The sequence below is a fragment of the Fusibacter sp. 3D3 genome (assembly GCF_001748365.1).
In the GTDB taxonomy this organism is placed as follows: Bacteria; Bacillota; Clostridia; order Peptostreptococcales; family Acidaminobacteraceae; genus Fusibacter_A.
This window is the reverse complement of record NZ_BDHH01000003.1, coordinates 57,672-115,342: the sequence shown is the minus strand read 5'-3', so window position 1 is coordinate 115,342 and position 57,671 is coordinate 57,672. Positions and strand designations below refer to the sequence as shown.

The window sequence follows — 57,671 nt, the reverse complement described above, 5'->3', positions numbered from 1 at the left end:
CAACATAAAACCTCGTGCTGTGTTGCCATCCGTATACGTGGTGGTAGTTTATTGAAACAAATAGCCTTAGCGTTGTCACAACGCGGTGCAAATCGGCATCCCACAGGTGTATTGACAAGGTTTGGCACCATGCCTTCAATGGAGTAAAGAGCTTCCACATCTTCGTTAATTTTAGGCAATGACTTCAAAAGGCCTATCGTGTAGGGATGAAGCGGTGCTTCGAAGAGATTACGTGCATCACATTTTTCCACAATTTCACCTGCATACATCACGCAGACATCATCACACAACTCTGCCACAACCCCAAGGTCATGTGTTATAAATAAAATAGCGGTGTTAAGCCTTACTTGTATATCTTTTAAGAGCTTTAAAATTTGTGCTTGTATGGTCACATCCAGTGCAGTCGTCGGTTCATCTGCAATAATGAGCTTGGGCTCACAAGTCAGTGCCATAGCGATCATAACGCGTTGTCTAAGGCCGCCTGAAAGCTGATGCGGATACGAAGCAAATCGCTTTTCAACATCTGGAATACGCACTTGCTCTAAATACTTAAGCGCTAAAACCTTAGCCTCACGCTTGGATAAATTTTTATGCAGCCTAAGAGGTTCCATCAGTTGCTTGCCCACTGTGTAAACAGGGTTTAAAGAGGTCATAGGCTCTTGAAAAATCATTGCTATTTTATTGCCCCTTATTTTAGAGAGCTCTTTCTCACTTAACTTAGTCAAATCTTCACCTTCAAATAAAATTTTACTCTCTGGCAATATTTGACCAAAAGGTTTTGGAATCAGCCCCAGTATAGACATTGCAGTCATGCTTTTCCCAGAACCGGATTCCCCCACAAGCCCCATGATTCTACCGGACTCAAGCGTCATAGAAACGCCATCCACAGCGGGATTAAAGCCCTTATCCGTTTCAAAATAGGTTTTGAGGTTTTGAATCTCTACCACAGTCTCATTCATGCTTCCACCTCGCTTTCTTAATGTTTGGTATAAGGATCTAGGGCGTCTCTTAGGCCATCGCCAATAAAGTTAAAGGCAATCACAACCAAAAAGATAGCGATACCTGGTGTTATAGCCACCCATGGCGATGAAAAAAGAAATTCTTTTCCTCTGGAAATCATCAAGCCCCAGCTTGGCGTTGGAGGTTGAGCCCCTACACCTAAAAAGGATAAACTCGCTTCAGACATAATGGCTTCTGGCACACTCAAAGTGAACAAAACAATCAAGGAAGGGATACAGTTGGGCAATATATGACGCCAAAGTATTTTAAATCGCCCTACACCGATAGAGCGGGCTGCTTCAACAAATTCTTTTTCTTTTATCGAAAGGGTTTGAGCTCTAACAATTCTCGAAGTACTCCCCCAATTCACAATGCTCAGCGCTATGAATATATTAAAGAGTGATGCACCCAGTGTATACATGACAACCATGGCAAGCAATAATGAAGGAAATGCCATACACACATCTGCAAGCCGCATAATCACATAGTCCACTTTGCCACCAAAGTAGCCAGATACCATCCCTAAAAACGTCCCAATTGCAAGAGAGATCAATGTGGGCACAAGACCGATCATAAGCGAAATTCTTGCACCATATATGATGCGACTCAAAATGTCTCTACCGAGAAAATCCGTGCCGATGACATAAGCCTTATTGGGAGCGGTCAACACTTTTTCCATATCCACAGCATAGGGATCATGCGGCACAATCCATGGGGCAAACAAGGCAATTAAAATAAATAGCGATACCATGATTAAGCCGACTAATGCCTTTTTGTCACGATAGATGCTCTTAAAAAGCGCTTGCCAAAAGCCTTCATCAGTCACCAAATCCTCTGCATCGCGTGGGGGTTGCTCACTACTTGGCATTTTAGAAGATTTAGAAGTTTTAGAAGATTTAGAAGATTTAGAATCCTTTGAAGCATCCAAATCACTATTTTTACCTGCCTCTGTGGCCTCAACGGACATCATGTATTTTAAGCGCTTGCGACCAAATCCAAAGGGCGTAAGTCTTCCTAATTTGCTCTCTAGTGCAATTTCTTTAAAAAACTGTGTTTTCTGTATCATGAATCCCCCTAATTGTATTTAATTCTAGGATCTAAAAAGCCATACAAAATATCTGCCACCAAATTTCCTAAAATAATTAAAATGGTCGTGAACATAACACTCCCTTGTAACAGAGGCATATCGCGTGTTTGAATCGCACTAACAGCTATTCGACCAATTCCTGGAATCCCAAAAATAGTCTCTGTGATCACTGCCCCCGATAAAAGTGAAGCGATCTGAATGGTCATTACGGTGAGCACAGGTAAAAATGCATTTTTAAGCGCATGTCTCATAACCACTTGATATCTCAACAGACCTTTCTCTCTTGCAGTTCTGATATAATCCGCACTCATGACTTCAAGAAGACTCGAACGCGTTAATCTGGCAATCGTCGCCGCAGAACTCCAGCCGAGGACAATGGCAGGCATGATGATATACTTGATGTTTAGTCCATCAAAACCCGAAATCGGCAACCATTTCAATTTGAGCCCAAAAAAATATTGGAATAAAAGACCTGACCAGAATACAGGCATGGATACACCAATCAGTGCAAAGGTCATAACACCATAATCCACTGCTGAATTTTTACGAACTGCTGAGATGACACCTGCTGGAATGCCAATTATCCAAGAAACCATGGCGCCAGCGACAGCAAGGATCGCTGTGTTCGGAAAAGCTTGCCAAATCAATGTTGAAACTTCACGCTTCAATTTATACGAATACCCTAAGTCACCTTTAAGCGCATCTAAAACATATTTAGAGAACCGCACCAAAAGCGGGTCATCCAAGTGCATGCGTGCCCTTACTCTCTCGATGGTATCTGCATTGACATGCTCTCCCATCATCAATGCCACTGGATCACCAGGTACAATATTGAGCATGATGTAAAGCAATAGACTTACGCCTAGAACGATCGGAATCGTCCCCAATAACCGTTTAACAATATACTTCATCTATCCCGCTCCCCCATATTAAAATTAAAGGACGACATCAGTAAACCTCTCCACTGCGTCATCCTCTATGTTCTGGTATTCACTTGTAAAAGTGCGACTTAACGCCACTTGAGTGACGTCGTTGCCACTTAATTAATCCTAATTTAACTGTCAATTGGCTAAATGCCTTTTGTATTTATTACTATATTGTACTTATCTTTTAATTCTGTCAATAACATTATTCGCTTTTCTCAATTTTTTTTAGAGGTATCAAAAAGCCTCTAAACTCATATTATTTGAGCTATTATCTGTCATATCAATGCATTTATAAAATTCAAAGTCTTTTTCTATAAAGAATTTCTCATAAAACACTGTCCTTAATACACGAACTATGAAACGATATTGCCATCCTCTATATCTGCACTCACAAGTGTCAAGAAATCGGCATCATCTGTAGCTGCTAAAATCATACCTTGAGAAAGCTCTCCCCTTAATTTTACAGGCTTGAGATTTGCCACAATGATCACTTTTTTACCCACGATATCTTTAGGTTTATAGTGTTTAGCGATCCCCGAAACCACTTGCCTTTTATCATTGCCTACTTTTAAAGAAAGTATTAAAAGTTTATCTGCATTGGGATGTGGCTTTGCATCAAGAATTGTCGCCACTCTCAAATCAATCTTTGAAAAATCATCAATTGTAATTTCTGGTTTGATGGGTGGAAACTCTTTTATATTTTTGGCTGCCGCCATCTCTTCAAGTACTTCAAGTTCTGCCTTAATATCAATTCTCGGGAAGAGAGATTCTCCCTTTTCAATCTTTGTCCCAACAGGGTACAAGTTCGCTTCTTTAACGGCTTCCCACTGTGTTGCTTCACCTTCAACAAGACCAATTTGAGTCCAAATACCTCTTGAAGTATGGATCATAAAAGGTTGAATTAAGATTGAAATCAGCCTGATGTTATCCATGAGATTGTAAAGCACCGAATCCAATTGTGATGCATTTGCTTCATCCTTTGCAAGTGCCCAAGGCATTGTCTCATCGATGTATTTATTCGTCCTTCTGATGACTTTCCAGATTTCTTCAAGAGCACCTGAGAAGTCTAAATTATCCATTTTTTTATCCAGTGCAAGATAAGCTTTGGTAGCGACTTGCTTCAAATCTGCATCAAATTCTGTGGCAGTGCCGATTGCAGGCACAACGCCATCACGGTATTTTTCAACCATTGAAATACTTCTAGACACGAGGTTACCAAGATCATTGGCAAGGTCAGAATTGATTCTACCAAGCAACACTTCATTGGTGAAAATACCGTCTTGTCCAAAGGTATACTCACGAAGCAAAAAGTATTTAAGCGCATCCACACCATAGCGCTCAATTAAAACCACTGGATCGACAATGTTGCCTTTGGATTTTGACATTTTGCCACCTTCAAGCAGTATCCAGCCATGTCCAAATACTTTTTTAGGCACAGGGATCTCAAGTGCCATCAAGATTGCAAACCAAATGATAGTATGGAATCTGACAATTTCCTTGCCCACAAGGTGGACATCTGCTGGCCAGTATTTTGCAAAGTCACCATCCTTAACTTCTGGATAACCCAGTGCTGTGATGTAATTACTCAACGCATCAAGCCAAACATAGATCACATGCTTTTCATCGATTGGTACCGGAACGCCCCAATCAAACGTCGATCTTGAAACACACAAATCCTCAAGGCCTGGCTTGATGAAATTGTTCACCATTTCATTGATTCTCGACTTTGGCTCTAAAATATCTGGATTGTTTTCGAAAAGTGCCAATAATTGATCTTGGTATTTGGAAAGTTTAAAGAAGTAGGCTTCTTCTTTTGTCACTTGTACATCTCTGCCACAGTCAGGACATTTGCCCTCTTTAAGTTGTGATTCTGTCCAGAACGACTCACATGGTGTACAATAAAGGCCTTCATACTCCCCTTTGTAGATATCGCCTTTGTTATAAAGCGTCATGAATAACGCTTGAACACGTCTTTCATGATAATCATCTGTGGTTCTGATGAAGTGATCGTATGAAATCTCCATGGTTTGCCAAAGCGATTTAATTTCGTCCACAACCACATCTAAAAATTCTTTTGGCGTCTTGCCAAGTTCATTAGCGACATTTTGAATCTTTTGGCCATGCTCATCTGTTCCCGTTAAGAACATGACATCATAACCTGTCACTCTCTTATATCGAGCAATTGCATCTGCTGCCACAGTGGTGTACGTATGCCCGATATGAAGTTTAGAACTCGGATAATAAATTGGTGTTGTTACATAATAAGTGCCTTTTGACATCATAATACCTCCCGTATATTTTATGGATACCTCATTATTGGTTAGAGTGTCAACCAAAATTTCGTAAACAAAAACAAAAAAACCTCGCTCCCCCAAAGGGACGAAGTCAATGTCGTGTTACCACCCTACTTTGATATCACATCACTGTGATATCCTCGTGCTGATCTAATCTATCAGCTGTACCTTAACGTGTACAAATCCGTAACACACTACTGCATTTTCATGTGTTCTGTTCAAGGGCCATGTTCATCTGCTTCAAAACACTGATTTTCACCAACCATCAGCTCTCTACGCGTTCTCTACAAATTACTCTTCCTATCCATACATTTAGCATTCAATTAACGAAATTGTACCATATTCAGATGGGTGAATCAAGAGGCAAATTCATAGATCGCTCGCGAGTTTGCTGTTATTCCTATATCTATAAACTCCCGAGTTTTGCAGCAAAATAATACATAGGTATCCCTAGACTAAAGTTGTTTTAACTGGTCTAGGGATTTTTTATTTTATTTTTCTTTCATTTTATTATGGATTAAAGTGATTTATTATGGTATAATTGTAATATCTTTGTTTAGGAGTAATAATATGTTTCTACGTAAAATTAATCAAAAACACACAGGACGTGTCTATCTTTCTATTGTTGAAAGCTATCGAGATAAAACAACTAAAAAAACTAAATCAAGAACCATTGAAAGTCTAGGCTATTTAGATGAACTAGAAAAAAAGTTTAAAGATCCCATTGCTTATTACGAAAAAATCATCTGCGAAATGAATCAAAAAAAAGCTTTTGAAAATTCAGATATTCTTGTTAAGTACAAATCTAATGACAAATTAGAAGTCGGCACCAACAACCGTAAAAACTTTGGCTATGCCGCTTTCAGCGCCATCTACCACACACTTGAAATTGACAAGTTTCTCATCAATCGCCAACGTTCAACGAAGATTGAGGCGAGCACCAATAACATCATGAAGCTCCTTGTTTTTTCAAGACTCCTTAACCCAGGCTCTAAAAAGAAAGCCTATGATCAGCGAAATGATTTTTTTGAAAACGCTCATTACTCTCTTGATGACGTCTACCGCGCACTGAGTTTTTTCAATGAAAAAGGCAATGAGTTGCAGCTATGGATGAATGAAAAAGTCAAAGAAAACTACGGACGAGATACCAGCCTTGTTTACTACGATGTCACCAATTATTATTTTGAATCGGATTGTGAAGATGCTTTTAGGTGCAAAGGCGTCAGCAAAGAGCATCGTCCAAACCCCATTGTTCAAATGGGCCTTTTCATGGACACCAACGGCATCCCCATTACCTACGATCTTTATTCAGGCAATACCAATGACTGTCTCACCTACAGACCCACTTTTTCTAGAATGAAAAAAGAGTTTGATTTAGGAAAAGTCATCGTGGTTGCTGACAAAGGGATGTCCACAGGTGACAACATTCAGTACACACTTTCAGCAAACGATGGCTTTGTTTTTAGTTACTCCGCTAGAGGCGCCAACAAAGCTTTAAAAGACTATATTTTAGATGAAGAGGGCTATGTTTTTAAAGGGGATGACTATAAGTGGAAGGAACGCATTTACCCGACTGAAATTTGGGTTACCATGACTTCTGGAAAAAAGCAAAAGAAAACCATCGATGCCAAGCAAGTGGTTTTCTATAGCGAAAAATATGCGAAGAAAGCTAGGATGGAACGCGCTAAAGCCATTGAAAAAGCTAAGAAGCTTATAAAAACACCTTCAAACTATAATCGCTCTACATCCTATGGGGCTGCTGGATATGTGAAGAACCTTAGTTTTGTAAAAGATACTGGCGAAATTGCTGATATAACTGCTTTAAGCCTTGATGAGGAGAAAATAAAAGCGCAAGAGGCTCTTGATGGCTACTACGTGCTCATCACAAGCGAATACAAGAAGAGTGCCAGTGAAGTGATTGAAATCTACAGAGGCCTTTGGAAGATAGAAGAATCCTTTAAGGTTACCAAAAGTGATCTTGAAACGAGACCTGTATATGTTTCAACACAAGACCACATCAAAGCACATTTCTTAACATGCTTCATAGCTTTGGTGCTTGCTAGGATTTTAGAGTTTAAAATGGATGGCAAACACACCATCACACGCATCATCGACAGTTTAAGCAAATGTACATGTACAAATGTAGATCAAAACTATTACTTGTTTGATTATTACGATGAAGTTTTAAAGGATATCGGAGACGTGACAAATGTTGATTTTTCAACGAAGATAAGAACACTTCAACAGATTAAAAAAAATATTTCAGAAACCAAAACGAGATAGATTTACGCTACAAAAAAACGCAAAAAAAGAAACCCTTGAATCCCACTGTTTGCAATGGGATCAAGGGTGTTTTTTTGTTGTTTTGCTGCAAAAGTCAAGTTATAACATACCCTACCGTTTTTTATTATGATGATCGCAATCGAAATTTTTTTCAACGTTATCTTCATTAAGGAAGTATTGGGGTAAAATAGAAACTCTCCATAGAAAAATCTAATTCTAAATGTTTTTTTTAAATGAGTTTACTTTCTATCTTTTTTATAGTTATTACTATCAAATTGATCAATTTAATAAAATTATAAAAGGAGATATACAAATGGCATTTACAGATTCAAACCTTTTAACATGGGCTGATGTAGAAAGCTCTTCAGCAACTTATGCAAACTTACGAAAATTGGAAGATTATTTTAGATCGGAAGCTTCAGGAGGAGCCGCATACACTGGAATTGCAGTATCTGCATTAACTGCTGCTTCAGGTATTTGGGGGTTAATTATACCTTCAATATTTTCTTTAATATTCAAAAATGATGGAACTGCTGAAGCAGCAGAAAGGATTTGTGATATGATCCACAATACCGGTCAAAATGCAAACAACCTTAAACTTCAGCTGGATATCACTTTCGATATCCATATGGTAATCAAAAAAGTCGAAATTGTAGGTATTGATCATCCCGTTTTACATTAACAAAAGAGCTGTTGCAAATTGAACTGCTCCTTCTCAAGTAGACAATTAATTGATTAAAGTTTATGCAGCTTTAAGTGCTTGGTTTCGATATACCATCAGAGCTAAGCACTTAAGTTTTTTTTGAAACCTGTTTTAGTTATAGAAGATGAGTATACTTTAATCTATGCCATCAGATTATCCATAGATTGAAATCTTTTGCCATAAAACATTTCCGTCTTTCGAAGTCCATAGAAACTCTTCATTGGCCCATTACTGATGCACTTACCAACTCGCGACATGCTCGACTCATGCCAGCATCGTCAAGCTTACTTTTGAAAGTATTGTTTGTGTCTTCAACTGAGAAAAAAGGGAATACCCCCTTCTTATATTGTCAAGCCTGAAATTATTGATTTTTAAGGCTTTTGTTTAAATAGTTACCTCGATAACCAGAGCTAAAAGTGCAGAACAGTCATGATATCTTGTATTGAATAGCTAAAAATGGGGACAGCTTAATTATTGTGAGGCGATTTTTCAACATCTTGTTTTTTATTGATGCAACTCTTTGGTTATTGCTTCAATATAATCAATGTCATCAAGTGTTACGATATTTTGATTCAAAATCATATTAATTCGATATGTATATTCTTCAAAATAATTTAATGAATCAAACTTTTTCAAGTAATATTTATCTGAAATATCATAATTAGAACCATCTCGAGAATATTTGTATATAAGTTCTGAAAGTTTAGCAATTTTTTCTTTTTCATCTGAATCAGTTATCCATTTTTTTTCTAAAATCGATTCATTTATATTCAAAGCTAAATCTTTACTATAACCCAAAACAATATTACAAGTTTTATCTACAATTTCATTTTTAACAGTATAAGCATTAAAATTTAAAAACACGGACCCCAAAATTAATATTCCTATAAAAAAACTTTGCTTCTTCATATTCCACCTCTCTTTTTTTAATTTAATTGATGTCAATTAAAATACTATCATAATTTTTTTCTATTGTAAACTTACGCATTCCGATGGATCACTATACAAGGAAATTCAAGTTCTTCAGAGATTGAGCAATGGTTAAAATTATATTTATTTACTCGTAGCTATGTTTCTTTTGGATCAGTTTTTTCAGGAGTTAGTGAAGCTGCAGCAATGATCAATAATAATATTAGAGATGCTGTTAGGACACTTTTAAACAAAAATGGCAAAGGTTATGTGAGAATTTACACAGAATTCGAATATAATGGTTCTATCAATCACTTTTTATCTGAAATACCCTGATAATAATGAAGCATCAATTCCAAGAAAATCATCTAATTTATAATCTTCAATGTTTCCATCTGTTACATATACATATAAAGCGTTTACACTCTCAGCCCCTTCTTTCCAATCAAGTAAATAAATAAATATCTTTTGAGTTTTATTGAATAAAAGCATATGATTTTCTTTGCTAATTACTACTGTTGGCACGCCTATACTCGTAGCTAAAAACATTTCATCATAATTTAAAAAATCATTGGTTGACGTATCATTATACTTAGGAATATAATTTTCCCAATTACTATCCATAGAGTTTTGTTTCGGACAATTAGATATGTATTGGTAAGTCGTTTGAAAAGAAAAAAATTTAATAGCGACTAATAAAATAATTAAATATAACCACAAGTTTTTATATTTTTTTAAAAAAGCATAAAAGTTCATAATAAGGCTCCTTCCTTCTTACTTCTATATCCACCTATTTAAGGGGTTTTTCTCAAAGATTTCCATAAAACTCTTTCGTTGTGCAAACAATCAAAATATGGGGTTAGAGTATTCAAAACATTCCTTAAGACAAATTAATACCAAAGTTATGAGCTCTATTGGAATGAATATTTTGTCTTTTAATGATATATTTACTTTAAAATCCCTTTAAAAATTCAAGTGTGAGTTTGGAATTAAGTGTCCAAACTTCTGAAACAGACCAGCGTATCCTAGTGAACCAAAATTGTAATTAAGTAACAGCAGTATAGGGTCTTATAAAATCAATCAAAGCGTATACTCAGTCCGCTTCGCTACCTTCGTAATCCTTGCGCAATCCCACTGGATTAGGAATATGCCCCCCCGCTTTAAGACGTGGGGGACATCGCCTCAAGTGTTATATTGAGGAACATACATGATTGGTTGTACAAAACCGAAACTAAATACAAAACCTTCTATTGGCTTTAATCCAACAGCTAATGTTGTAAAAATGCACAATTTGAAAAAAACACATATTTGATTTGCACAAATCATATGAACATGAATAGATTACCATTAATCAACTTAATAGTAAATAATCTTTATGAATTCTAATTAAATTCTAATTTGTTATACACATTAAATACATATATTTCCTCATTTTCTGTATCAGATTTTGGTTTATAGAATTACCTTCCTATATTGTCAAGCCTAAAATCATTGATTTTTAAGGCTTTGGTTTAAATAGTTACCTCGCTAACCAGAGCTAAAAGTGTAGAACAGTCATGATATCATGTACTGAATAGCTAAAATGGGTACAGCTTAATAAGCATCCGCTTGTAATACTCTATAAAGGCCGTGATTCCTCTGTTTAGCTATGATGGTGAACCTTCCGTGTCTAATGGGATCATGTCCCAACTTCCTTCGTCCCACCTGTTCATACACTGAGTGCCGGCTAAGCTTTCTAACAGGGTCTTGCCCTAAGGAAATAACTACTGCCAGCTACAGCTCTTGTTTTTTAGATTTTGATTTTACTGACCAATTTGATCTTCAAGGATCTGATATTCARTGGACGCTATACCTTGATTCTCTCAGTTAGTCATATTGCTGATAAAGCACTTATAGCGACTTCATCTCAATCGGGTTGCTTTCCAGAACCCTGCTCGAATCCAGATTTTCTGAATCCCAGCAAGGGTCTGGATTGACAATACTATTTTCTTGTTTCTGTTATGCAGCAACTGCTTTCAGTTTAGTCGGTCTCTTTATATCCGCTTTCAACTTCTTAGGGTCATACACCGTGCCGTTTGTAAGCATTGTGTATATCACACGAAGTACCTTGCAAGCAATGGCTATCAGCGACTGCATCTTTTTAAGTGGATTCTCAAGCCTCGTCGTATAGTACGCATGAAGTTCTTTGAACTCATCCGAATGGACCACTACACACTTAGCAGCCTGGAATAACCAATATCTCAGCCGTTTGCGTCCTCTATGACTAATCTTGGTTCTCCCTTTGTGCTTACCTGAGCTACACGCCACAAGTCCTAAGCCACTCAGCTTTTGTATTTCCTTTACATCATCAAACCGCGATATATCGCCCATCTCTGCCAATATTCCAGAAAGTGTATTACTTCCTATCCCTGATATTTCAAGGATGTTCTCAGCGTGTGGAATTTCCATGCATTTTTGATTCAGTTGTTCCTCTACCTCTGAAAGTTGTTCGTCTAGTTCTATAATTCTTTCGACAAACCACTTTACAGCCATTCTACTGGCATCAGTGCCATCCTTCATGCCAACACTTTTGAGGGCATATTTCATAATCTCCTCAGCTCTGCTATAGCCGCGTCCTCTAAGCTTAGCATCATGCCAAATCTGTCTTATGCCATCAGTGCCAAGTGAAACAAGGTCCTCTGGAAATGGTGCTGTTTTTAGAAGTTCTAGGCTGAATGTGCCGTCAAACTTTCCCAGTGCGTCCTTATACTCTGGAAAATATATCTTCATTTCGCGATGAAGCCTATTGAGAAATCGGATTCTATCCTCGTTCAACTGTTCCCTGAACATTGACAGACGACGAAGGTCCGCATACAGTTTTTCTGGAAGATATGGCATTCCAAAGTTGCCATCCTTTACAAGATTTGCAATAAGTTTCGGATCCTTTATGTCATCCTTAAGCTGGCTATTATCCTCTAGTTCTTTTGTTTGCTTCACCGCATATGGATTAACCTGAACAACGCTGATTCCATTGGATATCATCCATGTCGCTAGGCAGAACCAATAGTGTCCTGTTGGCTCCAGACCTAATACAATCTGTTTTTTGTCATTCGCCGCAGCTATCTCAACTGCCCAGTCTTTAGCACTTTCAAAACCCTCTTGTGTGTTGCTAAATGGAAATGCGGATTTACTGAGTTCTCTGCCTCGGGTATCAATCGCTCTTATATAGTGTGTTTCGCTGCCGATATCGCATCCTAAAACAAGCATATCATCACTGATAAAAGTCAATTTTTCGTTTTTATCAAACTTGCCTTTTGTTTCCAATTCATGCCATGTGGATGCTTTAAGATTATTTTTTATGGCCTCCATTTTTTTTAAAATTTCTTGTTGTTCAAAAATATTTGCTGCTATAACTTGATTTTTTTTCTTTTTGCCTTTAAAATTCATCTTAGATACCTCTCGTATTTTTTTGATTTTTTACTAACGGTCTGGTCAGTAATAATCTTAATTTACTTGAGGTATTTTTCTTTGTCAATCGCTTGACCTATTTAAATTATACAGGAAGCTTTCTCATAAGATATCCAGTTTAAAGTGAGATGTTTATTTTCAAATATGAAACTTTAGACATCAAGCCCTCAGTTCCTTGTCAGATTGTTTTGCCAGACATGTCCTCGTCTAACCGATTTTCGCTGACACCTTTCAGCGGTTAAACATTCCGCTTCAAGTCTTTCGGCTCAAATCTTATGATCTGCTTAATCATATTTGAGCCATCTTCGTTGTCTCAAACCGATTTTCGCTGACACCTTTCAGCGGTTAAACATTCCGCTTCAAGTCTTTCGGCTCAAATCTTATGATCTACAATAAAAAAAACTCCGCCTCTTATATTTCTATAAGAGACGAAGTTTATACTCCGCGGTTCCACTCTAATTGGCTAATAGCCCACTTTCAAGCACTTGATGCCCTATCTCTATAACGGGAGATCCCGATGTAGCCTACTGTTAGTTCGGTACATTGCTCCGAAGGGCACTTCAATCAAATTTCCCTGAAAATCTTCCACCAATGATTTTCTCTCTGTGAGTTTCCTTTGACTTACTTTCCTTCTTCAACACATTTAAACTGAATCTTCAATTCCAACTGATTTAGTCGGTTATTATTTATTGTTCTTAGTTTACAGCTATAATAATCATCTGTCAACCCTCTTTTTATGAAATTTATAGACTGTGTATGAACATTTTGTGAACTCTGATGTCCACACGCTATCTTTACAACCACCTCTTTTCTTTTCGAATCACCCTAAAAGGAATTCGATCGTCTTGTTTAAAACCCGCGTTTCTATGGGTTTTTCAAGGAGTTTAAGATTGGGATGCCCTTGTTCAAGTGCATAATCTTCTTCTGTAAAGTAACCACTTATGCCGACCATTTTTATATTGGGGTATCGCTTAAATGTCTTTTCCAAAAATGCATGAAAATCCGAATGTACATTTCGATCTGTAACCAACAGTATGATTTGGTTTAAATTAAGCGTTTGCGTATCGTTGACAACTTTAACATTGCTATAGCCGTTTTCTAACAGCACCGCTTCAATGATTTCACATACAATTTCATCATCATCTAAAATCATAATCGCGTATTTTTTATTGACTTGATTCTTTTTTATGATTGGAAGCGCCACTGAGACTTTGGTGCCAATGTGAGGATGACTTTCGACTTTAATACCGCCACTATGCTTTGTGATCGTCCCATATACAGCTGAAAGACCCATCCCGTGACCTTCACCGAAGGGTTTAGTCGTATAAAAAGGTTCAAACCACTTGGTGATTTCACTCGCCATCACACCTTGACCCGAATCTTCTATTTCAACAATGCAATACGTCCCCGCTTCTAATTCCTGATAGTAAGCTGCAAGATCATCATCACTCAATAATTGCTCATAGACAGCTATGCGGATATGGCCTTCTAGTTCAATGGCTTCATAGGCATTTTTAATAATATTTAGAAATGCACTTTCAATGAAGGCTTCATCTCCCAAGACATAGCAATTAGAAGCTTTCATTGACTTTTGAATCTGAATGAGCTTATGCTCTGAGTCGTGAAAAGAAGCAAGTGCATGCTCTACAACCTTTTGTACGTTGACAAATTTTTCAAAGTGAATATTCTGATTCGAAAAAGTTAAAAGTTTATGGACCAATTCTGATGCAATGCCTGTTTGATGCAGTATTTTTTCCACGTGGATCCTAGAACTGCCTTCAGAATTTGCCAGCATAAGACTTGCATGTCCAGCGATGCCCATGAGTTGATTGTTAAAATCATGGGCTATGCCACCTGCCAATTGACCAATCGCATTCATTTTATCAGATTGCAATACTTTCTTTTCAAGATGCCTGTACTCAGTCACATCATTGACCACAATGATCCTTATATTTAAATCGCTGAAGTCTTCTATCTCGATCTTAGATATTTGATAGATGCGTTCTGCATCTGTAGCATCTTTATAAAGGCCTTCATATAAAGGAAATTTTTCATTCGCCTTCAATGTCTTTAAAATTTCAAAGTTCTCAAATTTAAAAATATGTTCTGAACGCTTACCAAATGCCTCTTCTTTGGAAACTTTGGTGTTGTCTGAGAGCCATTGATTCCAATAAGTAATCACACCTGTATCAATTTCCTCAGTCAATAGGCCAAATGGCAATTCATCAAATACCATTAAGAGCTGAGTGTTTTGTGATTTTAAATATTGCATTATTTTTTCGCGTTTTGAAATTTCATATTTGACCATAAAAATCAGTCCGCCAACAACAGCCAGACTCAAAAAATGAAATAGATCTCTGACGGGTCTATAACCTGAAATAATCATCAAAATATTGTAAGATACCGCTGTTATTAAAATGAGCACCAACAACCCCATAATAATTTTTTTTTCCTTTTTCTGCACCTTCACCGAATCACCCCTTTACTCAAGTATACGCGCTAACCTTTTAACTCAAAAGGTCTTTTTAACGCCCTTAAACGACAACTATCTAAATCATAATATGTATGGTAAAATACTCTAAAGAGGTGATTTTCAATGGATTTTAGGCAGTTAGAAGCTTTTGTAAATGTTGCTAAATACAAGAATTTTTCAAAAGCTGCCAAAGCACTTTATCTATCCCAACCCACTATAAGTTTGCATATTTCCAATCTTGAAAAAGAATTGAATTTGTCCCTTTTTGACAGAACATCAAAAGAAGTCAATTTGACGCCGAGGGGGACGGAATTTTTAAACTATGCCCTTGATATGATTAATATGAAAAATAAAGCTTTGCATCAGCTCACCGCTTCGGATATTAAAATAACAGGATCGCTACATATCTCCACTAGCTCAACACCCAATATTATTTTGTTGCCAAGAGCTATAAGTGATTTTCAAGCCATACATCCCGAAGTCCGTTTTGTCGTAGAAGAAAAAAGCTCAACGGTCATCATTGAAGATGTTTGTTCCTTGGCTGCTGATTTGGGCATTGTCGGCATGAAAGTCGAAAGCGATCGCTTTATCTGTCTACCGCTCTTTCAAGATGATTTGATTTTCATATGTCCGATGGATTCCGATATCAAAGAGGTTATATCCTACACTGAACTATTACAGTATAACCTTATTTCTAGATCAGAACAATCGGGTTCCCGTATAGATTTTCAAAGACATTTGGTCGAGCAAGGACATGATGTTTCGCTTTTAGAAACCGTTGTGGTCACAGACGATCTAGGCCTAATGCTCTCTTTAGTTTCACGAGGTGTTGGATTCGCTTATGTATCTCAAACTGTTTTTGAGGTTTTTAGTAAACAACTCCCCCTTAGAGCCTTTAAAATTAAGGGCATTCATATTGAACGCAGTATGCATCTTTTGATCAACAAGAGGCGCACACTCTCCCATGCAGCTGAAGATTTTAAACAACTGCTCCTCTCCTATTACAAGAAAGGCGACAATCATCCCTAAAACGTGACTGTCGCTCTCGTTTATTTTTGATCATGCCTTTATGGTTTTAGTATCCTAAGTCAGTTTCGCACGAACCCTCTAACTTTTTAAAGCACTTGACAACATGCCCCGAAATAGAAGGACAAGTATTAAAGGCAGCAACGCCACAAATCCATAAGTGCCGTATAAGAAGGGATACCCCAATTGATCTGCTAAGAAGCCTCCAAGAAGCGTGAAGGTAAACGTGGCAATACCACTGGAAACTGCGGAATAAATAGAAATTGCCGATGTAGAAAGTGCTTTGGGTGTCATACTTGAAATCACCTCGATAAACAGTGGAATAAAGATGCCCACAATAACGCCCCTTAAAATACTGGAGATTATAAAGATACCCCAATGGTTTCCAAAACTCAAAATACCCATTCTGAGTATAGAAACACAGTTCATCAATAACATCAACGGTACAATTCCAAAAGACCTGATTAGGCGTTTTGAATAAAAAATAAAAGGCACTTCCACACATACTGCAATAAAAGTCAAAAATCCGATCTTGGAAACAGGGATACCATGCCATCTGAAATAGAGCCCCAAATACTGCTCTCCACCAAAAAATGAACCCGAAAAGAGAAAACTGTATACTAAAATAAAAACGTATTCTTTGCGCTTAAGCAGATTCCCTAAATCTTTAAGGTAGTGCGTTCTACTCACTTTAATTTTGTGTTCTTTTATGCGACTTAGCAAGAAAAGACTCACTATAAATCCCAGCGCAGCTATATAGAATATAGACTTTAGACCCATATAAAAAACAATTTGCGCCACCATCATAGATCCGATTGCATAGCCCGCCGATCCCCATGCTCTGATACTCCCGTAAGACCCTTGCTTTGTTCTATTCACATATGCGATTGCCATGGCATCTGTCATTGGACTTTGAGCGCATAAAAAAACAGTATACAGGCAATACACCAGTATAATGGCAAGTTTGCTGGTGAAAAAAGTCATCATAAGTGCCAATATCAAATTGACACCCATGATTCCTGAAAGAAGTCTCTTTTTATGATCTGTGCGATCACTTAACGCGCCCCAGATGGGTTGAAATACCAAAGTGATTATTGGCAGAAAGGACATCAACGTGCCGATCTCCGCCAATTTAAACCCCGCTTCTTCACTGAGATAAATCGCGACCAGTGTATATACAGAAGACCATGCAAAAAAGAGAATAAAATAAAATACATAATATTGTTTATTTTCGTTCACCAAGTTGCTCCTCAAATCGTCGTATTTTCGACATCAGTATAACATACCCCCATGGTGAATACCATCATTAGATGCTTTAATGTGTAAAGGTTGCTTTTAAATAGGATTCCACTTCTTCAGAAGTGCCAAGACTCAATACATGCGCTAAGACTTCATTTAAATAGTCTAACGTATAAAGGCTCGCTATTTTTCTGGATTTAAGAATTTGTCCAGGACTCATACTGAATTCATGTAAGCCCATTGCTATGAGAATCGGAAAAATAAGTGGATTTCCAGCTACAGATCCGCACATACCTACCCATATGCCGCCTTCATTACCATTCTTAATCGTGGTGTGAACGAGACGAAGTACCGCTGGATGGTAAGGCGTGTAGAGTGCTTTTATATTTTCATTCATACGGTCCACAGCTGTGGTGTACTGAATTAAATCATTGGTCCCAATACTAAAGAAATCAACTTCCTTCGCAAGGATATCAGAAATAACTGCCGCCGCTGGAATTTCGATCATAATGCCCACTTCAACATTGGGATCATATGCAATGCGCTCAGCATCAAGTTCGGCTTTTACTTCATCCAAAAGTTTTTTAGAAGCTCTGATTTCTTCAGCAGAAGAAATCATTGGAAACATTATTTTTAGATTACCAAATACACTTGCGCGCATAAGAGCTCTCAATTGGACCTTAAACAGATCTGTCTCTACAAGGCAGTAACGAATTGCTCTGTAGCCTAGGAAGGGATTCATTTCTTCTGGGATGTTGAGATATGGGATATGCTTATCACCGCCCGCATCCAAGGTTCTAATGACCACAGGTCTTGAGCCCATCCCCTCTAAAACTGCTTTATAGGCAATAAATTGTTCCGCTTCATTAGGTGCTTCTGTTCGATTCATAAAAATAAATTCACTTCTGAATAAGCCCACACCTTCTGCGCCATTTTCTAGAGCAGGTTCCACATCGTCAGGCGATGCAATGTTGGCACCGATTTCTATGTGATGACCATCTTTAGTAACAGATGGCTCGTCTTTATAAATCAGAAGTTCTTTCTTTTTCGCTTCATACTCTACTTTTTTGAGTTCATACTCGTGTAAAGTCTCTTTATTCGGATTGATAAACACTTCTCCAGTGAAGCCATCTACGATAATAATATCGCCATCTTTTACAGCAGCTTCAATTCCATTAACGCCCATAATTGCTGGAATACCCAGTGTTCTTGCTATAATCGCGCTGTGAGATGTGCTGCCGCCGATTGCCGTTATAAACCCTTCGACTTGTTTCTTATCGATCTTAGCGGTATCAGAAGGCGTTAAATCTTTTGCAACGATCACAAGACCCGTACCTTCAAATCCAGAATCCGAAATATTTAAAAGTTTTTTAAGAATGCGCACACCAATGTCTTTGATATCCAGTGCACGTTCTCTGAAATATTCATTGTCCATGCTTTGGAATATAGCCACAAATTGGTCAATTGCAACTTGCGTTGAATATGTCGATGTTACTTTTTCCTTTTCTATAAGGTCGCAAATGGTTTTTTTAAGTTCTGGATCTTGAAGCATTGCAATATGAGCTTTAAAAATTTCCCCATGCTCTTTCCCAAGCGCTTCAACCTTTTGTTCATACTCGTTTTCGAGGTCTTTTTCTGCCGCTGCAAATGCATTTTCCAGTTTAAGAATTTCTGCATTCACATCTTCAATATACGCTTTTTTAGGCGTACTCAATTCTTTTTTGATCACAACCTTACCAATCCCATACCCATCTGACGCGCCGATTCCTCTCATAATAAACACCTATCCTTCTATTATTTTTGATAATAACTTTTCAAATTCAAATTGATTTTTCATGGGTTTAAGGTATTCGAGACTGACAATATCGCCCTTTCTCGTCTCCAATTGCATCAACCCAATAATACTACTCCCCGACGCCCTTTTGCCATTCACAACAAGGATTAACGCCCCTGAATAAAGATCCACAAGATTGACAATTTGTGTTGCAACTCTGGCGTGAATACCATAGGCATCATTAATTGTAAACTTCATCATTTACTCTTTTCTATAATAGACTTGCCGCCGCCTCATCACAAATGACCGTCACATTTGGATGGAGTTGTAAAACAGATGCCGGCAATTCTGGGATTATTTTGCCATAAATCATTTTATACACCGATTCTGCTTTTTCAGCTCCAGAGGCGAGTAAAACGATCTTCTTTGCATGCATAATGGTTTTGACACCCATGCTGATGGCCTTTTTAGGCACTTCTTCAATGGCATCGAAAAATCTAGAATTGTCTTCGATGGTCTGCTCATCTAAAAAAACCACATGCGTTCTTGCTTCAAACTTCAAATCAGGCTCATTAAATCCAATATGTCCATTACGGCCAATGCCCAAAATTTGAAGATCAAGGCCACCCGATTTTGCAATGCGTGTCTCATATTCCAAGCACTCTTTGTCAATATCCTCGGCAAGACCATTGGGCATGTTGATATTACTCGGTGCAATATTCACGTGATTAAAGAGATGGTGTTGCATGTAATAGATATAACTTTGATCACTTTCACCTCCTAATCCAATATATTCATCCAAATTAAAACTGGTCACTTTTTCAAAATCAACAATGCCATTGTGATACATTTTAACAATTTCTGAATACATACCCTCTGGTGTTGATCCCGTCGCCAGTCCCAAAATACTCTCTGGCTTTAAAATCACTTGACTTGCCACGAATTGAGCTGCCTTAAAACTCAACTCTCTGTAACTCTTTACTTTTATAATCTCCATATATGCCTCCTATAGACCTTGATTTCAAATGCCATCCGCAAAGGTTTGAATTACATTGAACTGCTCGTCTAAAATATTGATGTCAGCTACTTTACCAATGTTTAAACTGCCATACTGCCCATCCACGCCAATCACTTTTGCGGGATTTAAAGAAGCTAAATTAAAAATTTCATATAACGGCAAATCTGTATTTTTAGCGAAGTTTTGAACGGCCTTGTTCATGGTGAGCACACTGCCCGCCAAAGTGCCGTCTTTAAGGCGACAAGAACCGTCTTTGACGATGACATCTTGCCCGCCAAGATCGTAGTGCCCATCTGCAAGACCACCTGCTCTCATACTATCTGTAATCAAAACAAGTTTATCCCGATCCACACATCGACTCAACCCTTTAAACAAACCCTTGTGGACATGAATTTCATCTGCAATAAGCTCTGCTGTAAAAGGTTCGCTTAACAGGGCACCAATGACGCCTGGTTCTCTGTGATGAAGCGGTGGCATGGCATTAAAACAATGTGTTATATGGGTGACACCATTTTCAAATGCAGACATCGCCGTTTCAAAATCACTGTTTGTATGTCCAATACTCAATTTAACATTTGGATAGGCCTTCATTTTCTCAATAAAATCAAAGTTTGCATCGTTTTCGGGTGCAATCGTGATGATTTTGATAATATCCAAATAGGGTTTAATGAGTTCAAAATTGGGCGGCACGACGTAGTTTCCATTTTGTGCCCCTTTTTTCGCCACATTGATAAACGGACCTTCAAGGTGAACCCCTAAAAGCCTAGCGGTCTTTTGAGTCGAAGGATTCTCCATGCGCGCTTTAACAATAGCCAGTGCTCTTTTTATAGAATCACTTGGCATGGTCATGGTGGTGGCTAAAAAGCGCGTTACACCACTTTGAAAAATGGTACTTGAGAGTGTTTCAATCGCTTCTTGAGTCCCATCCATTGTATCACTGCCACCCGCACCGTGCACATGGATGTCCACAAATCCTGGCCCCACAAGGCGGCCTCTGGCTTCTATGACCTCGACATCCCGCTCAGTCAAACCCAGTTTATCCATTTCAACTTCATAATTTGTCATGGGTCCAAATGCCACGATCTTATCTGTAAACATAAGATAACCGTCTTCAATCCATTGATCCTCTAAAAGAATTTTGCCATTAATAATGGCTCTCATAACATTCACCTCTCTTATATAGATTCATAAGTCGATTTTAGATTTTTAAAATAATATTCTACTCATTTAATAGTAACTCTTTCAGAAACGAAAATAAACCTTTTTGAAGGGTATTCATCAAATAATTGACTCTACCCTTAAAAAGGTTGGCTTCTTGCTCTAAAGCCCTAAGATTTAAATTTTGGGATCAAAGCAAAAAGATATTCTGGTTTGAGAAATTGAAGTAGCATCAATTCTTCGCTTTCAATTCTGCCCACATAATTTCGCTCACCAGTGTTGGGCATACACGTTCTAACGATTTGTAATTCTCCTCTGTAATGTTTCAAATTATCGTTGACGACGAGTACATCCCCCTTTTGAAATTCTTTTTGATCACAGGGTCTACAGGGAATTGAAACTTGTTTGTAAGTTTCTCTTGTGATACTGCTTCGAATCATATATTCTGAGGTATCCACTCGATCAAAATGGACAAAATGATTTATGATCTTGTTTTCAATTTCTGTGAGCTCTGCGATCGGTTCCATTTTTATCGTGATTTTGGACAGGTCTACGGCCGACATTGCCTTAAGCTCTTGAGGTGTTGCATATGCATTTCCGATAAGGATATCATCAATACCACCTGTTGCCAGTAAAAATCTCGTCTGAAAATCTATGGGAAGGCCTCTCAAAAGTTCACAAGTTGGCAAGCCCTCATAGACTTCCCATGGGCCAAAAGTCTTTTCATTATTGCTGGAAACAAATGCTGAAACAGAAAGTCCCATCGCTTTGTACTTATTCGTAAAAGTCATAAACCGCTCATAACTTAGCCCCGTGTACTTTTGAGGATAAAAATTATGACATACCACCATATTGTGCGAATCAGCGCCTCTCTCCATCATTAAATCAAGTGCCGCATTTGAACTCCCGTTAAATTCAATGAGAATCCCGTAGGCATTATGCGTTATGGCGATGTCTTCACGGTCGCTAAAATGACCATCAAGCCTTACGATATCCACACCCATATCCGAAAATGGCTTTAAATCAAGTGGCGTTGCCCCAAGATGTGTAAAGACTTCTGGATTTGTATCCACGCCCACTATATAGCCTAGTTCGTGGGCATATCTTACAAATTCTCCGAATTCACTTATAATCTCCTCTTTGGGCTTTTGCACTGACAATAAACACGTGAAAATTCTTGAAAAACCAAAACTTGCTGCTAACCGCATATATTCATAGTCTTTTTCTTTTGTTGAGTGCTCTGGATATATTGAAATTCCAAATCTATGCATTTCTAAACTCCTTTTGGGCTCTAAAAACAATACGTCTTGATTTCATCTGGGTTCACTTCTTTTCTAGCCATTTGCCCTGCCACAGTACACAAATTTTCAAGTGCCTTATTGAGCTCTGCTTCACCCTTCCTCGGACATTTCACAATGTGTATTTCAGCCTTATGAGCCCTGATTATGGCTTCATTTTCTTTTGCCATAGAAGCGATTGCAGGTACACTGGTGGTTTGATTGATGGCCACTGCAAGTTCCGCACACATCATCGCGTAATCGGAATAATCAAATGCAGGCCCACAGATCACGATGTCCGGCTTTAATTGCTCCAATTTCTCGCAGATTTTTTGGCTGACCTTTGTTTTGTTTTCAAGATAGGTGCCAGTTCCACAATATAGGCAAGCTACAACTTTTAAATCATTCGCTTTTAAAAATTTTTCCATCATAACACTGGGACCAATTGAAGTATTTTTACCCCCTAAAGGCAGCATTTTATCATCTTTTGTGCCCATGCCAGATTGAATCTGATCGTAAATCGCAATTACTTTAAGCATCTTTTCCTCTCAGTCTTTACAATTATGCTCGTGTTTCGTTTTTAGTCTTCAAAAGATAAATCATCAAGTGAAATTTCATCTTCGCCTGCAAGTTCAAATTTTTCTTCTTCTAAGATATAACTTTTATCCATTGTTTTAATGAAAGGTAAATAGATAAATATCCCCAAAGTGATTAATACGATTTGCAGCACAGACCCTTGCCATCCCGATGATAAGAATCCCGAAATAATAGGCGGTGTCGTCCATGGCATTACAACGCCATTACAAATTGGAACCAACCCCACTTTCATGGTCATATAGCTAATCACAATATTGATTAAAGGCACCCCGATAAATGGGATGGCTATAATTGGATTCAGCACTACTGGGAGTCCAAATATAACCGGTTCATTAATGCCAAATATACTCGGAATGATGGCAAGCTTTCCTAATTCTTTTATACGCTTAGACTTACAGAAGAAAAACATTGCGATCAATAAAGACAATGTAGAGCCTCCACCACCATATGTGGCAAATAAGTCTTGGAATTGAACGTTGATAATATGTGGTAATGGTGACCCCGCCGATAGAGCTGCTAAATTTTCAGCTGAAAGCGTGTACAAAATAGGTCTAAAAACAGAATCTGTAATATTGGTCCCATGAATCCCGAACATCCACAAAATATGTGCAAACAGGTAAACGCCTAACATGGTGCCTAAAGAGTCTCCAATGTTTTGAAGCGGCATTTGGAGGACCGTAAAAATGAAATTGAATGCATTTCCAAATGAGGTGAATGAAAACCCAATTTGAATGAAGAAAAATACAACGGCTACAACGCCCACAGGTACTAATGATGAAAACGCTTGTGCTACTGTGGGTGGCACACCGTGTGGCATCTTGATAACCCAGCCTTTTGCCTCAATTTTCTTGTAGATATTAACGGCTACAAAAGAACTGATAATGCCTAGAAATATGCCTTTTGAGCCGACCCAATCTAGCGGTACACTTGCAACGCTGAGAATTTCACCCGTGCTCTCTACCGTTACCGTCGTTGTAAACGGCATGAGCATAAACCAGCTCATAAGCGCTACCGCTGCACCAAATATAGGATTTGTTTTTTCGCGTTTTGCGAAATTAAAACCAATACCCATGACAATGAATATCGCCATTATAGAATAAGTTGCATTTGTAACAACTGAAAAATACGATGCGATCGTCACCCCATTCACCGATGTATTTCTCAATAAACTCATCCATGCTGGAATTGGGAAATTGGAGATTAACATAAAAAACGATCCTATGATCAGTAAAGGCATGCCGATCAAGAAGCCATCACGGATGGACATTAAATATTTATTCTCACTGATCATTCTAGCAATTGGAATTAGCTTTGACTCAAATTTGTTCATAAATTTAGATTCTTTCATTTTAACTTTCCCCCCTTTTATCTGTTATGCTCTGATTTTACTCGACACCCTGTTTAATCAGTTGTACCGCTTGCTTCAATACATTTGCCCCATTGATCATGCCATAATCTTTAGCATCTATCAGTCCAACCGGGGTCTTTAATAGATTGTACTTATTCTTTGTTTCTTCATAGATAAATCTTACTTGCGGCCCTATTAAAATACATTCTGGATGCTCGCGATTATAAATTTCATCCATTTCAGTCAAAGAGAATGCTTTCACCTCAACCTCTAAATTATGCGCATCTGCAACTTCCTGCATTTTACTTGCAAGGATGCTGGTTGACATGCCCGCACTACAAAATAGATATATTTTCTTCATTGCGTGCCTCCCTTTTTAGAATCACTTGATAAGTGTCTTAACAATTTTTTCAAGTTCAAATACCTTTTGATAAAGCTCTAAGTACTCTTTAGCCATAATTTTAAAGGTTTCTGCGTTCATGAGCTGATCTTCGGCGTGCATGACCAATACCATTTTAGTTGTTGAATCCAAAGGCTCCGTCGTTTGAAGTAGGTTGAAATGTGCTTTATGCCCCTTTAAAAGACCGTCTTCACCTTCTTTCATCAACGCTTCGACGTCTGCATTCTTACCCTTTTTCACAGCTTGTATTGCCTCAATATAGCTTGATTTCGCAATACCTGCATTGGTTATGATTTCAAAACATTGCAATTCTAAATTTTCCATATGTGATCGAACCCTTCTTTTTATGTCTTATAAGATAAAATTCATGATATTCTGATGAATAACCTTGCTACAACCCTGCTTCAAATAAAGCTTCTAATGCGTTAACCGCTTCATGCTCATCCGTGCCTTCTGCCGTAATACGGATGGTATCTCCTGTTAAAACGCCAAGTCCAAGAACACCCATGATGCTCTTGCCATTAACAGAAACATCGCCTTTATTCAATTTGATATCACTTTTAAATTTAGAAGCTTCACTGACTAATTGACTTGCTGGTCTTGCATGCAATCCTGTTGCACTGTTCACCGTTACTGAAAATTCTTTCACACTAACACCTCCTTTGCACACTATATTAACGCATATATCGTGCCAAAGTTAAATCTATGTTATTTTTTTGTTTAACAAATCTTCTCAACCATTGATTTTTGAACCCATTTTTTTAAAGACATAAAAATAACACACAAAAAGACAACAGTTACCGTGTAACTTTTGCCTTTTTGTGTGTATTTCAATGCGCAATAGTGTGTAATTTTATGCTTTATGTGTATTTTATGCAAATTAGTGTGCAATTACACACTGTCGATTGTTTGTCATTTTAAACACCAGTCTTCAAGATAAGAACTTGTGTTTCTGATCATTTTTTCAAACAATTCTCTGCCTTCATTTGCATCCAGTGTCATCAAAGGCTCATTCATAAAAACATGAAAAACTTGCTCTTTATCTTTTTCAAGAATTGCTTTCACTAAGTTTTCTTGATTCAATACATGTCTGTTCACGAGTGAATGCACTGCATAAGGAAGAGCACCTGCACATATGGCCTGCACTGAATTGGTTGTAAACAGAGCATTTGTTTCCACGATTGCACCGAGTGGCAAATTTGAAATCTGACCTGTATTGGGGATGTTCACATTTGTAACTAAGGGTTCAATGCCCAATAACGCTTTGATCTGTTTAACACCGTCTTCACCCGTCTCAGTTACAACCACTTCTTTCTCACCAGAATAGAGACATTGACTCTCTTCTATGAGTTGTTGTCGATTCTCTTTTCGCCACGAAACAGGTGTAAGGGTGAACTTCCACGATTGTGCTATTTCAGGTGTTTTTAGATACCAAGGGGGCATAAATTCTGCAAGATGCCGATCTCCAGCAGCTGCAATTATGCCATATCGCTTAAACAAATCGAATTTCACACGATTTGCACTTTCAAAAAAACTATTGAGCCAATGATCATCGCCTGCTACTTGGTACCCTTCGTTATAATACCGATCAACAAATTGCTCATATAAGGGCATCAAATCTGTTCCCTTATAGTATGCGCTATCAATCCAAGTAAAATGATTAATACCTTTAACATTAATTTTAATCTCTTCTCTTGAAATCTCTTTTATGCCTTCCATTTCCTCTAACATACTCGCGAGCAATCTCTGAGTCCCAAACACTTCGTGGCAACATCCAAATGCCTTGATCTTTGGAAAGACGCTGTAAAGCGTTTTCATACAAAGTGTCATGGGATTGGTATAGTTAATCACCCATGCATCCGATGCATACGCTTTTATATTTTCTGCTATATCAACATACATCGGTATTGTTCTAAGCGCTCTAATGACCCCACCCGGTCCACAAGTATCTCCCACGGACTGATAAATCTTGTAAGCTTCTGGTGTATGTACATCGGATGCCATTTCTTCGAAAGTTCCTGGCAAAATAGAAATGATGATAAAATCCGAACCTTCAAGCGCCTCTTGCAAGGTTTCCACAGCTCTGTAATGCCACTTGCCTACAACATCTGGTCTCTGACTCAGTTTATTGCCTATGATTTCATTGCTCTTAGAAGCCTCTTGATCAATATCATATAGTTTTATTTCTCCAGAAATTGCCCCCTCCATTGCAAGATCACTCATTAAACGCCATGCCCAACCGCGAGAGCCCCCGCCAATATAAGCGATTTTTATATCCGCCACTTTGTTCTCCTTCAAATATCGCATCTCTTATTCCTTTCCTGTAATTTTTTCAACCTGCATGCATAACCTCTACTCACTTCTTGATTATTTTATATCCTAATCTCATTTTAGAACAAATTTACTATGAAATATCGCACTTATTTAGTTTTTGATATTATTTTGGTATAATATTGTGGTAGTGTTGGACTAAAATACTTGTTAACAAAAGGGGGCTATACATTTGAACTACATAAGAACCGAGCGCACCACAGAAATTTATCAAATGAACGCTACGCATTTTCACGATTCCATAGAGCTCTATTATCAAGTTACGGGAGAAAAAGAGTACTTTATTAAAGATCGCACCTATCACATTATTCCTGGCGATTTGATTTTTATAGCCGAAAATACACTGCATAAAACTTTTGTAGGTTCCAAGGGCCCTATGGACAGAATTCTTGTTGAAATCCATCGTCAAGCATTATTAAAAAACTATGCGAATCTCAATTTAAGGCCGTTGTTTCATATTTTCGATCAAAAAAGCAGTGTGTTTAGACTGCCACTTAAAATTCAACATGAGGTCTATCGTTTATTGAGCGCTCTAGATGCATGTGAATCTATGGACACTCCCCTCTATCCCGTAAACACACTTAAAGTCGCACGACTTATAGAATTACTACACTATCTAAATATCACTTTCAAGCAAATGCCTAGGCTCACTGAGAATCACTGTAACCTCCACACTAACAAAATCTTTAAATATGTCAATCACCATTATGCAGAGACGCTCACGCTAGAGCGTTTATCTGCGCAATTTGGACTTAACAAGTACTATCTCTGCAAAATTTTTAAGGAAAGCTCTGGCTTTACCCTCACTGAATATCAAAATACGATTCGTATAAAAAAAGCGGTTGAGCTCTTACAGCACACCCCCTTAAACATCACCGAAATCTCTGAAAAAATCGGATATAACGACAGCTCTTACTTTGGAAAAGTCTTTAAAAGATACATGAAGGTCTCACCGCTGAAGTTCAGGAAACACTTATAGGAAACACTTATAAATGAATGCTATAGACTTTCACCCATTGGATTACGCCCATGCAAATTGCACATAAAAAGCACCCTTATCATTGCACGGACAGGATAAGGATGCTTAAAAACTTCTACCTATTTGGTATTCGTCATTGAATTCAAATTGTCTGCAAGAATCGTCATTTCCATGATGCTAGCAGTCGCTTCTTCTATAGCTGCCGTCTGTTGCTCAGTCGTTAGAAGTGTCGCATTTGAAGTTTTAATGGTACTGTCTACAGACCCTTCAATACTCTTTGTCAGTTCTTCAATTTTTATCGCTGTATCTTTTGAATTCATGGATAGCGTTCTAATTTCAGTTGCGACCACGCCAAAACCTCTGCCCGCTTCTCCTACTCTGGCAGCTTCAATCGCCGCATTTAACCCTAGCATTTTCGTCTCATCAGCGATACTCTTGATGGAGTCCAATATCGAATTGATCTCATTGGATACTTTTTTGACATTGAGGATTTCATCACTGAGCGAATGTTGATTGGAAGTCACCTCCACAGAAGAAGCGGTGAGTTCTTCCATAGTTGCTGCGATTTGAGTTACATTTTCAGAGAGTTCCTGCGACATATGACTAAGCCTCAATTGCTCATAGCCCGTTTTTGAAAGTGCATTTGTAACAATATAGAGGACTTCTGCTGCTGCAGTGACATTTTTTTCTTCTGTCTTGTATACATCTTTGGAAGCATTGACATAGCCCTGAGGATCAACCCCTATCTCAATTGCTGTTTTTCTAAACTTCTCCTCGCCTGGATCTGATGTTAAAATTTGTCCCCCAAGGATTGTCCCTAGCAAATGTCCTTCAACCATAATGGGTGCCGCAAAGTCAATAAGGCCTGCGTGACATGTGAATACATAAGGTTTCCCTGTTTGTGCAGCAACTTCTCCGGCTTTACGATGTGACTCTGCACATCTGTCATCCCCTACTTTAGTGGAATGTGTGAAATCCATACAGAATTTTGTGTATGAACTTTCTGCAGTGACAGGAGCTCCATTTTTATCAACCGTTACACTTGCAATATTCATCCCAATTGCAAAATTATCTTGGAACATCTGAAGTACCTTTATATCGATGACATCCTTAATCTCTAACACGTCTATATCCAAATTACCATTTCTCAACATCTTGATCATTTTTATGCCCCCCTGAATTAATATAGTTTGTTAAGTTGATTTTCATTTAATAACATGACTACCCTACCGTTTATCTTGACCACAGATACCTCTTTATCATCATCCACAAATTCAAGATTTTGCTCGTCAATATCAACAACATCCTCTATATCTGTCACTGCAAGTGCTATTTTTTCTCCACGTACTGTAATAATAATGAGCTTCTTGAGCACCTCATGGCTGATCATTTGCTTGACGATCTTGCTTGTATCCATAACGGTAATGATGTGACCACGACTGCTTATGAGACCCATGATTTCTTTTCTGGCTTTTGGAATATAGGTCATCGTCTCTAGCTTTTCGATGGTGTCAACCCGATTGATTTCAATCGCATATTCCTTTTCTTTTATGATGAATATTAATATTTGCATAAGTCCCCCTTCCTAAGCATTTTTAATTAGGGCTGGTACATCCAGTACAAGTGTCACCTTGCCATCCCCTAACACCGTGGTGCCACGAAACGCTTTGACCTCTTTTATCGTTGGTGGTTTTGCTTTTACCACCATATCCACTTGATCAATAACAGAGTCCACCAGTAATGCCAGCATCTCATCTTTAACGCGAACGATTACGATTGCAGATAATGCGCCTGAAGATTCAATATTTAAGCGCTCTGCAATATTTTCAACCGGAATGGCTCGGTCCAAATATAGAATCATGTTTTGATGAAAGGCTTGTTGCTGTTTCACATTTTTGGAATTCATAATGGTTTCAATAAAATCAGTCGGTATAGCATATGCCTGATCACCGCACTGAATGAGCATTCCAGTCATAATAGAGGATGCAACGGGTATCTCAATATCAAGACGCATAAGCTGCTCTGCTTCTGCTACTATTTTGATGCTACCACCTGAATATTCAAGGTCTTCTCTTAACTCAATCAAGTCATTGAGTACGTGATTGCAATTGTTTTCTGTGAGGGTTTCTACCGCCTTTTCCTCATCGAGAACCGTCAGTTCAAGTGTGTCTGCTTTTGCAATAGTGCTGACCGCTGTACTGGTTTTATCTCTCCCACTGCGCTCAACGCCTATCGAAAACACTTTATCATCTGAATAAGCAATCACCTTAATTTGATCTAAGTCATGACTGGGTTCATTATCAAAGAGGTCTTTGATAAAACCCGCTACGATATTGTGAATATGATCCAGCTGCGAAGCTTCAATTTCTGTCTTTAACCCCTCAAAGACAAAATCAACTTTCATTTGTCGTGCCTCGGCTTCTTTTTTTACAAGATTGCCCAATGAATCCTTAATGGTTTCAAGTCTTGCAAGTCCAATATTTTTTACATTGCTCTGAATTTCCGAAACGATTCTCAATTCTTGATCTAGCACTTTATTATATGAGATTTCAGTGTCGCCATTTTTGATTTTTTCGATGCTCACTTTATTGATCACAAGTTCTTCAACCAAGTTGATAATTTCAGTTAAGTTTTTTCGACTTACTGTCAGTGTTTCAGAAACATATTTTTCGCCCATTTGTTTCCCCCCTTCACGCTTTTACTAATTATACCCTGAAATTGTTTCTTCTAAACCTCAAAACCAATATAGCAAAAGCCCTAATTGACAGATTGATGTCAACTAAGGCTTCCTTTGTGTCTTTAACGACTTTAGTTTATGGGTTAGTTTGTTTTTCCTGCTATGAGCTCTGTCTTGATCAACAAATTATGGACCGCCACTACAGCTTCTGCACATGTTAAGTTTTCTTTTGGTGCAAGTTGTTGATTGCTTCGACCACTAAACACACCCACTTTGAGCGATCGGTTGACAGCATCAACTGCCCAGTTGCTTATTTCAGTTTTATCGATATACTGACTTATATCATGATTAACTGTGCCAGTATGCTCAAATTGTATCAGCGTCAATGCATTTGCAAAAATCATCATGGCTTCTTCTCTTGAAATTTGATGATTCGGTCTAAAGGTATTATTTTCATATCCAGATACAAGTCCCCAAGCATTCGCAATTTGAATAGATTGTGCATACCTAGAATTCTCAATATCATTTAGCTTTGTTTCAAAATCAACTGTATCGCGATACAAGCCAAGACCTCTGACCACATAATCTATAAATTCACCTCGCGTAACAGCTTCATTGGGTTTAAACGTTTCGTAGTCAACAAGTACCAGATCAGACGCCATGCGATTAACCACCGTTTCTGACCAATGTCCGCTCACACTGGATACTTTAACATCATTATAAATAAGGGTATATTCAGAATTTGTCATGGAATTCATCTTTACTTTCCATTTCCCATTTTCCTTAATAACAATGGTTGGAATATGAGCATAACGTCCATCTGAATTGATTACCACACCTGTTGTCACTAGAGCTTGATCAATCTCATCCGAAAGTGTAAACGTTCTCTCCACATAATGATTGAAAGCATGTACACTTATTGTTTTTATTTCACCGCTTTCACTGGTATATGAAGCTGTAATTTCAAATTGGATAGGTGACATCAGTACTTTTCCGTCCACTCCATCTGGGCGTATTTCTTGTGAGGTCCTCTTCATATTGACGCCAATCTTAATATTGGCATATTGACTTTCACTTAGGCCTAATGCCATTGCTATACGCTTAATGTCAATCGCATTAGAGGTAAATTGATAAGCAACCAGCGGTGTTTCAAAAGCATAATCAATCTGATTTTTACTAAACAAATCGACTGCTTCCCCAGTTAAATTGAACTGGACTGAATCGCTTGTTTGTGCGGTTTTAAAAGATACTAAATTTTGATTTTCACCATTTGGAGTCTCAGATTTCAAATACGCCCTAATTTCATTTGTCTCAACGCCCACTTGAGTTACTGTTTTCCCATCAATCACTTCTGTTGTATCTGTTGTCTTAATTACAATGGATGCTGATACAGGCTGTATTGATCCTGATAATATTTCACCTGATGTTTCAGGCGAATTGTAGCTTGACCCCTCATCCCGATCACCTGATCCGCCTGCGTCTTCTGTGCCTCCTGCTCCTGTTGAATCCTCATCTATTTCAACTGTTACATAAGCATTTTCACCTGCATTGTAACCTAGTTTTGCTTTAAATCTAACCGCATAAGTCCCTGCTGTAAGTCCAGTAATTTTATCACTTGTCACTTCTGTCCATTCTGTAGCATCCACTTTTTTATAAGCCATAGTTGAATCCGTACCGATGATGGCACCATCACTCTTATTTTGACTTGCTCGCTCTGCTGTTAATCCCGTTGGCGCAGATTGTTCAGCGTTCACAATATGAATCGTTATAGACCCTACTGTTGTTGTATTCAAATCACTCACCGAGTAAACTAAAGTTTCTATCCCAATGTGGACTGGTGTATAACTGAGTAGAGATGAACCCATCAAAATATGCGCCGTTCCAAATATAGGGCTGGAATTGAGACTAAAAGTCAGTGCATCTCCCTCTACATCTGTCGAAAGTAGAGCCAGATCTGTTGACAATACCTCATTATAACGCATATCAAATGTTTTATGGGTTGTCACAGGACTATCATTAACAGAAGCAATTGCAACTGAAATCGTGGCTTGTTGACTGGTCACACCATCTGATGCCTGCCATGTAAACTGATCAGATCCATAATAATTTGCCACAGATGAGTAAACAAAATAACCGGTCAGATGATTTAGCGTCACAGTTCCGTGAACGGGTTCGGTTATAAGCGTATACTCCAACACATCATTTTCATCCGCATCTGTTGACACTAATTGTCCCACAAAAGAGCTATCTTCATCCAGTGAAATCGTGCCATTTGAAACAGAAGGCGCATCATTTACAGATTCAACATGAACTGTGATTGCAGCGGATGTGGTAGTCACAAACCCATCTGTTAGAATAACTAAGAATTGATCCTCACCGTTAAAGTTTGGATTTGGCATGTAGGTATACGCACCAGACGTGGTTACATTAATACTGCCACTTGAAGTCACTTGAACCAAGGTGTAATTAATGGCATCACCGTCTGGATCTACCCCTAATAGATTGCCTGATACAACCGTATCCTCTAACGTATAAATAGCCGTTGTTGTCAAAGTTGGCGCTTGATTAATCAAGCCTGGCAATGCAGCAGCTTCATTTAAGTTCAAATAAGGCATAGAACGGTTTTCTATAATTGTCCAAATGGTATTAAAGTCAAATCCAACATACGTGGATTCCAAAAACATCTCTGAAGTCATCCTAGGAGAACCATTTCCCAAATCATCATTTTGTCCCGATGTTTCTTGATTGTAATAGCCATTTGTTAAAGTCCCTGCTGAAGCCTGTGTTCCAATTAATCCACCGACATGGGTTCCCCCTGTATATAAGGATACTGCTCCTGTACTGTAAACGTTTTCAGCTGTTGACCCAGAATAATTTCGTCCCATGAAACCACCAACATCATAATAGCCAATTACATCTCCAGAGGCATAAGAGTCGCTGATCAGTCCACCTTTAAATGCATTTCCAACTAAACCACCTACTTGCTCACAACCTGCCACATCTCCAGTGGCGTAGGACAAGGATATCGTACCACCCAAGGCATTTCTACCACTTAGTCCTCCCGTATAGAAGCCCTCATTATTGTAGCCTGAACTTAGGTAATCTGAACTCGTAACATTGGCTTCACTATAACATAGCGTGATTACCCCTTGATTATTACCAACAAGACCGCCCACGTTAGATTTTCCTAACACTACCCCTGTTGTATAACAATTTTCAATACGACCGGTGTTGTAGCCTACAAGCCCTCCTACGTATGAACCTGACAAAGACACAGAAGACGAGGCACTCCCCTGAATTTTAATCTCTAAATTGTTCACCCCTAAATTTTTGATGCTCCCTTTACTATAGCCGAACAACCCCGCATATGAACCATCAAGCGCTTCATAGGTATAATTAGAAATTACGTGGTCACTGCCATCAAACCCACCTATGAAAGGTGTGGCTGCATTTCCAATAGGCGCCATGCTTTTTCCTTCTAAATCCATATTGTCCATCAATTTATAATGATATTCAAGGCCCTCTCTAATCTTGTTCAATGCTTCAAAATTTCTAATTTCATAAGGATGCTCGCTTGTGCCATCTCCTAACTCAAAATGCAAAATCTCAAAGGCCTTTGACACCCGGCCTAAAATGATCATTGTGCCACCACTTCCATTGTCAAAAGCACTGGCATCCACCGTAATATAGTATTCTACATTCTCCTCTAGTAAAATCTCTGAGGAAAGCGTTGCGACTTTGCCCTCCAAAACACTTGAACTTGATGCAAATGTCACTACTTCTGAATCATCCACTTTTCTCAATAGGTGTATACTTCCAGTGCCAATAGATGGCGTTTGATTAAAAACTAATTTTATTGCAACTTTGCCTTCTGCTTTATTATAATGCACACTTGACCCCATTAATCTCAAACTATTATATTGTCCAAAATTCGGGTTAGTCACACTTTCTTCAACTGTCCAAATATGATTAAAATCCCAACCTGTATAATTGACTTGATTCATCATTGCAGCAGTGGTTAAACCAGCCCCCACAGTGGTAGTCCCTGTAAATTTATCGGCATCATAATAGACTGATGTTTCGGTGTTGCCACTTTTTAATGTTGCAAACCCACCTGGCAATGTCACGTACATATTGGTTAATGTTGAATTTAATAAAATACCCGTAAGAGAACTTGATGTCGTCACTATATGATCTACGTAAACATTCTCAAGTTTAGAATTTGTGATTTGGCTCCCCAAAACGTAATTTGTAGCGCTTCCCGATTCCAGCCCTAGATCATAAATTTCTGCATTATTGATCACTGAAAAAAGACCATTTGGTGCGCTCCAATTACTCAAGACATGACCATTTCCGTGCAATATACCAGCAAATGCAATCTGCCCTATAGACTTTGATGTCGATAAGTCCAGATCATTCATTAAAACAAAAAAACCCGCACTGTCATTCATAATTTTATCAAAGTCTTCAACAGTGTAGATGTAATTAATTTGCTCTGAATTCAAGTTGTATATTTCCATTGCATAACTTGCTGACCCTACACCTACCAACAGTATAAGTACAAAAATGAGTTGTATTAATTTACGATTCATTTGTTCCCCCTTTTTTCTTAAAAATATCTTTTCTAGACACTTAACTTCCCAAGTTATAGTAGAGTGTACACACTCTATCTTAAAGGAATTTCATTATTTTTACCTGAGTTTAGTATAACACGCGATCGGTTTCTTGTACGTATATATTCATCGCAAACAAATCGTTTTCTTTCCATAAAATCCACGTGTTTGAATTCGATATAATATAATGCTATATTTAGATTGAAGACAAAGCTCAAATAGAGTTCTTAAAAAACTCATAATCTAGAATAGATATAAGGAGTGGTTTCTATGAATAAAAAAAGTTTAATGCATAAAAAAATGGGAAGAAATGATCTTTGTTGGTGCAAAAGCGGCCTAAAATATAAGAACTGTCACGAGGCATTTGACATAAAGTTATCCGAGTATAAATCACGCGGAAGCATTGTGCCACCAAGAAAAATCATAAAAAATAAAGAACAAATTATAGGGCTCAGAGAAAGTGGCAAGATTAACACAGCCCTTTTAGATTTTATCTCCGATAAGTTGTACATCGGTATGACAACAAATGAAATTGATGTCTTGATTCACGAAAAGACGTTGGCATTGGGTGGCATTCCAGCACCACTAAATTATGAAGGCTATACCAAAAGCGTTTGTACCTCAATCAACGATCAAGTATGCCATGGCATCCCGTCAGACGATGTGATTCTAGAAGATGGCGATATTATCAACATTGATGTTTCGACCATACACAATGGCTATTTTTCCGATTCATCTAGGATGTTTTGCATTGGCAATACAAGCCCTGAAAAAAAACGACTCGTGGATGTAACCAAAGAATGTATAGAAGTAGGACTCTCGCAGGTAACCCCATGGGGATTTTTGGGTGATATGGGGCAAGCGATACATGAACATGCCCTCGCTAACGGCTACACCGTGGTACAGGATATCGGTGGACATGGTATTGGCTTAAAATTTCACGAAGAACCTTGGGTGAGCTTTGTTTCAAAAAAAGGGACTGAGATGCTTTTAGTCCCTGGGATGGTCTTTACCATTGAACCCATGCTGAATATGGGCACAGATGACGTTTTCATAGACGAAGAAGATGATTGGACTGTTTATACCGCAGATGGCATGCCCTCTGCTCAGTGGGAAGTCATGGTTTTGGTCACAGAGGATGGCTATGAAATATTAGCCTATTAAAATAACTTGCTACTCTACAAGAAATGCACGCAATATGATAAAATAAGAGAGCAAAACAATTTTTATGATCCCAATTGAAAAGTAGGTGCTGAAAATGCGTACAAAATATGGATTTGTCAAAGTAGCGACAGGTTCTTTTGAAGTTGTCGTTGGCAATCCAGAGGCAAATGCAAAAGAAATGATTCAAGTAATGCAACAAGCCACCGAGGCACATGTTGAGGTTTTATTGTTCCCAGAATTAGCCTTGACAGGGTATACCTGCGGCGATTTATTTCTGCAACCCTATCTCTCAAAGATGGCTGAGGCTGAAATGAAAAAAATACTTCAGTTTCTTGGAGAAAAAAATCCTAAAATGATCGTCGTCATAGGCAGTCCAGCGAAACAAAGAGGGCTACTGTTTAACACTGCGGTGATCCTACAGGGCAGTCATATACTCGGTATTGTACCTAAAACATTTTTACCCAATTACTCTGAATACTATGAAAAAAGATGGTTTAGCCCCGCAACTTCACGCACGGCAGACAAGATTCTTTTTTGCGATCAGGAAGTCCCGTTCACCCCTAACCTCATCGTTGAGACTCCAGATGGTCTGAGACTTGGCTGTGAAATTTGTGAGGATCTATGGGTGAGTAATCCCCCAAGCGGGATTCATGCCATGTATGGTGCAAACATTATCGTCAATCCATCTGCATCCAATGAAGTAGCAACAAAGAGTGACTACCGACGGGACTTAGTCAAGATGCAATCTGGTAAATGTATGAGCGCCTACTTATACGCTTCCTCAGGTCTAGGAGAAAGTACAACGGACTTGGTCTTTAGTGGTCACAACCTCATCGCCTACAATGGCAGCATTATCACAGAAGCAAAAGAAAACAGTGGTCTTATGAGCGCAATACTCGATTTTGAAAAGCTTGAAAATGACCGTGTTAAATTTAATAGTTTTGCAGAAGGCATCAAAATGAATACAGAAAATAATTTTAATTACAACTTTATTACAGCAAAAAATACAGCTCAAGTGGACACTCTGCCAGACTACGTCAATCCTTTTCCGTTTATCCCTAGTGGGCAAGAAAAAGAAGAACGCTGTAGAGAAATTCTACATTTACAAGCGAGAGGTTTGGCTCAGCGTCTTAAGAAAACCGGTATAAAAAAATCAATCATCGGTATTTCTGGTGGACTGGACAGTACACTTGCTTTATTGGTAGTTGCTGATGCACACGAAATGGTTGGATTACCCCTTGAAAATATTATAGGCATCACCATGCCAGGTTTTGGAACAAGTGAAAGAACAAAGCTAAACTCGGATCGCTTAATGGCTTTGATGGGCATCACGGCTAAAATGATTGATATCAGACCTGCATGTGAGCAACATTTTAAAGATATCGATCATGCGCCCGACTGCTATGATGTCACTTATGAAAATGTCCAAGCAAGAGAGCGTACTCAGATCTTAATGGATGTCGCTAATCAAGAAGGTGCTCTAGTCATTGGTACAGGAGACTTGTCAGAATTGGCACTTGGATGGAGTACTTACAATGGAGATCATATGTCCATGTATGCAGTAAATTCAGGTGTTCCAAAGACTCTCGTGAGATATCTGGTATCGGCATATGGCGACATGCATTCAAATCTGGCAGAAGTCTTAGAGTCTATATGCGGTACACCAATCAGTCCAGAATTGCTACCATCAAAGAATGAAGCGGATATGCAGTCCACTGAAAAAACGATTGGAAAATATGACTTACATGACTTTTTCTTATACCACTTTGTCCGCAATGGCTTTACAAAAGAAAAGATTGGGCTACTTGCCCGCATTGCATTTCCTCAGATCGGATCAGAAGAAATCGATAAGACGCTGGATAACTTCTTTAATCGATTCTTTACGCAGCAGTTCAAAAGGTCTTGTCTGCCCGATGGTCCAAAAGTGGGAACGGTATCGTTATCCCCACGAGGCGATTGGCGCATGCCATCGGATGTGAGGTATCCTTACTAAAATCACGAATCTTCGCCTAGCATCAAAGGTTATCAACACATTTTGCCTATAAATAGAAGATTCGACAACATATAATTTTAAGAGCACCCTATCCAACATGACATCGGATAAGGTGCTCTTTTTCGGATAGGGCCTCAATTCAAGTCATATGATTTTATCTCTTAAAAAAATCCAACTTGTGCTCTTTAAAAAGACCATACCAATCGTCCAGCATTTCTGGTGTCCAAACATCTAATGCCTTCAAGACCTGAACCGTGAATTCCAATGCGGCGATTCCAGAAGCGGTTATCAGTTGTCCATCCGTTACACAAGGCTCGTATTTATAGTGTTGCTCTCCTGTATAATTTGGACAAGTTGCTTTTAAATAATCCAGATCATTACTGGTGTGCGCTTTTAAGTTCAGTAGACCTTTCTGAGCAAGTCCTCTTGTAGCATCACAAATTGCAGCAACGATGATGCCCTCTTTTAAGCATTGCGCTGCCTTATCCAATATGGCATCGTGGCTTGATGTCATCCAAGTGTTGCCTCCAGGTAAGATGAGAGCACCCACATTTTTAAAATCACATTCAGAAAGCACCCGATCTGGTAATATTTTTAGACCGCCCATTGTTGTCACGGGTGATTTTTCATTCGCCACTGTGATGATTTGTGAAGGACTCATACCTGCCTTATAATATCTCCCTGAGTTCAGTTCTGCAGTTAAATAGCCGATCTCCCAATCTGCCATTGTATCAAACACATAAAGATATACCGTGTTATTGTTCATGTCGTACCCTCCTAATGCGCTTTTAAGCGCTTATCAAACGTTCACGCCATCTATATGAACTCATCTTCATTATAAAACAGCATCGCTGACAACTGCTGTCAGTGATGCTATTATAATTGATAATATGCCATTAATTCTGATGTAATAGAGACCAGTTTTTGCTTTAAACTCTGCGGCTGAATAATTTGAACTGCCTTGCCATAGGGTAAGAGAAAATAGGGCACATAGGCATGAAGTGCTTCTTCATCTATTAAAAATAGAGCCCTATTGGACGTGCATTCTTTCAAATGATGTCCTAAGAACCAATGGATACACAAATCCTCTAACACCTCTTGTCTCCCCTCAATGATCAACGAAATACCTGCGTTCATTTCTTGTAAATTTGGGAGCAGATTATTAAGAAAAAATGTCCTCGCAGAAAAAGATGCTGGCCTCTTAAAGGTTTCCTCAGTCTGCTTTATTTGTAAAATCCTTTCAGCTTTGAAGCTTCTGATTTCATTTCTGAGATGGCAATAGCCAACTGTGTACCATTTGTTATTCCAATAAAGCATGCCATAGGGGTCGATTACTCTCACTTTAGAATGATTCTCATGGCCTGTCTGATACTCTATCTCTAGTGAATACTCATTGGCGATTGCACTTTCTAGCGCCTCCAAAGTCGCCTTAACAGATGGCGCTAGATTCCGGCTTATGACTTCAAACCCCTCTAAATGACGTTTGAGCATCTGTTCTTGTTCTGCGTTTGAGTACATTTTTAATTTTTGAGTTGCACTGTTCAATGCCTCATCGAATGGATAACCCGATTCGCTTGCAAATACCGCAGCATGAAGCAGTGATTTCTGCTCCTTGACATCAAAAATCAAAGGCGCCTTGATAAAATTATTCAGCAAACGATAACCGCCATTTTGTCCCATGTCTGAAATAATGGGGACACCACTTACACAAAGGGCGTCTATATAGCGATAAACGGTTCGGATATTAAGCTCTAGTTTATCGGCTATTTGCTTCGCTGTCATTTTAGAACCCGAACCGAGCATCCATAAAATCGCAAGCATATTATCGTATTTCGCCATTGGAGATACCCCTTTTTTATCTTTATTTTACCCTTATTCTACCTTATTCATGCCTCACATATCAATAGAAGGTAAAAAAAACAGCCTCATATTTCTGAGACTGTTTGCTTACTCTTAATACGCTATAGAAACTTACATAGCCGTCACGCATTGGACAGTTCTGTCTATCGAACCCTTTTAGGATCATAAATTTCAATTAATCTGACGATGCCGTAGGCAAGCGTTGCATAAACGATCATTGCGATTATAATCATGGGTTCCAATACAGACTTTGTTTCGACGCCATTGCTTACAGCCGCTCTGAATATCCCATTGAACGGTGCTAGAAATGCACCAGAGACATTGTAAATTACACGTACAAAAATACTGGTTGGATTAGCGCCTATGACTTTGAAAACAAGTCTAAAAGTAAAAAGAACCTCCAACATACCGCAAATATACCAAACAGTGTTTTTAAGCTTTAATCTTTTTTCTAGATGCTTATTGATTTCAACTCTTTTGATCTCTTTTTGTTCACTGTCTGCTAATTGCGTTTCTAATAGTTCTGATGCTCTTGATTTTTCTTCCATTTTTTTCTCCAATTTGGTCAATATTTATTTTAAACCTCTCAACCACGTCTTTTGCTAAAGCATTCTATCGCCTCTGATTACTCTTAATAAAACCACAATAATTGCAATTACTAAAAGAATATGAATAAGTCCTCCAATCGTATTTGCAGTTATGACCCCAAGAAGCCATAAAACAATTAGAACCGCTACTATTCCCCACATAAATTCACCTACTTTCATTTTCAAACGCTCACATCATTATCGGTTTTCATATATAAAGGTTTGAATGCAAAAAAGCCACTTCAAATTAAGTGGCTTTAAAATCAAATATTAAGTTCCAGAACACTGGTCACCGAAAGTATTCTTACCCCTATTATACACTACAAATGTAATTTCGTCAAATTTTGGCGTATATTGGAAACCGATTCCAGACCCATATTTCCGACTTTTATAATCTTACCTAGATATCGAAGTTTTTTGATCAGCTCATTACTTGTGGTATCGTTCTGGGGATCGCATTTCAGTGAGTGTGGAAATAGGGACTATTTACATTTATACTTTGTATTTTTGCCAACACCTATTTTGATAACTACATCTTTATCCAGTAATCCATTTATCAAGTTAGTCGCTTTAGTTTTGCCGATACCCATGTATTTTTCAGTATCTATGCGGCTTATTCCCTTTGTAGACTTAATATAATTAAGCAATTTCTCTTCTTCCATTGTCAAATCGGCTTGCTTTGTATTGAATTCTGCTGCCATATCTAATCTTGGAAGGATGACCTGAATTGAATTCTCAAACACTTTGAACTCAGGACTTTGTTTAAATGAACTATATACATATTTTATTCTTCTAACACCAGTTCCCATTTTCTCTATAATTTTGCATCTTAAAAATATATCTGCAATTATTCTATTTCTAGCATTTGAAAAATTGCCATTTAAGTATTCTTCTTTAGAAATTCCAACGGGTAACCCGCCGATAGAAGTTATCTCGACTCGATCTTCAAAAATCTCAACTCTATTATTCCCTCTTCTACCATAATCCCTATGAATGATTGCGTTTGCGACCGCCTCTCTATAAGCTTCTTCTGGCACTTCTTCAAAAGACTCCCTGAATGCCCCCATTATCCTATCACCTTGATTAATATGCTTTTTATAGAATAACATAGCGGTTTCAAATTCTTCTATAACTGAAACAGACTTCAAGTTTATTCTATCCTTGAATGTCATCATAGATTGATCTCCATAACAAATGAAGTCCATTCCTCTGTCTGTGAACGCGTTTGAATCTGCAACAATTGCTGCAGCATTTGTGTATTTTTCTTTTTGAATAAGTTCAAGTGATTTAAGGATATCTTCGTTAACTTCTGCTATCCCAAGCTTATCTGCCAATAGTCTTTCTAAATTTCTAAATTTTAGATTTTCCCCCATATATTCAAGTTCCTCATAGGCTAAATTTCTACCTAGAAGTACGAGTTCATCATATCCATGTTTGTCTATTTCTACAGTTGAAGTATCTGCTCGTTTGTAAGCTTTCCGGTCTAGAACATATGGCGTTTGATAACCCTTAAAAATAGAAATAACAAGTACATTTCTATTTTCAATAGCCAGCATTTCTATTTCATAATTAGGTCTTGGCTTAATACTATCATCGATTGTATTTTCAATACTCAACCGTACTTCATTAGGCTTTTCAACCCCTATGACGTGGCCGTCATCCGAAATACCGATCATGATTTTACCATCATGATAATTTGAAAATGCAGATACAGTTTTTAATATCGTTTTAGAGTATTTTTCTTTAAACTCGAGGTACTTAGTTTCACCATTCATCAGTATACTTAAAATATCAAACATAATCATCACCTCATAAATCGACCGCATCGCAAAGGTCGAATATTTTTTCGACCGCGGTCAATTACATTATACCATATCTTTAAAAGCTTTCAACAGCAGTAAATAGCTTTTTTGTTCTCCTCTATTCATAAAAAATCGACCGCGTTCGAATGCGGTCGATCCCATTGTATATTTAAAACCATCAACATAAACTAGGCTACAAAAGAGTTAACATTCATCCATCCCACTCACTTTTGGGATTACTTATGATACGTTTCACATCAACATATCCCCAGCCCCCGCCGAGGACTCTATCCCTTTGAGTGTAATATTAGGGTGGGACAACCACCACTTCACTCACTATTCGCCAAAAACATCTTTAAAATATAAGTCTGATCACTTGTGGAAAACCGAATTTCATAGTTTTGCTCAAGTGATATCAATTCATTGTGGATAAGCTCCATTTCAAGTGAGTATTGAGACATAAACTCATCGAGTTCTGTTTTAGGTTTAGACACGATTTTCTGGACCAAATTATCCACTAAGAAACTAAGGTGTAGGGCGATACCCACTTTTACATCTTGATCAATATTGACCTTCAGGACTTTCTCCGTACGCTCGATAAAATGCCTTACCCGACTCAGTAGAGTCGTACTGTTTACCGATTTAATATGTGCACCTAGGGATTGTTCAATCTTATAGAATAAATCTTCTCGCTCTATGATCTCTCTTAAAACCTCTATCCCAACACCCGAAAGCAAATCCACTGCAGAAATATAGGGAATCCCATCCACCTCAATCTCAACAGTCCCCACGATCGCCAGCACATCATAAGCATCTTTATAAAAATCAACCATACTGACAAATTCGCGTCTATCCATTAAATTGAGACTGATGATCTGATAGACCGCATCAAGCTCAAGGCGATCTTCAATAATCTGCCTTAATTTTTCGCTTGCACCCTCTCCAGTAAAGCAAGCCGTAATGATCAAGGGCTTCTTAGGATGCCTACGCGCCTTAATGACATTGCCGCTCAACTCTAGGCAGGAATTATAAATTTCTATAAGGTCCCTACCCAAAACCGCCTTTCTACAGGCATCTAAAACCGTTGGTGTACTTGCTTTATCCAGTGTCTTCGTCAATATGCCTGTCTCTTCATAAATCATCTCTCCAAAGCTTGTAAGTGACCCCATGTCCACTAGGATCAAAACACCTCGGCCCTTATTGATCTTCTCGACTTTTGTTTTAGCCATGTCATACATCACTTCTGGTCGCATACTCAGTGGCATGTCAAGCGCTTCGCAATGTTCCGTCCCAACGAGATCATTGATAACCTGTGCCATACTCGTGGCTGTGGAATTACCATGCATGATGAGCAAAACCCCCACTAAATCTTCTATTTCACCTTCCATCGTATAGGGATTGGAAGCTAAAAACATAGCAAGATAACCAATCTCATCTAGGGGCGTTTCGATTTCAAAAGTTTGATCAATCCTCTTGGCAATTTCCATTGCCACCACAAACTCATCTGGATAATTGACTCTAATCACGTTGAGCTTAGGGTGATAAATAGAGCGATGACTCTTGATTCTTTCTATACTCCCTTGCAAATGAAGTGCTAATCCAAAGTATATTTTTTCATCATAAACTTTATTGAGTCTATCCTGTGCATAAGTTAAAATTTCACCCGTGATATCCACAATTTCGCTGTCAACCACCTTGCCAATCTCTTCTTTTTTGTATTGCTCTGGAATTTCCACGATATACTTTTGAAAATGCAGTTCAATATCAAGACTCATGATTTGAGTAATTTCTTCTTCTGTTTTGCCCTCAGCTCTGAGGTCTTCAAGACGGTTTTCAATGCTTTCATAAAAATGGGGTTCTCGAAGTAAGCCTTCGTTGAGATAGGTATCTTCTTCATCATAGTAAAACTTATAGATATCCTCTTGATATTTGAGTAATTTTTCAAGTTTTTGACGGTGCTCTTTTATTTTCATAGACCCTTTTTTTACCTGTTGTGGCAAATCGGATTGTTCTATTAAAATATAATTTTTCCGCTGTGATTTAAAATTTAAAAATGCCTTGGCGCACGACAATTGAATGTCGCTTTTAAGCTGTCCTATATTGCTCGGACATTCGTAAAGCAACATGGACTCAAGCGCATTTCGATTGATGTAAATACTTTTGGAGAGTCGTTTGGATTCTTCTTTTATAAAAGTCTCTATAAGTTTATAGCGATCTTTAAGACCACGCTCTTTTAGAGGTGGTAACTTGATCGTCATGGGAATCCGTCGGGTAAATGTTTTTAACAGCACGGATTCAGGTTCTTCAGTGGTTGCCGCTATGATTTGGACCTCTGCACTCTGCCGTTCTTCACTGTCGCCCAATCTGCTAAACTGACCTTTGTCTATAAAAGTAAAGAGCATCTCTTGCCCCTGATTTGAAAGCCTATGGACTTCATCTAAAAAAAGAATCCCCTGATCTGCTTTCTTTAAGAGGCCATCACGGTCCTTTTCAGCGCCTGTATAGGCCCCCTTCTTCACACCGAAGATTTGAGCCATGAGCAGTTGAGGATTTTCACCATAATCCGCACAGTTAAAACGTACAAAGGGTGCATTCTCTCTGAGCATATGGGCTTCCTTTGCAAACTGATACATGAGCTCAGCGAACATGGATTTACCCACGCCTGTCTCGCCCAGAATCAAAGTGTGCAGACCCCTAGGCGGATACAGAATTGCCGCTTTCGCTTGCTGAATCGGCACATTGAGGCTCTTGCTTGCACCAATGAGCATATCAAGAGAAAACTTTCTCTCCGAAAGATTATACTCTGGTTTTGGCGAGGACACCTCTCTATTATACAAATGCCTTTCTTCTTGCTCCTTTTGTGCAGATTCTCTCCGATCCGTCGGCAATTGTGAAGTCCGCATTTCAGCCAATACGTACCGCACTGGACGTCCAGAAAGTTTTATCACACGACCCTCTTGACACAGTTTGTTGAGATATCGACTGGCATTGGTTCGATCCAGTTCAAGTATTTCTGCTATTTGGGACGCCGTGATTTCCCCATCCTGATGCTGTTTCATATAATCATAGATTTGATCGACTTTTTTCATATTGGACTAACTTCCTTTACTTATAAGGTCCGCGATTGACTTTTCTCAATTATACCTAACCCTTCGTCAAAATTCAATGTAAAGCCAACGCTGTCACGGAATCCGTCGTTTGTGGCACTGAAATCATTGTCCGTCAAAACTTTGTTCTGCCGGACACGTCCTCGTCTAACCGCTTAGAGCAGGTTGAACATTCCTGCCTCTAAGCTGGACGAAAACTAATGATATTAATCATTGTCCGTCAAAACTTTGTTTTGCAGGACACGTCCTCGTCTAACCGCTTAGAGCAGGCTGAACATTCCTGCCTCTAAGCTGGACGAAAACTAATGATATAAAAAAAGACCAGCACTGGGCTGATCCGTTTACAATTGAAATAAATATCAGGATTAGGGTGTCAAACTAATCCTTAATGATCTTTATAAAATACTTGCGTTTACGTGGTCCATCAAATTCACAGAAGAATACCGATTGAAACATCCCGAGTTCAATGTGACCATCATTGATAATCAACGTTACAGAACTTCCAAATATGGAGGCTTTAATATGTGCAGCTGAATTGCCTTCGATATGTTGATAATGTCCATCTTTAGGAACGAGTTCACTCATTCTATGCATAATATCGTCTTCAACCACTGGATCATAGTTCTTATTCACAGTGATCGCCGCAGTGGAATGTGGCACGTATACGACGATAATACCATGTCTAACACCACTCTTTGTCACGGTTTCTTTTATAGTATCCATAATGTCAATCATTTCATTTCTTTCTTTCGATTTGATTTCAATAGATTCGAACATAAGCCGCACCTCCTAAATACCTTTGTATTCTATTTATACGGTTATTTAAGAGCGTTTAATCACTTATTTTATAGTTGAGCATTCTTACCGCTAAAATCATATAAATACAGCCCATTAAGAACAAGATTCCAAGTGAAGAAACCATTTGTTTTGAAACATGGCCCGTGATCATAAGCGATTCAATCCCACTGATCGCCCATTTGTGAGGCGTTAAGGAAGCTAACGACAGCAAAATTTTTGAATTTATAATCTCAAGTGGCCACATGCAACCGCCTAACATCCCCATTCCCGTCAGTATGATGGGCGATATCGCCCCAAGTTGAGTCATATTCTTCACAAGACTTACGATGAAAAAGCTTAGCGATGTCATGGTAAAAATGTACATTATCCCTATGACGAGAATCAAGCCTACCTGTTCCCCCCACTGGATGCCAAATATAAACTTGCCACATAAAATCATAATTACAATTTGAAAGGCACCGACCAAAAATGCGGGCACAACGTTGGCTGTCAAAATCTGAAATCTCGATATCGGAGATACCATCATACGATCTAATGTATGAAGTCTTCTATCCTCTAAATAGTCCCCTACTGTAAAGAGCAATGAATAGGTCACGAAAAACAGCGTCATGCCTATCATCGAATGAATCTTGGGGTCATAATGGGATAAGGGATCTGCTTCAAAGGCCTGCTGATCTAAAGTGAACACAGCTTGGCTTTCTTCATACGCTTTAACCTTCGCTTTCACGGTTTGAACCCATTCTGATTTATTCACTTTTATATCTGAATGTTCTGAAACGATCTGATAAATCTGTTCTGAATACTGCTCTAGAGCATTTTGAGCTGATCGGGTATCTTGTAATATTTTTACGATTTGATAGCGTTCCAGCGTAGGTTTGAGTTCATAAATTTTAAGGGAATCGCTCAACTGTATGAGCATGAGCCCCTCTCTACCCGAGACGCGCTTAAGCCCCTCTTCATGAGTCACCAACTTGATATTGAAGCTTCCTTCCCCTTCTAAATCATGAATTAAGTCTGCATTTAGGACACTTTTTGTCGTATCTTCTATGAATATTGTTCCTTTATTATTGCCCCCAAAAGCGTTTCCAAAGACACCTGCAAGTAACAGACTCATTAAAATCATAATCACATACAACGTGGTATTATCTTTTAGGAGTCTTAATTTGAGTTTAAGCATAATCCTGCGCCTCCTTCTTGATGACAATCCAGACTGCAACCACCGAAAAACAGATGCTGATAAGCGTTAATAAGCCAAGCTGCGATATGAGTTTACCCAGCTCAACACCTTTGTAAATACTGAGAAACAGATCCAGAACCACACCGTTTAGAGCGATGAATTTCAATTTGACCACAGCGGATGGCAACACTTCCAGTGGAATATAGCTCCCGCCAAATAAAGCAAATATATGAATCAATACATTTTCAAATATATTGGCAACTTTATAGGAATCTTGAGTCAACGTAATCGCACTGATAAAAATACCAAGTCCACTTACCGCAAGTGCACTGAAGAAAATACCTACAGCCATCATTAAGGGTCTCTCCCAATTCACTTTTAGAACTAACTTGGCATAAATTAAGAGAAATGACATCTGAACCATGCATAAGATTAAGGTCATTAAAAACTTACTGGTGAGCACCATAACTTTAGTGATCCCTGCCACAGTTCCCCTACTCAACGTTTGCATTTTCTTTTCTCTTAAAAGTTCACGCCCCACATAACCCGATGCATAAAGTATGAACATCGACATCATGGCAATGCTATAGTAAGTAAAGCTATCCACTGCTTTATCCCCATTGAGGGTTTCATATTGAATCCCACTTTGGTTTGAGTTATCACGTCCGTACAGGTCCATTGTGCCTTCGCCATTGGGATCCATTAGATCTCCCATATGCGACAAAAGTGTTTGGATATCCAAATAAGATGCACCCACTTCTATAAAGACATTTTTTTGAATTACTTTTTCGTTCATAAGATCAAAATAACTCATCATAACGGATTCCGCTATTTGCGATGCATATTGCGCATCAGGGTCTGAAATCATTTTGATATGAATTTCATTCCGATAAGGCATGGTAAAATTAATGAGTTGATCGTAAATAAAATTTTTAGGCAAATAAAAAACAGCCACAATCTCACCCTTCAAAAGCGCATTTTGTGCTTCTTCATCTGTCATAACCACACTGGTCATAATAGTTTTAACCCCATCATTTCCTAGAAAATCCTGAAAAAATACTTTTTCAAAATCCAAATTATTTTCTTGGGGGATCACTGTATTTATGTCCACATAACTTGATATTTTCGTCTTAAAATAAGCGACTTCGGCTTCTTTATCATAAGCTTTTACAATACCTACTTTAATCGCATCAAACTTACCACTTTCACCAAAACTCCCCTTGAGTGAAAAACTTAAAATCGTTGTCAAGATAATGGGCATTAAGATAAAGATCATCAAATTTCTACGTTCAGAAAAGAGGACGATTATGTCTTTTTTAAGTATTTTTAAGATCATTTTTTCCTCCTAATCTCTGAGCCCTCGACCTGTCATGTGTAAAAACACTTGTTCAAGGTCTGGCTTTTGAATATCAAATGAAACCAGTCCCGAATCCATTGCCATAATAGCTTTGAGTATGTCCTTGTGGCTATTCCCATTCCCAGTGGACTGAATGGCAATTTCATATTCATCTAAAACTTTGACCTTGGTCACCCATGAAATGGCCTTAATCTGATCTACGATCTGCGCCACTGGTTTTTCAAACTTGAGTTTCATGCCACTTTGTATTTTAGACTGTTCAAGCAAGGCGTCTTGAGTCCCATTTGCTATGATCTTGCCATGGTCCATAATATAAATACGTTCACATAGCGCCTCAACTTCCTCCATATAATGGCTGGTATAAAGTACACTGATGCCTTCTGTCTTCAATTTCTTGACTGTATCTAAAATGTGATTTCTTGACTGAGGATCTATGCCTACTGTGGGTTCATCCATGATCACGAGCCTTGGATTGTGTAGAAGGCCCACACCTATATTGATCCGTCTCTTCATGCCGCCCGAATAAGTGCTTACTCGATCCTTAAGCCGATCTCCTATGCCGATGATTTCAGAAATTCTCATAATCTGATCTTTGAGTGCCTTGCCATTGAGACCATATAAGGCCCCAAAGTATTTCAGATTTTCATACCCTGAAAGCGTTTCATAAAGTGCAATCTCTTGTGGCACATAGCCTATGAAAGGTTGAATCACTTTCGGATTCTTGACGATATCTTTGCCCTCAAACAAGATCTCACCCGAATCGGGTTTAAAGAGCGTGGCAATCATGGAAATCGTGGTGGATTTTCCTGCCCCGTTAGGCCCCAAAAGGCCTACGATTTCCCCTTCATCTATATGAAGCGCGATGTCATCCACTGCTGTGAATTCACCGTATTTTTTTATAAGTCCTTTTATTTCTAACATCATATGAGCCTCTCCTTCTGTGGTTATATTGCCGCTGCTAATCTATTGTGCTCATCTATTCTGCTAAGTCACCGCTAAAATCAAAGGCATCCATTGACTTACTATTACTTTCATCAATTTCTGGGAAATCAAATTTTTGCGTTTTTTCTATGCCCCAAAACTTGGAATTGATGACGATTTCCTGAGCTTTAAATAAAGGTGTAAACTGATCCGTTTGGGTATAGTCTATGCCGATTGTGGTGGTTTCTTCTATTATATACCCATCCAAATCCACATAGGCTACTTCTTCATAATGCGTAATCGTCATGTTAGACATCAAATTTTCGATGAGTGCATGGATCTCCTCTGCATCCATTTTCATCTTTTTGCTATCATTATTAGCGATTGCGCCACCATTTGTAGACATGCCATTCCTTGAAAATTGATTAAAAGCATTTGCGAGCTCATCGGTATGCGCCAATAAACTTGTTTTGATCCGATCACTTATGAGTTCCAGTTGCTCAGTTGTGGGTTTAATCGTAAACTTAGTGGCTTTTACATCGCCATCTTCGTTCTTAATCGTTGTTTTTTCACCAACGAAAATATTTTCTTTTTGAATCATGGTGTTCCATTCTATACCGATTTCATCAATGATGGTTTTAAAAATATCCGCCGAACCAAATTCACCTTTTACAGGAGTGGTTTCATTACTACCTTCACTTGCAAAGGACTGAGCATTCAGCTTTAAGTAATCTTTAAACATCGGGATTTTGATGTATTGTTCTGTCTCCGATTTTTGGATGTATTTGATGTCATTTCCGAGGTCATTATAATAATAATAAATGTCATAAAGCGCCAAATTCTTTTCATAATCAAATTGACCTGACAAATCAAATTTTAAGGTTTCTAAGCCTTTTAATGTTGTTACATTTTGTGGTTCAGCCTCTTCAAAAAGCGTTTGATTTACAGCGACCTTAACCGATTGAGCACCCTTTTGGATCGCATCGGTTTTAACAGCAGCGTCTTTATAGGCTTTATAGTCTTCTTTTCCGAGACACCCTGTAAGGATCCATGAGAATAATAAAAATAAGATAAGGCCTTTCGTATATTTTCTATGAAGCGTTGTTTTCAAATTCATAATAAACCTCCTATCGGTTTCTATCATCGTCTTGATCATTTATAGCGCTTGATCTTAAATTCATTATAAACTCTAACAAACTTTAACACACGAGACCTTTGTCATGACTCTATAAAAAAAACCATGACAAAAGTCATGGTTATTTTCAAACAATAGTGCCGTTGTGAGTTTCGTTGAGTTTCGTTGTATACCACAGGAGTTTCGTTGTGAGTTTCGTTGTGTACCACGTACACAACGAAACTCACGACGAAACTCAACAATCTATTCCACAACGTACTCATAAGGGCATCTTTTTAAAACACTATGACTAAAGACCATTGCTCGCGTTACTACAAATCCCCTCTATTAGCCAATTTTAAAATTAAATCAATTTAACTCAAATAATTTAAAATCCAATCTACTGACAATTTAACCACTTTATCATATTTTTCAACAAAGCTATGACTTGCACCCTCAATGACAACTAATGTAGAATCATCCGAGAGCAGTTTTATCGCTTCTTTAGAACTTGGAAATAAAGTATGTTCCATTTCGCCTTGATCCCCATGAATCATCAAAATAGGACATCCGAGATTTCCAAAGAGTTCCTTTTGATTGATCTGTGCAATGTCTAGTGGCAATTGCTTGTCCACAACCACTTCTGTTCGAATGTGATTTTCACTCTTTATGGTAAAACAGCCCTTTTCCTTTAGGTCTTCAAGCTGTTCCGCAGTATAAAATTCATCTGATTTAAAATTGAGCGCTCCAGTGAGAGGCCCTAACAGCACCATGGTCTGAATGTCTTTGGAATACGCCTTTAGTGAAATAAAGGCTCCCAAACTATGTGAAAACAGTGCTATTTTTTTATACCCTAATGTTTTCACATAATCTATCACAGTCGTTAAGTCATCCGATAATTTATCCGCTGTTAACGACTCATCATCGCTTTCACCACATCCGCTAAAATCAAATGATAAAGCACTTATGCCCTGTTCATTTAAGGCCCCTGCCAGTTTTTCAAACCTACCATTCGCATATTGATCCGAAGCAAACCCGTGGCACATAATCACCAACGACTCATCTCCTGCTTTATAGATATTGCCTACTAATTTCAACTCACGTGAATTTTTTAACGTTATTTTTTCCATTTTACCTTTTATACGCTTTACAAATTTCAACTATAGAGCCGTATATTCTCCTTTCATCATCATGTCAAAATATTTCTACCGTGCTTAAAAGCACTTTGCTCTGATTACATTTGATTCTTAAGCATTAGGATTGCAAGCTGTGTTCGATCTCTCAGCTCCAGCTTTTCCAGTGCATTGGTCAAATGGTTCTTAACCGTTCCCTCTGATAGAAATAAGAGTTCACTGATTTCTTTGTTGCTCAGACCCTCTGAAATCATTTTTGAAATTTCAAATTCTCTGGTTGTGAGTTTTTCTCTAATTTCGTTTTGAACATTTTCATCAATCCTCGAGAGATTCTTTACCACTTTTGAAGCCACACTGGGTTCTATCACTGTACCACCTTTAACCGCTTTTCTGATCCCATCCAAAAGTTCTTCTGGTGGCACATCTTTGAGCAAATAGCCACTTGCCCCAGCTTTTAGCGTCTCGAAAATATAGGCATCTTCATTAAAGGTCGTCAGTACCAGTACTTTGGTATCCGGATAATCTCTTTTAATCAAGGCGGTCGCCTCTACACCATTCATCTCTGGCATTCTAATATCCATCAGAATTAAGTCAGGCTGTGCAGAAGTGATTTTAAAAAGCGCTTCTTTGCCATGCTCTGCCGTCCAAAGGACTTCCATATCAGGTTGCAAATTTACCATCATCGAAAGGCCATTGATAATTAATTTTTGATCGTCTACGATTGCAATTTTAATCACGAAGTCCTCCTTCAAATTGGATCATGATTTGAAATCCGCCGTCCCTCTCACATTTATATTCTACGATGCCGCCTAATTTTTGTACCCTTTTCCGAATAAACCGTAGGCCATTGCCTTCGCTGTATAGCTCAGCGTGCTCACCGCTTATAACTTCATTCCATTTTTCATTTTTGCCATTGTCCATAAGCTTTAAAAAATATGTCCCTGTTGTCAACGTATTAAAAATCAGCCAAATCTCAGTTGCATTTGAATGTTTTGCAGTATTTGTGAGCGCTTCAAGAACGGTTCGATAAATCATTTGCTTATATTCATCTTCAAAGATCTCCATATTGATTTCAAAGTTAAGATGGACTTGAATCCCTGTTTGTTCTGAAAATGCAGTGATTTTCTGTTTGAGTTTTATCGTTGTAGATTCACTCACGGAATGCATTTGAAGTGTCTCCACGACCTGCCTCATCCCTCTGAGAATCTCGCGGGCATGATCTGCAGCCTCTTTTGCCAGCGGCACTTTATACTGCATATTGAGCATTTCAATCTGCATGATGAGACCTGTAATTTCATGGCCTATCGTATCGTGTAAAGCACCCGCAAGCTCTGCACGCTCTGCAACTCTAGTCAATCTAACGACTTCGTCCTGAGCATGCTCATAGGATTCATTTTGCTCAGAAACCGTGTAGAGCGCTTTTTCTAAGGCTTCTCTTTTCTGCTCATTTTCTTCGAGTAACGACGCCACTTTCTTTTTCTCAAGCCGATAGGATTTTAAAAAATAGAGCATTGCCACCACCAGCATGAGCATCAGTTCCAGAAAAACCATTTCGGTAATGAGTCTATAGTTAACCCCATAAGGCAATAGAACATAGAAGTTAATGCCCATTAAGACTGCCGATAAAAATCCGACTTCTAATACTTCATCACGGTCAGATGTAAAAAAGCTTTCCAAAAGAATCATGACATAAAACGCAATAAAAACCATATTCAAGCTAAATCGTGTCATATAGTTAAGACCAAACACAATGCCGCATTCTAGAAAATAGAGCCCGTTCTTTTTAACCCAAATGCGCAGCACAGGGAGAGTTATAAATCCCATTAAAAGAAGCATCAGGTAAATGCTTCGCATACCAGATGCCTTCTCAAAGTAAAGTGCCATAATAGAGAGCAGTATGCTTATGAGTGTTCTTATCGCTATTATTTTTAGACTCATAACACCTGCTCTCCTCTTACACCTTGATCCACAAAATTTACATCATACTACACTTCAGTTTTTTAGCCCAAGTACAATGATTCCAACTGACTTGCCACGGTACCATCACCTGAACTCATGACAAAAAAAACAATAAGGATCACGAGAAGGACCGCCAAAATTGTCAAGGTGATTTTGATGGCACTCTTAGGGTACTCCCCAATAACTCTACCCGATTGGCCGTTGATCATAAATTGATAGAGCTTTTCATGATAATTAAAGCTCGAAAGCCACACGGGTAACAGAATGTGTTTAAAAGTGACCTCATTATACTGCGTCTTTATACTTAAGAAGCGTACCGTGTCGCCACCAATTTTTCTCGTGATTTCAGAGTTTAAATCTCGATCTATTTCTACCTTCCCCTCTTCCCAGCCCTCTTCTAAAGAGACGCTGTAGCGTTCAGCGTAAAAACCTGAAAGGTATTCCGGTTTATAACCTTTGAGTTCGCCAAGTGTAAAAGGCTGAATTTTATTGATGAGCTTGTTGTCCACTTTTTTAGAAGCTCTAACGAGTACATCATCAAAAAACCGCTTGTAGTCACCACTTACAGGTGTCCACCTCGTTCGTCGCTCTTGATAAGTCTCTGTTTTACCGTTTACCGTTCTCGTTCGGGTGACATAGTAATAATCCCCACGTTGAGCAGTGTAATAAGAGTAGGTATTGGAATCATAAGTCCAATGCGGGATGTAAGTGCCCAACAATTTATTGTTTTTATAAGAATTCTTCAAATCATTAGGTGCAAACCAACGCTTTGTAATCCATTCTTTGAAGTGGTCCCCCGCCAGTTTTTCAGTGACAGAAAACGGCACCAAATATTGCGGTGGTATGGTATTTTCCGCTTCTTGAAAAGTGATATGCGATGAACCACAATAGTTACAAAATTGCGCTTGAGTATGCGCATCGAAGATAAGCTCTGCCCCGCAGTTCTTACACGAAAAACTCTTGATATCATCATCGTTCCAAGTTCTGGCACCTTCAGCAAGTGCAGATTCAAAACACCGCTCTTCGATCTCTTTGTTATCAGAGGCAATGTCTTTTTCGTTCGCACAGTAAGGGCATTTTAGATTGCCCTTATCTGGATTAAAAACCATATTGCCCGCACAAGCTGGACATTGAGTGACCAATGAGTTTTCAAAATTCGACTCGTATGCCTCTGCTACAGGCTCTTCACCCTCATCCTCTTCAACAAAAGATAGAGGCAGGTCTTCACTCTTATTAAGATCATCATTTTCATTTATTTCAAGGTTATTATTGGATTTCATGATCTACTCCTAGGCTTTTGTCGATTCCCCACAATGCGGACAGAATTTGGCATTTACATCTATGTTTTCACCACATTTAGGACATTTGCTTTCAACGACTTGACTCGCACCACATTCCCTACAGAATTTCGCATTTGGATCGATTTCATGACCACAAGCGATGCAATTTTTAATGAAGCTTAAACCACATTCTCCACAGAATTTTGCGCCTTTTCGGTTCTGTGCACCGCACTGTCCACACGCAACGGTCTCAATTTGTTGTTGAGCTTGAGATTGACCCTGAGTTTGGTTGGGGGATGCCATAGAATCTGCCATCATTTTGCCAATGCCTGCACCAGCACCCATGCCAGCACCCATACTTGCTAGACCACCACCTGTATTTTGAGCAGCATCTCTGATCGCTTCTGCTGTTTGGAATTTCATATATTGATTAAGGTCGCCAAGTGCACCCATTTCGGTTCTCTTATCGATGGCTTTTTCAACCGATTCTGGCAACGATAAGTTCTCTACTGCAAAGTCAGAGATCATCAATCCGTAGACTCCAAACCGATCTGTGATTCTTGCCATGGCAAGTTGACCAATTTCATCATACTGAGTCGCCAAGTCCATTGCTGGAATTTTAGCTTCTGCAATGACATCTGAAACACTGGACACGATTAAGCTTTTTAGATGCTCGTTGATTTGATCCACGGTAAAAAACTTGTTCGATCCAAAGACTTCTTTTAAGAATGTAACCGCATCGCCCACTCTAAATGAGTAAACCCCAAAGCCTCTAAGTCTTAAAATCCCAAAATCCGCATCTCTCATCATAATTGGATTTGTAGTGCCCCATTTTTGGTTGGTAAACTGCTTCATGTTTATAAAATAAACATCTGTTTTAAAGTGATTCTCAAATTTAAATTTCCAGTTGGAGAGCGATGTGAATATCGGCATGGTTGCTGTATGTAGCTCGTATTTACCTGGCTCATAAACGTCCGCAATCTGTCCTTCGTAAACGAATATCGCCACTTGAGAAGGTCTGACGATAAGTTGTGCGCCTTCTTTGATCTGTTGCTTGTCCGTCATCGGAAATTTGTATACCATCGTGTCTTGAGAACTGTCTTCCCAATGAACAACCTCAAGGAATTCACCTTTGATAAAATTAAAAAGTCCCATTCATTACACTCCTTTTATTTAATCTATTTTCTATTATGCTGTATTCATCCGTTTTAGATTTGTGTCTCTAAAATAATCAGCTCGATGATACAACAATAAATTAGACACTCAATTGTCAGATTTCATACTGTCCCCTCTATTTTAACATTACAGAGATTATAATTCTATAAACATTGAATTAAATATCAGATTTAACCCTTGGCGAGAACCCTGCACATAAAAAAAGTGAGCCGAGGAGTTCCTCAAATGCCCACTTTTTCAATTTATGGTTATAGTGTCAAAAGTCAGTTTCGCAGCACCCCTCTACCCTATGCTGTATCGATCGCTTACTTCCCGTAAACGACATTATACGGTAGAGGGGTGCTCAACTTTTGGATTTTAACATCCTAACCCTTTATTTGCTTAAATATATAAAAATAAAAAGAAGCGCATCACAGCACACATGTGTCATTGCATGTGCACTCATAGCATATTGTATGCCCAACTTTCTATAGAGCCATCCAAAAACCAATCCGAACACCCCATTGAGCAACATACATCTAAACACAATCAAAAAGCTTAGCTCTCCAAATAAGATAAGTGTTGCTGGCAAATGTCCTAAAGCAAATAGCACAGCTGCCAATTCTCAAATAGCTCCTCCTGTTGATACGAGGGCTCATTTCAGAGACGTCTTCATCGGGAAAGAATTTAAGGTACTTTTCATTTG

47 protein-coding genes and 2 other annotated features (1 of these 49 only partly in view) are annotated in these 57,671 nt (G+C 38.5%); of the genes, 6 read left to right on the top strand and 41 right to left on the bottom strand.

All coding sequences use genetic code 11. From position 1 onward, the window contains the following. From F3D3_RS04475 to metG, 4 genes are all read right to left on the bottom strand, one after another. A protein-coding gene (locus F3D3_RS04475) for an ABC transporter ATP-binding protein (protein ID WP_069871586.1) crosses the window boundary here: on the bottom strand, positions 1-959 show its 5' portion. Its footprint begins 34 nt before the window's first position; only the first 959 of its 993 coding nucleotides appear in the window; it begins with the start codon at positions 957-959; its stop codon lies off the left edge, out of view. Between the two features lie 17 nt (positions 960-976). Then, entirely contained in the window at positions 977-2,065 is a 1,089-nt protein-coding gene (locus F3D3_RS04470; RefSeq protein WP_242877076.1) for an ABC transporter permease, read from the bottom strand. Between the two features lie 8 nt (positions 2,066-2,073). Next, a complete protein-coding gene (locus F3D3_RS04465) occupies positions 2,074-2,997 on the bottom strand; it encodes an ABC transporter permease (protein ID WP_069871584.1) in 924 nt (307 codons plus the stop codon). A 368-nt stretch (positions 2,998-3,365) separates the two neighbouring features. Next, on the bottom strand, positions 3,366-5,291 hold the full coding sequence (gene metG, locus F3D3_RS04460) for a methionine--tRNA ligase (protein ID WP_069871582.1): 1,926 nt from the start codon (positions 5,289-5,291) through the stop codon (positions 3,366-3,368). A gap of 93 nt (positions 5,292-5,384) precedes the next feature. Then, positions 5,385-5,622 (bottom strand) — a binding site (T-box leader). A gap of 254 nt (positions 5,623-5,876) precedes the next feature. Between metG and F3D3_RS04455 the strand changes: the two genes are divergently transcribed. Both F3D3_RS04455 and F3D3_RS04450 read left to right on the top strand, forming a co-directional pair. After that, positions 5,877-7,589, top strand: a complete 1,713-nt coding sequence (locus F3D3_RS04455; protein ID WP_069870979.1) for an IS1634 family transposase — start codon at positions 5,877-5,879, stop codon at positions 7,587-7,589. A gap of 313 nt (positions 7,590-7,902) precedes the next feature. Continuing rightward, positions 7,903-8,271 carry a hypothetical protein gene (locus F3D3_RS04450; protein ID WP_069871581.1) on the top strand — a complete coding sequence of 123 codons (369 nt, stop codon included), beginning with the start codon at positions 7,903-7,905 and terminating at the stop codon, positions 8,269-8,271. A gap of 525 nt (positions 8,272-8,796) precedes the next feature. Here the strand turns inward: F3D3_RS04450 and F3D3_RS04445 are convergent. From F3D3_RS04445 to F3D3_RS04430, 4 genes are all read right to left on the bottom strand, one after another. Continuing rightward, positions 8,797-9,201, bottom strand: a complete 405-nt coding sequence (locus tag F3D3_RS04445; protein ID WP_069871579.1) for a hypothetical protein — start codon at positions 9,199-9,201, stop codon at positions 8,797-8,799. 318 nt (positions 9,202-9,519) lie between these two features. Further along, the gene (locus F3D3_RS04440; protein ID WP_069871578.1) at positions 9,520-9,957 is read right to left on the bottom strand and encodes a hypothetical protein; all 438 of its coding nucleotides are present in this window, start codon (positions 9,955-9,957) and stop codon (positions 9,520-9,522) included. 1,242 nt (positions 9,958-11,199) lie between these two features. Further along, positions 11,200-12,627: an IS110 family transposase gene (locus F3D3_RS04435; protein ID WP_084388820.1), complete on the bottom strand. Its 1,428-nt coding sequence runs from the start codon at positions 12,625-12,627 to the stop codon at positions 11,200-11,202. Between the two features lie 442 nt (positions 12,628-13,069). Continuing rightward, positions 13,070-13,295, bottom strand: a binding site (T-box leader). Between the two features lie 173 nt (positions 13,296-13,468). Beyond that, on the bottom strand, positions 13,469-15,118 hold the full coding sequence (locus F3D3_RS04430) for an ATP-binding protein (RefSeq protein ID WP_069871576.1): 1,650 nt from the start codon (positions 15,116-15,118) through the stop codon (positions 13,469-13,471). A 126-nt stretch (positions 15,119-15,244) separates the two neighbouring features. On the opposite strand from F3D3_RS04430, the gene F3D3_RS04425 reads away from it, so the two are divergent. Beyond that, positions 15,245-16,150 (top strand): selenium metabolism-associated LysR family transcriptional regulator, encoded by a 906-nt coding sequence (locus F3D3_RS04425; protein WP_069871575.1) that lies wholly within the window; start codon positions 15,245-15,247, stop codon positions 16,148-16,150. 78 nt (positions 16,151-16,228) lie between these two features. Here F3D3_RS04425 and F3D3_RS04420 read toward each other — a convergent pair whose 3' ends face one another. From F3D3_RS04420 to F3D3_RS04365, 12 genes are all read right to left on the bottom strand, one after another. Then, positions 16,229-17,386 (bottom strand): MFS transporter, encoded by a 1,158-nt coding sequence (locus F3D3_RS04420; protein WP_069871573.1) that lies wholly within the window; start codon positions 17,384-17,386, stop codon positions 16,229-16,231. 76 nt (positions 17,387-17,462) lie between these two features. Then, positions 17,463-19,163 carry a phosphoenolpyruvate--protein phosphotransferase gene (ptsP, locus tag F3D3_RS04415; protein WP_374700063.1) on the bottom strand — a complete coding sequence of 567 codons (1,701 nt, stop codon included), beginning with the start codon at positions 19,161-19,163 and terminating at the stop codon, positions 17,463-17,465. A gap of 6 nt (positions 19,164-19,169) precedes the next feature. Then, positions 19,170-19,421, bottom strand: a complete 252-nt coding sequence (locus tag F3D3_RS04410) for an HPr family phosphocarrier protein (protein WP_084388818.1) — start codon at positions 19,419-19,421, stop codon at positions 19,170-19,172. A 10-nt stretch (positions 19,422-19,431) separates the two neighbouring features. Then, positions 19,432-20,157 carry a glucosamine-6-phosphate deaminase gene (gene nagB, locus F3D3_RS04405; protein ID WP_069871570.1) on the bottom strand — a complete coding sequence of 242 codons (726 nt, stop codon included), beginning with the start codon at positions 20,155-20,157 and terminating at the stop codon, positions 19,432-19,434. Between the two features lie 24 nt (positions 20,158-20,181). Further along, entirely contained in the window at positions 20,182-21,339 is a 1,158-nt protein-coding gene (nagA, locus tag F3D3_RS04400; RefSeq protein WP_069871568.1) for an N-acetylglucosamine-6-phosphate deacetylase, read from the bottom strand. A gap of 167 nt (positions 21,340-21,506) precedes the next feature. Beyond that, positions 21,507-22,607 (bottom strand): DUF871 domain-containing protein, encoded by a 1,101-nt coding sequence (locus F3D3_RS04395; RefSeq protein ID WP_069871566.1) that lies wholly within the window; start codon positions 22,605-22,607, stop codon positions 21,507-21,509. 20 nt (positions 22,608-22,627) lie between these two features. Next, a complete protein-coding gene (locus F3D3_RS04390) occupies positions 22,628-23,152 on the bottom strand; it encodes a GrdB-related putative oxidoreductase (protein ID WP_069871565.1) in 525 nt (174 codons plus the stop codon). Between the two features lie 41 nt (positions 23,153-23,193). Then, entirely contained in the window at positions 23,194-24,558 is a 1,365-nt protein-coding gene (locus F3D3_RS04385) for a PTS sugar transporter subunit IIC (RefSeq protein ID WP_084388817.1), read from the bottom strand. A 37-nt stretch (positions 24,559-24,595) separates the two neighbouring features. Continuing rightward, positions 24,596-24,919, bottom strand: coding sequence for a PTS sugar transporter subunit IIB (locus tag F3D3_RS04380; protein WP_069871563.1), 324 nt, complete (start codon positions 24,917-24,919; stop codon positions 24,596-24,598). Positions 24,920-24,940: 21 nt separating this feature from the next. Next, positions 24,941-25,282: a PTS lactose/cellobiose transporter subunit IIA gene (locus tag F3D3_RS04375; RefSeq protein ID WP_069871561.1), complete on the bottom strand. Its 342-nt coding sequence runs from the start codon at positions 25,280-25,282 to the stop codon at positions 24,941-24,943. Between the two features lie 67 nt (positions 25,283-25,349). Then, the gene (locus tag F3D3_RS04370; protein ID WP_069871559.1) at positions 25,350-25,607 is read right to left on the bottom strand and encodes an HPr family phosphocarrier protein; all 258 of its coding nucleotides are present in this window, start codon (positions 25,605-25,607) and stop codon (positions 25,350-25,352) included. A 263-nt stretch (positions 25,608-25,870) separates the two neighbouring features. Then, positions 25,871-27,241: an alpha-glucosidase/alpha-galactosidase gene (locus F3D3_RS04365; protein WP_374700060.1), complete on the bottom strand. Its 1,371-nt coding sequence runs from the start codon at positions 27,239-27,241 to the stop codon at positions 25,871-25,873. 220 nt (positions 27,242-27,461) lie between these two features. On the opposite strand from F3D3_RS04365, the gene F3D3_RS04360 reads away from it, so the two are divergent. Beyond that, on the top strand, positions 27,462-28,268 hold the full coding sequence (locus F3D3_RS04360; protein ID WP_069871555.1) for an AraC family transcriptional regulator: 807 nt from the start codon (positions 27,462-27,464) through the stop codon (positions 28,266-28,268). A 119-nt stretch (positions 28,269-28,387) separates the two neighbouring features. Here the strand turns inward: F3D3_RS04360 and F3D3_RS04355 are convergent, their stop codons facing one another. From F3D3_RS04355 to F3D3_RS04340, 4 genes are all read right to left on the bottom strand, one after another. Beyond that, positions 28,388-29,431 (bottom strand): PocR ligand-binding domain-containing protein, encoded by a 1,044-nt coding sequence (locus F3D3_RS04355; protein WP_069871554.1) that lies wholly within the window; start codon positions 29,429-29,431, stop codon positions 28,388-28,390. A gap of 17 nt (positions 29,432-29,448) precedes the next feature. Continuing rightward, on the bottom strand, positions 29,449-29,841 hold the full coding sequence (locus F3D3_RS04350; RefSeq protein ID WP_069871552.1) for a chemotaxis protein CheW: 393 nt from the start codon (positions 29,839-29,841) through the stop codon (positions 29,449-29,451). Positions 29,842-29,853: 12 nt separating this feature from the next. Continuing rightward, on the bottom strand, positions 29,854-30,945 hold the full coding sequence (locus F3D3_RS04345) for a chemotaxis protein CheW (protein WP_069871550.1): 1,092 nt from the start codon (positions 30,943-30,945) through the stop codon (positions 29,854-29,856). A gap of 143 nt (positions 30,946-31,088) precedes the next feature. After that, positions 31,089-35,537, bottom strand: a complete 4,449-nt coding sequence (locus F3D3_RS04340; protein ID WP_069871549.1) for an S-layer homology domain-containing protein — start codon at positions 35,535-35,537, stop codon at positions 31,089-31,091. A 309-nt stretch (positions 35,538-35,846) separates the two neighbouring features. On the opposite strand from F3D3_RS04340, the gene F3D3_RS04335 reads away from it, so the two are divergent. Together F3D3_RS04335 and F3D3_RS04330 are read left to right on the top strand one after the other, a co-directional pair. Then, positions 35,847-36,722 (top strand): methionyl aminopeptidase, encoded by an 876-nt coding sequence (locus F3D3_RS04335; RefSeq protein ID WP_069872033.1) that lies wholly within the window; start codon positions 35,847-35,849, stop codon positions 36,720-36,722. A 94-nt stretch (positions 36,723-36,816) separates the two neighbouring features. Then, entirely contained in the window at positions 36,817-38,715 is a 1,899-nt protein-coding gene (locus tag F3D3_RS04330; RefSeq protein WP_069871547.1) for an NAD(+) synthase, read from the top strand. A 154-nt stretch (positions 38,716-38,869) separates the two neighbouring features. Here F3D3_RS04330 and F3D3_RS04325 read toward each other — a convergent pair whose 3' ends face one another. The 17 genes from F3D3_RS04325 to F3D3_RS04250 form a co-directional block, all read right to left on the bottom strand. Beyond that, positions 38,870-39,481 (bottom strand): type 1 glutamine amidotransferase family protein, encoded by a 612-nt coding sequence (locus F3D3_RS04325; RefSeq protein WP_069871545.1) that lies wholly within the window; start codon positions 39,479-39,481, stop codon positions 38,870-38,872. A gap of 110 nt (positions 39,482-39,591) precedes the next feature. After that, on the bottom strand, positions 39,592-40,554 hold the full coding sequence (locus F3D3_RS04320; protein WP_069871544.1) for a YafY family protein: 963 nt from the start codon (positions 40,552-40,554) through the stop codon (positions 39,592-39,594). A 164-nt stretch (positions 40,555-40,718) separates the two neighbouring features. Next, a complete protein-coding gene (locus tag F3D3_RS04315; RefSeq protein WP_242877075.1) occupies positions 40,719-41,123 on the bottom strand; it encodes a YggT family protein in 405 nt (134 codons plus the stop codon). 54 nt (positions 41,124-41,177) lie between these two features. Next, on the bottom strand, positions 41,178-41,342 hold the full coding sequence (locus F3D3_RS23680) for a lmo0937 family membrane protein (RefSeq protein ID WP_242877085.1): 165 nt from the start codon (positions 41,340-41,342) through the stop codon (positions 41,178-41,180). Between the two features lie 302 nt (positions 41,343-41,644). Continuing rightward, positions 41,645-42,961 (bottom strand): RNA-binding domain-containing protein, encoded by a 1,317-nt coding sequence (locus F3D3_RS04310; RefSeq protein WP_175438291.1) that lies wholly within the window; start codon positions 42,959-42,961, stop codon positions 41,645-41,647. 332 nt (positions 42,962-43,293) lie between these two features. Continuing rightward, entirely contained in the window at positions 43,294-46,053 is a 2,760-nt protein-coding gene (locus F3D3_RS04305) for a sigma 54-interacting transcriptional regulator (protein ID WP_069871542.1), read from the bottom strand. A 396-nt stretch (positions 46,054-46,449) separates the two neighbouring features. Then, positions 46,450-46,848 (bottom strand): secondary thiamine-phosphate synthase enzyme YjbQ, encoded by a 399-nt coding sequence (locus F3D3_RS04300; RefSeq protein ID WP_069871540.1) that lies wholly within the window; start codon positions 46,846-46,848, stop codon positions 46,450-46,452. Positions 46,849-46,903: 55 nt separating this feature from the next. Continuing rightward, the gene (locus F3D3_RS04295) at positions 46,904-48,046 is read right to left on the bottom strand and encodes an ABC transporter permease (protein WP_069871538.1); all 1,143 of its coding nucleotides are present in this window, start codon (positions 48,044-48,046) and stop codon (positions 46,904-46,906) included. Then, the gene (locus F3D3_RS04290) at positions 48,039-49,382 is read right to left on the bottom strand and encodes an ABC transporter permease (RefSeq protein WP_069871535.1); all 1,344 of its coding nucleotides are present in this window, start codon (positions 49,380-49,382) and stop codon (positions 48,039-48,041) included. Before F3D3_RS04290 ends, F3D3_RS04295 begins: the two co-directional genes overlap by 8 nt. Positions 49,383-49,391: 9 nt before the next feature. Next, entirely contained in the window at positions 49,392-50,327 is a 936-nt protein-coding gene (locus F3D3_RS04285; protein ID WP_242877074.1) for an ABC transporter ATP-binding protein, read from the bottom strand. 52 nt (positions 50,328-50,379) lie between these two features. Then, positions 50,380-51,441, bottom strand: coding sequence for a hypothetical protein (locus tag F3D3_RS04280; protein ID WP_069871534.1), 1,062 nt, complete (start codon positions 51,439-51,441; stop codon positions 50,380-50,382). A gap of 371 nt (positions 51,442-51,812) precedes the next feature. Beyond that, on the bottom strand, positions 51,813-52,568 hold the full coding sequence (locus F3D3_RS04275) for an alpha/beta hydrolase (protein ID WP_069871532.1): 756 nt from the start codon (positions 52,566-52,568) through the stop codon (positions 51,813-51,815). 104 nt (positions 52,569-52,672) lie between these two features. Then, entirely contained in the window at positions 52,673-53,308 is a 636-nt protein-coding gene (locus F3D3_RS04270; protein ID WP_069871530.1) for a response regulator transcription factor, read from the bottom strand. After that, on the bottom strand, positions 53,301-54,509 hold the full coding sequence (locus F3D3_RS04265; protein ID WP_069871528.1) for a sensor histidine kinase: 1,209 nt from the start codon (positions 54,507-54,509) through the stop codon (positions 53,301-53,303). The genes F3D3_RS04270 and F3D3_RS04265 overlap by 8 nt, the downstream gene beginning before the upstream one ends. Positions 54,510-54,571: 62 nt before the next feature. Beyond that, positions 54,572-55,810, bottom strand: coding sequence for a hypothetical protein (locus F3D3_RS04260; protein WP_084388815.1), 1,239 nt, complete (start codon positions 55,808-55,810; stop codon positions 54,572-54,574). 9 nt (positions 55,811-55,819) lie between these two features. Beyond that, positions 55,820-56,965 (bottom strand): SPFH domain-containing protein, encoded by a 1,146-nt coding sequence (locus tag F3D3_RS04255; protein WP_069871526.1) that lies wholly within the window; start codon positions 56,963-56,965, stop codon positions 55,820-55,822. 394 nt (positions 56,966-57,359) lie between these two features. Beyond that, positions 57,360-57,578, bottom strand: a complete 219-nt coding sequence (locus tag F3D3_RS04250; RefSeq protein WP_242877084.1) for a type II CAAX prenyl endopeptidase Rce1 family protein — start codon at positions 57,576-57,578, stop codon at positions 57,360-57,362. Positions 57,579-57,671: the final 93 nt, after the last annotated feature.

Bases quoted from the DNA above. Each gene is read 5' to 3' on its own strand.
- F3D3_RS04455 (WP_069870979.1), top strand. From the start codon at position 5,877: ATGTTTCTACGTAAAATTAATCAAAAACACACAGGACGTGTCTATCTT.
- F3D3_RS04255 (WP_069871526.1), bottom strand. From the start codon at position 56,965: ATGGGACTTTTTAATTTTATCAAAGGTGAATTCCTTGAGGTTGTTCAT.
- F3D3_RS04340 (WP_069871549.1), bottom strand. From the start codon at position 35,537: ATGAATCGTAAATTAATACAACTCATTTTTGTACTTATACTGTTGGTA.
- F3D3_RS04425 (WP_069871575.1), top strand. From the start codon at position 15,245: ATGGATTTTAGGCAGTTAGAAGCTTTTGTAAATGTTGCTAAATACAAG.
- F3D3_RS04335 (WP_069872033.1), top strand. From the start codon at position 35,847: ATGCATAAAAAAATGGGAAGAAATGATCTTTGTTGGTGCAAAAGCGGC.
- F3D3_RS04310 (WP_175438291.1), bottom strand. From the start codon at position 42,961: ATGTTTGATATTTTAAGTATACTGATGAATGGTGAAACTAAGTACCTC.
- F3D3_RS04305 (WP_069871542.1), bottom strand. From the start codon at position 46,053: ATGAAAAAAGTCGATCAAATCTATGATTATATGAAACAGCATCAGGAT.
- nagA (WP_069871568.1), bottom strand. From the start codon at position 21,339: ATGAGAGCCATTATTAATGGCAAAATTCTTTTAGAGGATCAATGGATT.
- F3D3_RS04325 (WP_069871545.1), bottom strand. From the start codon at position 39,481: ATGAACAATAACACGGTATATCTTTATGTGTTTGATACAATGGCAGAT.
- F3D3_RS04440 (WP_069871578.1), bottom strand. From the start codon at position 9,957: ATGAACTTTTATGCTTTTTTAAAAAAATATAAAAACTTGTGGTTATAT.
- F3D3_RS04295 (WP_069871538.1), bottom strand. From the start codon at position 48,046: ATGCTTAAACTCAAATTAAGACTCCTAAAAGATAATACCACGTTGTAT.
- F3D3_RS04390 (WP_069871565.1), bottom strand. From the start codon at position 23,152: ATGCTTAAAGTAATTGCGATTTACGATCAGATTCAATCTGGCATGGGC.
- F3D3_RS04315 (WP_242877075.1), bottom strand. From the start codon at position 41,123: ATGGAAGAAAAATCAAGAGCATCAGAACTATTAGAAACGCAATTAGCA.
- F3D3_RS04260 (WP_084388815.1), bottom strand. From the start codon at position 55,810: ATGAAATCCAATAATAACCTTGAAATAAATGAAAATGATGATCTTAAT.
- F3D3_RS04275 (WP_069871532.1), bottom strand. From the start codon at position 52,568: ATGGAAAAAATAACGTTAAAAAATTCACGTGAGTTGAAATTAGTAGGC.
- F3D3_RS04435 (WP_084388820.1), bottom strand. From the start codon at position 12,627: ATGAATTTTAAAGGCAAAAAGAAAAAAAATCAAGTTATAGCAGCAAAT.
- F3D3_RS04355 (WP_069871554.1), bottom strand. From the start codon at position 29,431: ATGATCAAGATGTTGAGAAATGGTAATTTGGATATAGACGTGTTAGAG.
- F3D3_RS04445 (WP_069871579.1), bottom strand. From the start codon at position 9,201: ATGAAGAAGCAAAGTTTTTTTATAGGAATATTAATTTTGGGGTCCGTG.
- F3D3_RS04450 (WP_069871581.1), top strand. From the start codon at position 7,903: ATGGCATTTACAGATTCAAACCTTTTAACATGGGCTGATGTAGAAAGC.
- F3D3_RS04375 (WP_069871561.1), bottom strand. From the start codon at position 25,282: ATGGAAAATTTAGAATTGCAATGTTTTGAAATCATAACCAATGCAGGT.
- F3D3_RS04410 (WP_084388818.1), bottom strand. From the start codon at position 19,421: ATGATGAAGTTTACAATTAATGATGCCTATGGTATTCACGCCAGAGTT.
- F3D3_RS04290 (WP_069871535.1), bottom strand. From the start codon at position 49,382: ATGATCTTAAAAATACTTAAAAAAGACATAATCGTCCTCTTTTCTGAA.
- nagB (WP_069871570.1), bottom strand. From the start codon at position 20,157: ATGGAGATTATAAAAGTAAAGAGTTACAGAGAGTTGAGTTTTAAGGCA.
- F3D3_RS04385 (WP_084388817.1), bottom strand. From the start codon at position 24,558: ATGAAAGAATCTAAATTTATGAACAAATTTGAGTCAAAGCTAATTCCA.
- F3D3_RS04280 (WP_069871534.1), bottom strand. From the start codon at position 51,441: ATGAATTTGAAAACAACGCTTCATAGAAAATATACGAAAGGCCTTATC.
- F3D3_RS04330 (WP_069871547.1), top strand. From the start codon at position 36,817: ATGCGTACAAAATATGGATTTGTCAAAGTAGCGACAGGTTCTTTTGAA.
- F3D3_RS04300 (WP_069871540.1), bottom strand. From the start codon at position 46,848: ATGTTCGAATCTATTGAAATCAAATCGAAAGAAAGAAATGAAATGATT.
- F3D3_RS04265 (WP_069871528.1), bottom strand. From the start codon at position 54,509: ATGAGTCTAAAAATAATAGCGATAAGAACACTCATAAGCATACTGCTC.
- F3D3_RS04285 (WP_242877074.1), bottom strand. From the start codon at position 50,327: ATGATGTTAGAAATAAAAGGACTTATAAAAAAATACGGTGAATTCACA.
- F3D3_RS04395 (WP_069871566.1), bottom strand. From the start codon at position 22,607: ATGCATAGATTTGGAATTTCAATATATCCAGAGCACTCAACAAAAGAA.
- F3D3_RS23680 (WP_242877085.1), bottom strand. From the start codon at position 41,342: ATGAAAGTAGGTGAATTTATGTGGGGAATAGTAGCGGTTCTAATTGTT.
- F3D3_RS04350 (WP_069871552.1), bottom strand. From the start codon at position 29,841: ATGCAAATATTAATATTCATCATAAAAGAAAAGGAATATGCGATTGAA.
- F3D3_RS04380 (WP_069871563.1), bottom strand. From the start codon at position 24,919: ATGAAGAAAATATATCTATTTTGTAGTGCGGGCATGTCAACCAGCATC.
- F3D3_RS04320 (WP_069871544.1), bottom strand. From the start codon at position 40,554: ATGGCGAAATACGATAATATGCTTGCGATTTTATGGATGCTCGGTTCG.
- F3D3_RS04470 (WP_242877076.1), bottom strand. From the start codon at position 2,065: ATGATACAGAAAACACAGTTTTTTAAAGAAATTGCACTAGAGAGCAAA.
- F3D3_RS04345 (WP_069871550.1), bottom strand. From the start codon at position 30,945: ATGGGCGAAAAATATGTTTCTGAAACACTGACAGTAAGTCGAAAAAAC.
- F3D3_RS04465 (WP_069871584.1), bottom strand. From the start codon at position 2,997: ATGAAGTATATTGTTAAACGGTTATTGGGGACGATTCCGATCGTTCTA.
- metG (WP_069871582.1), bottom strand. From the start codon at position 5,291: ATGTCAAAAGGCACTTATTATGTAACAACACCAATTTATTATCCGAGT.